52 protein-coding genes, 1 tRNA gene, 2 other RNA genes and 7 pseudogenes (1 of these 62 only partly in view) are annotated in these 55,854 nt (G+C 73.3%); 36 read left to right on the top strand and 26 right to left on the bottom strand.

Going from position 1 to position 55,854, the window contains the following annotated elements; genetic code table 11:
• Window positions 1-330: the end of an aldo/keto reductase gene (locus tag DEH69_RS11245; protein ID WP_113686796.1), read on the top strand. 693 nt of this gene lie to the left of the window's left edge; the window shows 330 of its 1,023 coding nt (coding positions 694-1,023); the start codon falls outside the window, past its left edge; its stop codon occupies window positions 328-330.
• A 586-nt stretch (window positions 331-916) separates the two neighbouring features.
• On the opposite strand, the gene DEH69_RS11240 is transcribed toward DEH69_RS11245, so the two are convergent.
• The 3 genes from DEH69_RS11240 to aceE all read right to left on the bottom strand — a co-directional run bounded on the left by DEH69_RS11240 (window position 917) and on the right by aceE (window position 5,949).
• Window positions 917-1,783, bottom strand: a complete 867-nt coding sequence (locus DEH69_RS11240; RefSeq protein WP_113686795.1) for a DUF4429 domain-containing protein — start codon at window positions 1,781-1,783, stop codon at window positions 917-919.
• Window positions 1,784-1,843: 60 nt separating this feature from the next.
• Window positions 1,844-2,983, bottom strand: coding sequence for an alpha/beta hydrolase family protein (locus tag DEH69_RS11235; RefSeq protein WP_258534592.1), 1,140 nt, complete (start codon window positions 2,981-2,983; stop codon window positions 1,844-1,846).
• A gap of 233 nt (window positions 2,984-3,216) precedes the next feature.
• On the bottom strand, window positions 3,217-5,949 hold the full coding sequence (gene aceE / locus DEH69_RS11230; protein WP_113686793.1) for a pyruvate dehydrogenase (acetyl-transferring), homodimeric type: 2,733 nt from the start codon (window positions 5,947-5,949) through the stop codon (window positions 3,217-3,219).
• 387 nt (window positions 5,950-6,336) lie between these two features.
• Here aceE and DEH69_RS11225 point away from each other — a divergent pair, with 387 nt between their 5' ends.
• The 4 genes from DEH69_RS11225 to DEH69_RS11210 all read left to right on the top strand — a co-directional run bounded on the left by DEH69_RS11225 (window position 6,337) and on the right by DEH69_RS11210 (window position 9,497).
• Window positions 6,337-6,771 (top strand): DUF3052 domain-containing protein, encoded by a 435-nt coding sequence (locus DEH69_RS11225; protein WP_113686792.1) that lies wholly within the window; start codon window positions 6,337-6,339, stop codon window positions 6,769-6,771.
• A 125-nt stretch (window positions 6,772-6,896) separates the two neighbouring features.
• On the top strand, window positions 6,897-7,355 hold the full coding sequence (locus DEH69_RS11220; protein ID WP_113686791.1) for a peroxiredoxin: 459 nt from the start codon (window positions 6,897-6,899) through the stop codon (window positions 7,353-7,355).
• 136 nt (window positions 7,356-7,491) lie between these two features.
• On the top strand, window positions 7,492-8,637 hold the full coding sequence (locus DEH69_RS11215; protein WP_113686790.1) for a DUF475 domain-containing protein: 1,146 nt from the start codon (window positions 7,492-7,494) through the stop codon (window positions 8,635-8,637).
• A gap of 101 nt (window positions 8,638-8,738) precedes the next feature.
• Window positions 8,739-9,497, top strand: coding sequence for a Tellurium resistance (locus DEH69_RS11210; protein ID WP_113686789.1), 759 nt, complete (start codon window positions 8,739-8,741; stop codon window positions 9,495-9,497).
• A gap of 138 nt (window positions 9,498-9,635) precedes the next feature.
• Here the strand turns inward: DEH69_RS11210 and DEH69_RS11205 are convergent, their stop codons facing one another.
• Window positions 9,636-10,367: a TerD family protein gene (locus DEH69_RS11205; protein WP_113686788.1), complete on the bottom strand. Its 732-nt coding sequence runs from the start codon at window positions 10,365-10,367 to the stop codon at window positions 9,636-9,638.
• A gap of 116 nt (window positions 10,368-10,483) precedes the next feature.
• On the opposite strand from DEH69_RS11205, the gene DEH69_RS11200 reads away from it, so the two are divergent.
• Genes DEH69_RS11200 through DEH69_RS11190 form a run of 3 tightly spaced genes read left to right on the top strand, consistent with a single transcriptional unit; the run spans window position 10,484 to window position 15,041 of the window.
• The gene (locus DEH69_RS11200; RefSeq protein ID WP_113686787.1) at window positions 10,484-11,647 is read left to right on the top strand and encodes an HpcH/HpaI aldolase/citrate lyase family protein; all 1,164 of its coding nucleotides are present in this window, start codon (window positions 10,484-10,486) and stop codon (window positions 11,645-11,647) included.
• The gene (locus tag DEH69_RS11195; RefSeq protein WP_258534591.1) at window positions 11,644-14,067 is read left to right on the top strand and encodes a phosphoribosyltransferase; all 2,424 of its coding nucleotides are present in this window, start codon (window positions 11,644-11,646) and stop codon (window positions 14,065-14,067) included. The genes DEH69_RS11200 and DEH69_RS11195 overlap by 4 nt, the downstream gene beginning before the upstream one ends.
• Window positions 14,064-15,041 (top strand): HAD family hydrolase, encoded by a 978-nt coding sequence (locus DEH69_RS11190; protein WP_258534590.1) that lies wholly within the window; start codon window positions 14,064-14,066, stop codon window positions 15,039-15,041. The genes DEH69_RS11195 and DEH69_RS11190 overlap by 4 nt, the downstream gene beginning before the upstream one ends.
• Window positions 15,042-15,069: 28 nt before the next feature.
• Here the strand turns inward: DEH69_RS11190 and DEH69_RS32590 are convergent.
• Window positions 15,070-15,591, bottom strand: a pseudogene (locus DEH69_RS32590) (DUF4383 domain-containing protein); the annotation flags it as partial.
• Between the two features lie 74 nt (window positions 15,592-15,665).
• On the bottom strand, window positions 15,666-16,913 hold the full coding sequence (locus DEH69_RS11180) for a hypothetical protein (protein ID WP_147255519.1): 1,248 nt from the start codon (window positions 16,911-16,913) through the stop codon (window positions 15,666-15,668).
• A gap of 132 nt (window positions 16,914-17,045) precedes the next feature.
• On the opposite strand from DEH69_RS11180, the gene DEH69_RS11175 reads away from it, so the two are divergent.
• A tRNA-Val gene (locus tag DEH69_RS11175) sits at window positions 17,046-17,117 on the top strand.
• A gap of 121 nt (window positions 17,118-17,238) precedes the next feature.
• A complete protein-coding gene (locus DEH69_RS11170; RefSeq protein WP_258534613.1) occupies window positions 17,239-18,045 on the top strand; it encodes an SAM-dependent methyltransferase in 807 nt (268 codons plus the stop codon).
• 34 nt (window positions 18,046-18,079) lie between these two features.
• Here the strand turns inward: DEH69_RS11170 and DEH69_RS11165 are convergent, their stop codons facing one another.
• Window positions 18,080-18,733 (bottom strand): DedA family protein, encoded by a 654-nt coding sequence (locus tag DEH69_RS11165; RefSeq protein ID WP_113686784.1) that lies wholly within the window; start codon window positions 18,731-18,733, stop codon window positions 18,080-18,082.
• A gap of 318 nt (window positions 18,734-19,051) precedes the next feature.
• Between DEH69_RS11165 and DEH69_RS11160 the strand changes: the two genes are divergently transcribed.
• Entirely contained in the window at window positions 19,052-19,636 is a 585-nt protein-coding gene (locus tag DEH69_RS11160) for a superoxide dismutase family protein (RefSeq protein WP_113686783.1), read from the top strand.
• Window positions 19,637-19,645: 9 nt separating this feature from the next.
• A pseudogene (locus tag DEH69_RS11155) lies at window positions 19,646-19,828 on the top strand (TMEM165/GDT1 family protein); the annotation flags it as partial.
• Between the two features lie 40 nt (window positions 19,829-19,868).
• On the opposite strand, the gene DEH69_RS11150 reads toward DEH69_RS11155, so the two are convergent.
• The gene (locus tag DEH69_RS11150) at window positions 19,869-20,528 is read right to left on the bottom strand and encodes an HAD-IA family hydrolase (RefSeq protein WP_113686781.1); all 660 of its coding nucleotides are present in this window, start codon (window positions 20,526-20,528) and stop codon (window positions 19,869-19,871) included.
• A 176-nt stretch (window positions 20,529-20,704) separates the two neighbouring features.
• Window positions 20,705-22,687: an MDR family MFS transporter gene (locus tag DEH69_RS11145; RefSeq protein ID WP_113686780.1), complete on the bottom strand. Its 1,983-nt coding sequence runs from the start codon at window positions 22,685-22,687 to the stop codon at window positions 20,705-20,707.
• 141 nt (window positions 22,688-22,828) lie between these two features.
• Between DEH69_RS11145 and DEH69_RS11140 the strand changes: the two genes are divergently transcribed.
• A complete protein-coding gene (locus tag DEH69_RS11140) occupies window positions 22,829-23,836 on the top strand; it encodes a peptidoglycan-binding protein (RefSeq protein ID WP_113686779.1) in 1,008 nt (335 codons plus the stop codon).
• A gap of 24 nt (window positions 23,837-23,860) precedes the next feature.
• Here the strand turns inward: DEH69_RS11140 and DEH69_RS11135 are convergent, their stop codons facing one another.
• The 6 genes from DEH69_RS11135 to DEH69_RS11110 form a co-directional block, all read right to left on the bottom strand.
• Complete coding sequence (locus DEH69_RS11135) at window positions 23,861-24,673, bottom strand: ECF transporter S component (RefSeq protein WP_113686909.1); 813 nt, start codon at window positions 24,671-24,673, stop codon at window positions 23,861-23,863.
• Window positions 24,670-26,328: an ABC transporter ATP-binding protein gene (locus DEH69_RS11130; protein WP_113686778.1), complete on the bottom strand. Its 1,659-nt coding sequence runs from the start codon at window positions 26,326-26,328 to the stop codon at window positions 24,670-24,672. Before DEH69_RS11130 ends, DEH69_RS11135 begins: the two co-directional genes overlap by 4 nt.
• On the bottom strand, window positions 26,325-27,497 hold the full coding sequence (locus DEH69_RS11125; RefSeq protein ID WP_258534589.1) for an energy-coupling factor transporter transmembrane component T: 1,173 nt from the start codon (window positions 27,495-27,497) through the stop codon (window positions 26,325-26,327). The genes DEH69_RS11130 and DEH69_RS11125 overlap by 4 nt, the downstream gene beginning before the upstream one ends.
• Window positions 27,494-28,312: an SCO2322 family protein gene (locus tag DEH69_RS11120; RefSeq protein WP_113686776.1), complete on the bottom strand. Its 819-nt coding sequence runs from the start codon at window positions 28,310-28,312 to the stop codon at window positions 27,494-27,496. Before DEH69_RS11120 ends, DEH69_RS11125 begins: the two co-directional genes overlap by 4 nt.
• Complete coding sequence (locus tag DEH69_RS33395; protein WP_113686775.1) at window positions 28,309-29,799, bottom strand: prenyltransferase/squalene oxidase repeat-containing protein; 1,491 nt, start codon at window positions 29,797-29,799, stop codon at window positions 28,309-28,311. The genes DEH69_RS11120 and DEH69_RS33395 overlap by 4 nt, the downstream gene beginning before the upstream one ends.
• Before the next feature lie 244 nt (window positions 29,800-30,043).
• Window positions 30,044-30,700 carry a TetR family transcriptional regulator gene (locus DEH69_RS11110; RefSeq protein ID WP_113686774.1) on the bottom strand — a complete coding sequence of 219 codons (657 nt, stop codon included), beginning with the start codon at window positions 30,698-30,700 and terminating at the stop codon, window positions 30,044-30,046.
• Between the two features lie 156 nt (window positions 30,701-30,856).
• Here DEH69_RS11110 and DEH69_RS11105 point away from each other — a divergent pair, with 156 nt between their 5' ends.
• The 3 genes from DEH69_RS11105 (at window position 30,857) to DEH69_RS11095 (ending at window position 34,067) form a co-directional block, all read left to right on the top strand.
• Window positions 30,857-32,158, top strand: a complete 1,302-nt coding sequence (locus tag DEH69_RS11105; protein WP_181727374.1) for a glycosyltransferase family 4 protein — start codon at window positions 30,857-30,859, stop codon at window positions 32,156-32,158.
• 98 nt (window positions 32,159-32,256) lie between these two features.
• Entirely contained in the window at window positions 32,257-32,997 is a 741-nt protein-coding gene (locus DEH69_RS11100; protein WP_113686772.1) for a methyltransferase domain-containing protein, read from the top strand.
• Entirely contained in the window at window positions 32,994-34,067 is a 1,074-nt protein-coding gene (locus DEH69_RS11095; protein ID WP_113686771.1) for a prenyltransferase, read from the top strand. The genes DEH69_RS11100 and DEH69_RS11095 overlap by 4 nt, the downstream gene beginning before the upstream one ends.
• A gap of 117 nt (window positions 34,068-34,184) precedes the next feature.
• On the opposite strand, the gene DEH69_RS11090 is transcribed toward DEH69_RS11095, so the two are convergent.
• The 3 genes from DEH69_RS11090 to DEH69_RS11080 all read right to left on the bottom strand — a co-directional run bounded on the left by DEH69_RS11090 (window position 34,185) and on the right by DEH69_RS11080 (window position 37,346).
• Window positions 34,185-35,021 carry a DUF5336 domain-containing protein gene (locus DEH69_RS11090; protein WP_113686770.1) on the bottom strand — a complete coding sequence of 279 codons (837 nt, stop codon included), beginning with the start codon at window positions 35,019-35,021 and terminating at the stop codon, window positions 34,185-34,187.
• Window positions 35,022-35,116: 95 nt separating this feature from the next.
• Window positions 35,117-35,788, bottom strand: coding sequence for a class I SAM-dependent methyltransferase (locus DEH69_RS11085; protein ID WP_258534612.1), 672 nt, complete (start codon window positions 35,786-35,788; stop codon window positions 35,117-35,119).
• Window positions 35,789-36,041: 253 nt separating this feature from the next.
• Window positions 36,042-37,346: a hypothetical protein gene (locus DEH69_RS11080; RefSeq protein WP_113686768.1), complete on the bottom strand. Its 1,305-nt coding sequence runs from the start codon at window positions 37,344-37,346 to the stop codon at window positions 36,042-36,044.
• Between the two features lie 291 nt (window positions 37,347-37,637).
• On the opposite strand from DEH69_RS11080, the gene DEH69_RS11075 reads away from it, so the two are divergent.
• From DEH69_RS11075 to DEH69_RS32575, 4 genes and pseudogenes are all read left to right on the top strand, one after another.
• Entirely contained in the window at window positions 37,638-38,516 is an 879-nt protein-coding gene (locus DEH69_RS11075) for a Nif3-like dinuclear metal center hexameric protein (RefSeq protein ID WP_113686767.1), read from the top strand.
• Window positions 38,513-39,256 carry a zinc ribbon domain-containing protein gene (locus tag DEH69_RS11070; RefSeq protein ID WP_113686908.1) on the top strand — a complete coding sequence of 248 codons (744 nt, stop codon included), beginning with the start codon at window positions 38,513-38,515 and terminating at the stop codon, window positions 39,254-39,256. Before DEH69_RS11075 ends, DEH69_RS11070 begins: the two co-directional genes overlap by 4 nt.
• Before the next feature lie 10 nt (window positions 39,257-39,266).
• Window positions 39,267-40,370 carry a bifunctional RNase H/acid phosphatase gene (locus DEH69_RS11065; RefSeq protein WP_113686907.1) on the top strand — a complete coding sequence of 368 codons (1,104 nt, stop codon included), beginning with the start codon at window positions 39,267-39,269 and terminating at the stop codon, window positions 40,368-40,370.
• Between the two features lie 97 nt (window positions 40,371-40,467).
• Window positions 40,468-40,773: pseudogene (locus DEH69_RS32575) on the top strand (FAD-dependent oxidoreductase); the annotation flags it as partial.
• On the opposite strand, the gene DEH69_RS11055 reads toward DEH69_RS32575, so the two are convergent.
• The 3 genes and pseudogenes from DEH69_RS11055 to DEH69_RS32565 all read right to left on the bottom strand — a co-directional run.
• Entirely contained in the window at window positions 40,751-41,596 is an 846-nt protein-coding gene (locus tag DEH69_RS11055) for a hypothetical protein (protein ID WP_113686765.1), read from the bottom strand. The pseudogene DEH69_RS32575 and the gene DEH69_RS11055 overlap by 23 nt on opposite strands.
• A 96-nt stretch (window positions 41,597-41,692) precedes the next feature.
• Window positions 41,693-41,797 carry a DUF6126 family protein gene (locus DEH69_RS32570; protein ID WP_113686906.1) on the bottom strand — a complete coding sequence of 35 codons (105 nt, stop codon included), beginning with the start codon at window positions 41,795-41,797 and terminating at the stop codon, window positions 41,693-41,695.
• A 24-nt stretch (window positions 41,798-41,821) separates the two neighbouring features.
• A pseudogene (locus DEH69_RS32565) lies at window positions 41,822-41,896 on the bottom strand (XRE family transcriptional regulator); the annotation flags it as partial.
• A gap of 332 nt (window positions 41,897-42,228) precedes the next feature.
• Between DEH69_RS32565 and DEH69_RS11040 the strand changes: the two are divergent.
• The 4 genes from DEH69_RS11040 (at window position 42,229) to DEH69_RS11025 (ending at window position 44,050) form a co-directional block, all read left to right on the top strand.
• Window positions 42,229-42,456 carry a hypothetical protein gene (locus DEH69_RS11040; protein ID WP_113686905.1) on the top strand — a complete coding sequence of 76 codons (228 nt, stop codon included), beginning with the start codon at window positions 42,229-42,231 and terminating at the stop codon, window positions 42,454-42,456.
• Window positions 42,437-42,943, top strand: a complete 507-nt coding sequence (locus DEH69_RS11035) for a DUF6879 family protein (protein ID WP_113686764.1) — start codon at window positions 42,437-42,439, stop codon at window positions 42,941-42,943. The genes DEH69_RS11040 and DEH69_RS11035 overlap by 20 nt, the downstream gene beginning before the upstream one ends.
• A 2-nt stretch (window positions 42,944-42,945) precedes the next feature.
• Window positions 42,946-43,791: a helix-turn-helix transcriptional regulator gene (locus tag DEH69_RS11030; protein ID WP_113686763.1), complete on the top strand. Its 846-nt coding sequence runs from the start codon at window positions 42,946-42,948 to the stop codon at window positions 43,789-43,791.
• A 79-nt stretch (window positions 43,792-43,870) separates the two neighbouring features.
• The gene (locus tag DEH69_RS11025) at window positions 43,871-44,050 is read left to right on the top strand and encodes a hypothetical protein (protein WP_113686762.1); all 180 of its coding nucleotides are present in this window, start codon (window positions 43,871-43,873) and stop codon (window positions 44,048-44,050) included.
• A 68-nt stretch (window positions 44,051-44,118) separates the two neighbouring features.
• Here the strand turns inward: DEH69_RS11025 and DEH69_RS11020 are convergent, their stop codons facing one another.
• From DEH69_RS11020 to DEH69_RS11010, 3 genes are all read right to left on the bottom strand, one after another.
• Window positions 44,119-44,628 (bottom strand): hypothetical protein, encoded by a 510-nt coding sequence (locus DEH69_RS11020; RefSeq protein ID WP_113686761.1) that lies wholly within the window; start codon window positions 44,626-44,628, stop codon window positions 44,119-44,121.
• Window positions 44,629-45,006: 378 nt separating this feature from the next.
• Entirely contained in the window at window positions 45,007-45,243 is a 237-nt protein-coding gene (locus DEH69_RS11015) for a DUF397 domain-containing protein (RefSeq protein ID WP_113686760.1), read from the bottom strand.
• The gene (locus DEH69_RS11010; protein ID WP_113686759.1) at window positions 45,240-46,118 is read right to left on the bottom strand and encodes a helix-turn-helix transcriptional regulator; all 879 of its coding nucleotides are present in this window, start codon (window positions 46,116-46,118) and stop codon (window positions 45,240-45,242) included. Before DEH69_RS11010 ends, DEH69_RS11015 begins: the two co-directional genes overlap by 4 nt.
• A 262-nt stretch (window positions 46,119-46,380) precedes the next feature.
• Here DEH69_RS11010 and DEH69_RS11005 point away from each other — a divergent pair, with 262 nt between their 5' ends.
• The 6 genes from DEH69_RS11005 (at window position 46,381) to DEH69_RS31435 (ending at window position 48,969) form a co-directional block, all read left to right on the top strand.
• Complete coding sequence (locus tag DEH69_RS11005; protein WP_258534588.1) at window positions 46,381-46,722, top strand: ATP-binding protein; 342 nt, start codon at window positions 46,381-46,383, stop codon at window positions 46,720-46,722.
• 292 nt (window positions 46,723-47,014) lie between these two features.
• Window positions 47,015-47,470 (top strand): NUDIX hydrolase, encoded by a 456-nt coding sequence (locus tag DEH69_RS11000; RefSeq protein WP_113686757.1) that lies wholly within the window; start codon window positions 47,015-47,017, stop codon window positions 47,468-47,470.
• Window positions 47,471-47,546: 76 nt separating this feature from the next.
• Window positions 47,547-47,828 carry a hypothetical protein gene (locus DEH69_RS10995; protein WP_113686756.1) on the top strand — a complete coding sequence of 94 codons (282 nt, stop codon included), beginning with the start codon at window positions 47,547-47,549 and terminating at the stop codon, window positions 47,826-47,828.
• Window positions 47,829-47,922: 94 nt separating this feature from the next.
• Window positions 47,923-48,672, top strand: a complete 750-nt coding sequence (locus DEH69_RS10990; protein ID WP_113686755.1) for an SAM-dependent methyltransferase — start codon at window positions 47,923-47,925, stop codon at window positions 48,670-48,672.
• Window positions 48,669-48,794: a hypothetical protein gene (locus DEH69_RS32560; protein WP_258534587.1), complete on the top strand. Its 126-nt coding sequence runs from the start codon at window positions 48,669-48,671 to the stop codon at window positions 48,792-48,794. Before DEH69_RS10990 ends, DEH69_RS32560 begins: the two co-directional genes overlap by 4 nt.
• 25 nt (window positions 48,795-48,819) lie before the next feature.
• Entirely contained in the window at window positions 48,820-48,969 is a 150-nt protein-coding gene (locus tag DEH69_RS31435; protein ID WP_181727372.1) for a hypothetical protein, read from the top strand.
• Here the strand turns inward: DEH69_RS31435 and yaaA are convergent.
• Window positions 48,956-49,741 (bottom strand): peroxide stress protein YaaA, encoded by a 786-nt coding sequence (gene yaaA, locus DEH69_RS10985; RefSeq protein WP_113686754.1) that lies wholly within the window; start codon window positions 49,739-49,741, stop codon window positions 48,956-48,958. The two genes, DEH69_RS31435 and yaaA, sit on opposite strands and share 14 nt — an antisense overlap.
• A gap of 126 nt (window positions 49,742-49,867) precedes the next feature.
• Between yaaA and DEH69_RS10980 the strand changes: the two are divergent.
• Window positions 49,868-50,425 (top strand): annotated as a pseudogene (locus tag DEH69_RS10980) (DMT family transporter); the annotation flags it as partial.
• 81 nt (window positions 50,426-50,506) lie between these two features.
• An RNA gene (gene rnpB / locus DEH69_RS10975) (RNase P RNA component class A) lies at window positions 50,507-50,829 on the top strand.
• On the opposite strand, the pseudogene DEH69_RS10970 reads toward rnpB (DEH69_RS10975), so the two are convergent.
• Window positions 50,819-51,007 (bottom strand): annotated as a pseudogene (locus tag DEH69_RS10970) (transposase); the annotation flags it as partial. The gene rnpB (DEH69_RS10975) and the pseudogene DEH69_RS10970 overlap by 11 nt on opposite strands.
• Before the next feature lie 263 nt (window positions 51,008-51,270).
• Here DEH69_RS10970 and rnpB (DEH69_RS10965) point away from each other — a divergent pair.
• The 4 genes and pseudogenes from rnpB (DEH69_RS10965) (at window position 51,271) to DEH69_RS10950 (ending at window position 55,718) form a co-directional block, all read left to right on the top strand.
• Window positions 51,271-51,675, top strand: an RNA gene (gene rnpB, locus DEH69_RS10965) — RNase P RNA component class A.
• A 366-nt stretch (window positions 51,676-52,041) separates the two neighbouring features.
• A pseudogene (locus DEH69_RS32555) lies at window positions 52,042-52,422 on the top strand (NERD domain-containing protein); the annotation flags it as partial.
• A gap of 1,156 nt (window positions 52,423-53,578) precedes the next feature.
• Window positions 53,579-54,550, top strand: coding sequence for a hypothetical protein (locus DEH69_RS31430; protein WP_181727395.1), 972 nt, complete (start codon window positions 53,579-53,581; stop codon window positions 54,548-54,550).
• A gap of 118 nt (window positions 54,551-54,668) precedes the next feature.
• Window positions 54,669-55,718 (top strand): beta family protein, encoded by a 1,050-nt coding sequence (locus DEH69_RS10950; RefSeq protein ID WP_113686752.1) that lies wholly within the window; start codon window positions 54,669-54,671, stop codon window positions 55,716-55,718.
• The last annotated feature ends 136 nt before the right edge of the window (window positions 55,719-55,854 follow it).

Below are 55,854 nucleotides of genomic sequence, written 5' to 3'. Positions count from 1 at the left end.
GACGACTTCCGCCGCCACCAGCCGCGTTTCAACGGCGCCAACGCGGAGGCCAACGCCGCGCTCCTCGCGCCGATCCGCGGCGTGGCCGAGGCACACGGGGCGACCCTGGGCCAGATCGCCCTGGCCTGGGTCCAGCAGCAGGCGCTCACGCGGGACATGACGGTCATCCCGATCCCGGGCACCCGCCGCCGCACGCGCCTGGAGGAGAACGCCGCGGCGACCCGCATCACCCTGACCGCGAGTGATCTGGCGACCCTGGACGAGATCGCCCCCAGGGTCGCGGGTGACCGCTACCCGGACATGTCGTTCACGGCGGCGAGTCGGGAGTAGACCTCCGGTCGGGAAGCGACGCCGCGCCGCGGGCTGTTCCGGCCACGGTGCGGCACGCGGCGCGCGGCCCCGTCTCTCGTTGGCGGCCGTTCTCCCGGTGGTCGGTTGCCGTGGCGCGCGCCCTTCGGGCCTGCCCCGACCGCCGCTCTCGTCGTTCACCGCGCGCACGCTGAGCTGACGGAGCCGGCCGGTCCGGGGCGGGGGCGCGCGTCGTTCAGCGGGCCCGCTGCTGCTTATGCCCCGCTTACGCGGGGACGGATTTCTGAAACGGGGCACGTTCTGTTCCACACACAGTGTGCGCAGACGGCCCGCTCCATCAGCTCATCGTGCCTGCGCCCCGCGCTTCGGCGTCCGGGCGGCGCAGGCCATGGAGTGCACGGGGCACAGCGGACGTTCGCCGGATCCCGCCTCCGGGGTGCGACTGCGCCGCGAGCGGACCCGCCAGCGCGAAGGTGCTGCCGGGCGGGCCGCGGCGGCCGACCACCCGCCGCGCGGGCAAGCTGCCAGTGCCAGGTGCGGGGTTGCGCTGCCGCGCGGGCCGCGGGCCACGTGCCGCAGGCCATCACGCTACGCGTGTTGCCCGCGCTCACAGCTCCGCGAGCAGCTCCGACTTCTTCGACGTGAACTCCTCGTCCGTCAGCAGCCCCGCGTCGTGCAGCTCGCCGAGGTGGCGGATGCGGTTGGCGATGTCCGCGGGGTTCGCCCGGTGGCCGATGCGGGAGCCGGTCGCGGGCTCCGCCGCGCGCACCGCCTCGAGCACCGCGGCCGCCAGCGGCAGCGACTCGTGCACCAGGCCGTACCCGAGCCCGAACACCACCGACGCCGGATCCTGGTCCGCGGGACCCTCGTGCTCCTCGGGGTTGCCGTCGGGGCCACGGCGCCGCAGGCGCAGATGGCCGCCCGATATCTCGGGCGAGCGCCACTCCACGCCCGCCAGCTCGCTCACAGGAAAGGACTGGTCGCCCGCCTTCCACTTGGCGGATGAGGCGCCCGTCCAGAACCAGCGGAACGTCACCACCTTGCCGTCGAACGACACCTTCCCGTCGAACGCCTTGAACTGGAGCGGCGCCGTCGGGGCCGCCACCAGGTACTCGTCGGCCTCCCGGTCGGCCTGCGGGCCGAGCGCCATGCGCAGCTCGGTGGCGTAGTAGTCGGCGAGCGTCTCGCGCTCGGCGGGCAGGACGAGTCGGTACGGGTCGGCCGCCTGGCGCAGCTGGCCAGCGGCGGCGTCGAGCAGGGGGTCGGCGCCAGGGCGCGGCACGGCGTGCAGCACGACGGTGCCCTTGCGCGTCCCCGGGACGAGGTCGATCGAGCTCAACGCCTCGTACGGAATACGGCGCTCCCCCAGGATCTGGAAAAGCTTCGGCGTGCGTATCCCCCGTTCGAAGCGGATGAGCACGGAGTCGGTGTCGAACTCCCACCTGGAGTGGATTCCGGCCAGCACATCACCCATGCGGGTCATCGTAAGCGCCGGGACTGACGAAAGGGCTTCCTACGGATGGGTGTGTTCCTGTCATCTCATCCCCTCGCCGTCCCGTTCCGCCTGGCACGAGGGGACCTCGGGGGCGCAGGTGACGGCGCCGACCGCGCCCGCGCCGATCCTCGCCAGGTTCCCCAGGCTCACGGTCCCGGGCTCGAAGTAGCCGCTGTGCCCACGGGCGTTGCCGGTCGCCAGCAGCCGGGCGCCGAATGACGGGCTCGCCGGGTCGCTGCCGTGCCCCAGCGGGCCGATGGCCAGGTGCGGGACGCGTTCGATCCAGTCGTCGGGGGCGCGCATGGCCCATACGCGCGCCCGCGTGCCGAGCGCCGCCGCGCTCCCCGCCCGCATGCCGGGGCTGCCCGCCACGGCGATGTCGCTGACGCGCCGCGGGAGTTCATCGGCGGCGAGGCCGCACACCACCGAGCCGTAGGAGTGGCAGAAAAGCGCCACGGGCGCGCGCCCGGGGAGCGCGTCCACGGTGGCCACGAGCCGTTCGGCGCCCTCGGTCGCCAGCTCGGTCGTGGCGGCGGACATGGAGTGCGCCGATGGGGTGTCGTAGTCGGCCCAGGCGATCACGGCCGTCCGCACGCCGGGCGCGAGTTCGCGTTCGCGCGCGTGCAGCGCCTGGGCCATGCCCGAGGGCGCGTGGTACTTCTGCCGGGTCCGCTCGAACGTCAGCAGCTGGGTGTCCGCGCCCGGCACCACCACCGAGATCCGCTCCGCCGTCTCGAGGTCGCCCAGGACCTCGGCGGCCCGCCCGCGCCCCGTCGGGTCGAACGACAGGAACTGCCGTCCCTCGTCCAGCATCGAGGTGAAACGATTCGCGCGCCGCCCGGCCGTCCGCTGCCCCGTGGGGGAGAGGCGCTCGTCGAACGCGCGGCGGCGCTCGCTGTCCCGCGCCCTGGCGAGCGACGTGCGGTTGGCCTCGTAGCGCAGGGGCAGCGGGGCGCCGGGCAGGTTGCCGACAACCAGGGGGTAGCGGTGGGCGAGGCGCTGGCGCTGCCGCTCGGTGAGCCCGTCGAAGAACGCCGCGATCCGCGCGGGCGGCGCGTCCTTGGCGTCGGGCAGCGGCTCGCCCGCGATCGACCCCCGGCCCCAGGCGCCGAGTTGGAGCTCGTACGCGTCGGGGTCGGCCTCCGCGCCCCGCGCGATCCAGCCCGCGGTCGCCAGCACGACGAGTACCACCACAAGCGGCAACGGGACGCGACGGGCGGCGGACGGGGCGATACGGACTTTCAACACTGTTGCGGCATCTTAGGAGGTCGCGCGCGCAAGCCGACAAGCGGGTCCTGGACGCGCGCCCCCGAGCGCCCGCCCGCACCCGCCCGCGCACGGCGAACGGCCCGCGCCCCCCGGTCAACGGGGAAGCGCGGGCCGCGGGATGGCGCCCCCGGGCGGGGGGCGCGTTACGCGTCGCCGCCCGCGGGGCCCGGGTCGGCCGCCGCCACGTCGAGCAGCTGGTAGCGGTCGATCGCCTGCTTGAGCACCGAGCGGTCGATCTTGCCGTCCCTGGCCAGCTCGGTCAGCACGGCCAGCACGATCGACGGCGCGTCGATGTGGAAGAAGCGCCGCGCCGCGCCGCGGGTGTCGGCGAAGCCGAACCCGTCGCCGCCGAGCGACTGGTACGTGCCGGGCACCCAGCGCGCGATCTGGTCGGGCACCGAACGCATCCAGTCGGAAACGGCCACGAACGGTCCCTGGGCGCCGGTGAGCGCACGCGTCACATACGGGACGCGCTGCTCCTCCTCCGGGTGCAGGAGGTTGTGCCGCTCGACGTCCACGGCCTCGCGCCGCAGCTCGTTCCACGACGTGGCGGACCAGACGTCGGCCCTGACGTTCCAGTCCTCGGCCAGGATCCGCTGCGCCTCGACGGCCCACGGCACGGCCACGCCCGAGGCGAGGATCTGCGCGGGAACGCTGCCAGCCGTCCCCTCCTGGTACCGGTAGAGGCCCTTGACGATGCCGTCGATGTCCACGCCGTCGGGCTCGGCGGGCTGCGTGATCGGCTCGTTGTAGACGGTGAGGTAGTAGAAGACATCCTCGGCGTTCTCGCCGTACATCCGGCGCAGGCCGTCCCTGACGATGTGCGCGATCTCGAAGCCGAACGCCGGGTCGTAGGCGACACAGGCGGGGTTGGTCGAGGCCAGCAGCTGGGAGTGCCCGTCGGCGTGCTGCGTGCCCTCACCGGTCAGGGTCGTGCGCCCCGCGGTCGCGCCCAGGACAAAGCCACGGGCGAGCTGGTCGCCCATCTGCCAGAACTGGTCACCGGTCCGCTGGAAACCGAACATCGAGTAGAAGACATACACCGGGATCAGCGGCTCGCCGTGCGTCGCGTACGCCGAGCCCGCCGCGATCAGCGAGGCCGTGCAGCCCGCCTCGGTGATGCCGTCGTGCAGCATCTGGCCCGAGGGCGACTCCTTGTACGACAGCAGCAGCTCGCGGTCCACCGACTCGTAGGTCTGCCCCAGGGGGTTGTAGATCTTCGCCGACGGGAAGAGCGAGTCCATGCCGAACGTGCGGTACTCGTCGGGCGCGATCGGCACGAACCGCTTGCCGATCTCCTTGTCCCGCATGAGGTCCTTCAGCAGCCGCACAAACGCCATCGTGGTGGCGACCTGCTGCTGCCCCGAGCCCTTGCGCACCGCCGCGTACGCCTTGTCGCCCGGCAGCACCAGCGGCTTGGAGCGGTCGACGCGCGTGGGCACGTAGCCGCCGAGCTCGCGCCTGCGGTCGTGCATGTACTGGATCTCCTCGGAGTCCCGCCCCGGGTGGTAGTACGGCGGCAGGCCCGATTCCAGCTCGCTGTCGGGGATCGGCAGGTGCAGCCGGTCGCGGAAGCCCTTGAGGTCGGCCACGGTGAGCTTCTTCATCTGGTGGGTCGCGTTGCGGCCCTCGAAGCTCGGGCCCAGCATCCAGCCCTTGATCGTCTGCGCCAGGACCACCGTCGGCTGGCCCTGGTGCTCGACGGCCGCCTTGTACGCCGCGTACACCTTGCGGTGGTCGTGGCCGCCGCGGCCCAGGTGCAGGATCTGCTCGTCCGACATCGACTCGACCATGGAACGCAGCCGCTGGTCGCCGCCGAAGAAGTGGTCGCGGATGTACGCGCCCGTCTCGGTGGCATACGTCTGGAACTGGCCGTCGGGCGTGGTGTTGAGCTTGTTGACCAGCACGCCGTCGCGGTCCTGCGCGAGCAGCGGGTCCCAGGTGCGGTCCCAGATCAGCTTGATGACGTTCCATCCGGCGCCGCGGAAGACCGACTCCAGCTCCTGGATGATCTTGCCGTTGCCGCGCACCGGGCCGTCGAGCCGCTGGAGGTTGCAGTTGACGACGAACGTGAGGTTGTCCAGGCCCTCGCGCGCGGCGAGGGACAGCTGGCCAAGCGACTCGGGCTCGTCCATCTCGCCGTCGCCGAGGAAGGCCCACACGTGCGACTTCGAGGTGTCGGCGATGCCCCGCGCGTGCATGTAGCGGTTCATCCGGGCCTGGTAGATGGCGCTGATGGGGCCGAGCCCCATCGAGACGGTCGGGAACTCCCAGAAGCTCGGCATCATCCGCGGGTGCGGATAGCTGGAGAGGCCGTACGGCTCCTTCGAGCGCTCCTGGCGGAACGCGTCGAGGTGCTCCTCGGAGAACCGGTCGAGCAGGAAGGCGCGGGCGTAGATCCCCGGGGAGGCGTGCCCCTGGAAGTACACCTGGTCGCCGCCGTCGCCGCCGTCCTTGCCGCGGAAGAAGTGGTTGAAGCCGACGTCGTAGAGCGACGCCGACGAGCCGAAGGTGGCGATGTGCCCGCCCACCCCGATGCCGGGGCGCTGGGCGCGGGAGACCATGACCGCCGCGTTCCAGCGGGTCGCGTTGAGGATCCTGCGCTCGATCTCCTCGTCGCCGGGGAAGAACGGCTCGTCCTTGGTCGCGATGGTGTTGACGTAGTCCGTGCTGCGCATCTCGGGCACGGCCACCCGCTTCTCTCGGGCGCGCTCGATCAGGCGGAGCATGAGATAGCGGGCCCGTTCCCGGCCTCGCTCGTCGACGGCGGCGTCGAGCGAGTCAAGCCACTCCTGGGTCTCCTCAGGATCGAAATCCGGGACCTGGCTGGGAAGGCCGCCAATGATGATCGGGTTGCGATCTGATCCGGAAGCCACGCTGTTCCTTCACTGTGAGTTGTCTGCTCTGCTTGTGTCGCGCCGCCTCCATCGTCTACCGCTGACGGCGAAACGTCATCTCTACTGTGCGGTAATCATCGCCGCCCCCTCCCCGGCGGCTCCGGCGGGGTCTCCTCACGTCCTGGTCATGTCCTGGCCGACCTGCCAGCCTACGCCCACGGCTGACGCCCGACGAACACCCGTTCGCCCGAGCGGGGGGCCCACCACGCGTTTCGCCGTGGGCCAAGACGTCAACGTTTGGGCGGGCTCGGCGGTCGGGTACTTGCGCGATCCGCCCCGCCCGTGTGGACTACGGGCCAAGCCCCGCGCACGCGCGGGTCTCTTCGTACCTACCGAATGCTTTCCGACACAGGACAGGAGCAATCCGTGAGCGCGACCGCGGACCACGCGGAGGAGCGGACCAATCCCGCCGCTCGGCTGGGTTTCCAGCCCGGACAGGTGGTCCAGGAGCTCGGCTACGACGACGACGCCGAGCAGGAACTCCGCGAGGGCATCGAGGCCATCACGGGCCAGGATCTCGTCGACGAGGGCTACGACGACGTGGCCGACGCGGTGGTGCTGTGGTTCCGCGAGGACGACGGCGACCTCACCGACGCGCTGGTGGACGCCACCACGATGATCGATCCGGGGGCGCCGGTGTGGCTGCTGACCCCGAAGACCGGGCGCGACGGCTATGTGGAGCCGAGCGAGATCGGTGAGGCGGCGCAGACCGCGGGCCTGGCCCAGACGAGCAGCGTCAGCGCGGGCAAGGACTGGTCAGGCAGTCGCCTGGTGACGCCCAAGGCGGCGGGCAAGAAGTAACGGCCGCCGCGCCGCTGCCGCGTGTGGATGCGCACAGGTCCCTGGGGGCACATCAGCCGCCAGGGGCCTCGTCGTAGGCTGGGCCGCGTCACTTTACCTACGACAGGGAATCGGATGACCCTTCCATGGCGATCGAACCCGGTACCAAGGCCCCAGACTTCCAGCTGAGGGATCAGCACGGTCAGTCCGTCACGCTCGGTGACTTCCGCGGCGGGCGGAGCGTCGTTCTGCTCTTCTACCCCTTCGCCTTCACCGGCGTGTGCACCGGCGAGCTGTGCGCCCTGCGGGACGCGCTGCCGACATTCGTCAACGACGACGTCCAGCTGCTCGCCGTCTCCTGTGACAGCCCGTTCACGCTCCGCGTGTTCGGCGAGCGCGAGGGGCTCGACTACCCCCTGCTCTCCGACTTCTGGCCGCACGGCGAGATCGCGCGAGCTTACGGGGTGTTCGACGAGGAGAAGGGTTGCGCTCTGCGCGGAACGTTCATCATCGACAAGGAAGGCGTGGTCCGCTGGACAGTGGTCAACGGTCTGCCCGACGCGCGAGACCTGAACGATTACGTCACGGCGCTGCGGACGCTGTGACCGGCGTCAGCCGTTCCACCATCATCGATCACGCCGGCGGCACCGCGCCGCACCGGCACCGTGGCAAGGGGACATTCCGAGCCATCTGACTTGTCAGCCCGCACATCCGCCACCCGGCGCGGAGACTGGACTTCTTGTGATTCTCAAAACTTTCGGCTGGTCGTTCGGCGTGACGATCGTGGGTCTGGTGGCCGCCGCCCTCTTCTGGGGCTGGGAAGCCTTCGCGATCGTGCTCATCCTCTCCATCCTGGAGATCTCGCTCTCCTTCGACAACGCGGTGGTCAACGCCGGTGTCCTGAAGAGGATGAACGCCTTCTGGCAGAAGATCTTCCTGACGATCGGCATTCTCATCGCCGTCTTCGGCATGCGGCTGATCTTCCCCGTGGTGATCGTCTCCGTCACGGCCGGGCTCGGCCCGATCGAGGCCGTCGAGCTCGCCCTCGACGACCCCGACCACTACGAGGAGCTGGTCACCGACGCCCACCCGTCGATCGCCGCCTTCGGTGGCATGTTCCTGCTGATGATCTTCCTCAACTTCATCTTCGAGAAGCGGGAGGTCATGTGGCTGCGGTGGATCGAGAAGCCGCTGTCCCACCTGGGCCGGATCAACGGGTTCTCCGTCGGCGTCGCGCTGGCCGCGCTGCTGGTGGCCGCCACCCAGATCGCCACAAGCGCCTACCAGCACGGCGGGCTGCACGCGGACAAGTCGGAAACGGTGCTGCTCTCGGGCGTCGCGGGTGTGCTCGTCTATCTCCTGGTCGGCGGGCTCTCCGACTTCTTCGAGAACCGCCTGGAGGAGGACGAGGAACGCCTGGAGGAGGAAGAGGCCAAGGCCAAGGAGAAGGCCGCGGCCCAGGGCAAGGAGGTCTCCGCGGTCGGGGTCGCGGGGCGCGCGGCGTTCTTCCTGTTCCTCTATCTCGAGGTGCTTGACGCGTCGTTCTCCTTCGACGGCGTGATCGGCGCGTTCGCCATCACCAACGAGATCTTCCTGATGGCGCTCGGCCTGGGCATCGGGGCGATGTATGTGCGATCGCTCACCATCTATCTCGTCCGCCAGGGCACCCTCGACGACTACCGGTACCTGGAGCACGGCGCGCACTACGCGATCGGCGCGCTGGCCCTGCTGCTGCTGATCAGCATCCGCTGGCACCTCAACGAGGTGATCACGGGCCTGCTCGGCGTGTGCCTGATCGGCCTGTCGTTCTGGTCGTCGGTGCGCGCCAACCGGCTCGACGCGGCGGCCGAGTCCGCCGGATCGGAGAAGGAGAGCAGTCGGGTGTGAGCGCCTGACATCCGAGGAAGCCTTCCGGTAGCGGGGTGGTCACCGACCGCCCCGCTTCCGGTGTGACGGTGGCGAGTTGAGGTGAGGGGTGGGCGGCGTCCATGACGTCCCTGTGGTCCTACTGGCGGCAAGGCGGCATGCGGAAGCAGAAGTTCGACACGGTGGGCGGCCTGTCGAGCTACGCCACCGAGCTGACGAAACGGTCCCCGACCGCCCCGTTGACCGCCGAGGGCGCGGACACCGGGACGCTGCGCGTGGACCTGGCCTGGCGGATGCGCCCCAGCACCGACTTCGCCAGGGCGTCGGGCGGCATCGCCCAGGTGCTGCGCAGGCCGATGGACCTCTTCAAGCCCGCCGAGATCCAGGGGCATTCGCAGGGCGTGGCCAGCATCGACCTGGATCTGGCGTGCCTGTACGAGCTCAACGACGGCTCGCGGGGCGTCGTCCAGTCGCTCGGCGGCCTGCTCGGTGACTTCAACGACCCCCCGTACATCCACCTGAGCGGCGACGACCGGTTCGGGGGCACGGCGTCGGGCGAGAGCCTGTATGTGAACCTCGACCACGCCGACGCGTTCAAGCGGCTGCTGGTCTTCGTCTACATCTACAGCGGCGTCCCGGCGTTCGACCGGGCGGACGTGGTGGTGACGCTGGTGTCGGCCGACGGCAAGAACATCGAGGTGGGCCTCGTCGACCCGGTGCCGGGCGCCCGTTCGTGCGCGGTCGCGCTGATCGAGCCCAAGAAGGGGCACCTCGTCGCGCGGCGCGAGGTGAAGTACGTCTACGGCTTCCAGTCGGAGATCGACCGCCTCTACGGCTGGGGCATGTCCTGGGGCCGCGGCACGAAGCCGACGCGGGCATAGCCCTGTCCGGGCGACTCCCTTCGGGGCCGCGCCTCCCGGACTCCCCCGCCCCGGACTTCGTCCGGGACGTGCCCCGAGACCGGGGGAGCACCGTGTCCGACGGCGCGGACCGGTCCTCGAAGCCCGCCCGGGCAGGGCCTAGTCCGGGAGGAACTGCGGGCCCTGCGGGGGCAGGGTGAAGGCCGGGTCGGGCTCGGGATAGCCGTACGCCGTGCCCGTGGGCGGCGTCGGGGTGTGGACGCGCGGCCGAGGCGCGGGCTCGGGCCCGGGGTCGGGCGCGGATTCCGGCTCGGGCGCGGATGCCGGCTCGGGCGTTCCGGCCGCCGCGATGCCATAGGCCGCCGCGAGCGCGACCAGGCCCCCCGCGTAGCCGGGCCCCGACGCGTGGAACTCCCAGCCCCCGCCGTCCGAGCGCCGCAACTCCCCGCACACCACCGCCGTCTCGCCCGGCGCGGGCCGCAGCGGCAGCGCGGCCAACGGGGCGCCCCCCGCCGCGTCGTGCAGCAGGAGCCTGGGCATGCTGCGCTCCGCCACGAACCCTCCCGCGCCGTCGGCGGACGCGGCGAGCACCACGCGCGTCACCGAGGCGTCGAGCCGCCCGAGGTCCGCCTCCACCGTGTCGCGTAGCCCGTGCCGGTCGCGGCGTTTCGACAGGCGCCTGACCAGGCCCGTGGGGTGGCGCGGCTGGTTGTAGAAAACAAAATCCCCTTCGGAACGCACCCTTCCGCCCGCCCCGAGAAGCACCGCGGAAAGATCGAGATCCGGAACTCCGCGCCGCGGATCCGTTCCTGTCGGCAGCCAGTGCAACACGGCGCGTAACCCGGCAACGGGCAGGTGAATTGCCGCCCCCTCCTCCAACCCGTGCGTCATATAAGTAATCCTGCCTGCGGCCATACTGAGGAAACAATGCCGCGTTTACGATTGCCGAGGGATCCGGTCCAGCCAGTGGGGCGACCGGAGCCGCCGTTTGAACCCCGGGGAGATCCATGCGGCATTACGGGCACCTCACGCCTGCGCGTCGGCGCGCGTTGTTCCACCAGGAGCCCGCCGAATTCGGGCCCGCTTCCCCCGCCGACACGATCGGCATCGCGCTGGGCGCCACCCTCTACAGCCCGGCCACCCGCCCCCACCTCGCCGCCGACATACGCAAGCAGGCGGCCTCGGGCGTCGTGTCGATGGTCCTGTGTCTCGAGGACTCCATCGGCGACGAGGAGGTCGAGGGCGCCGAGGAGAACCTGGTGCGCCAGTTCGCCGAGCTGGCCGAGGTCGCGGCGCCAGGTGACCTGCCGCTGCTGTTCGTGCGCGTCCGCACGGCGGCCCAGATCGTCGATCTCACCGCCCGGCTCGGCGTGGCCGCCGGGCTGCTCACCGGCTATGTGCTGCCCAAGTTCACGGCCGCGACGGGCCCGGCGTTCCTCGAGGCGCTCACCGCGGCCGAGGTTGTTTCGGGCAGCCGCCTGCTCGCCATGCCCGTGCTTGAGTCGCCCGAGCTGCTGCACCTGGAGACCCGCGCCACCGAGCTGGCCGCGGCGGCCAGGCTCGTCGAGAAGTACCGCGAGCGCGTCCCCGCCGTGCGGCTCGGCGTCACCGACTTCTGCGCCGCCTACGGGCTGCGCCGCAGCCGCGACATGACCGCCTACGACGTCCACCTGGTCGCCTCCGTGATCGCCGACGTCGTCAACGTCTTCGGCCGCTCCGACGGCTCCGGCTACACGGTCACCGGGCCCGTCTGGGAGTACTTCAGGGGCCAGGAGCGGATGTTCAAGCCCCGGCTGCGCAACAGCCCGTTCAGCGGCCGCCACGAGGAGCTGCGCGCGCGCCTCATCGAGCACGACATGGACGGGCTGCTGCACGAGATCGTGCTCGACCACGCCAACGGGCTGCTCGGCAAGACCTGCATCCACCCCTCGCACGTGGCGCCCGTGCACGCCCTGTCCGTGGTCAGCCAGGAGGAGTTCAGCGACGCCGCCGACATCCTCGGGCCAGGCCGCGAGGGCGGCGGCGTGCTGCGCTCCGCCTACACCAACAAGATGAACGAGGTGAAGCCGCACCGGGCCTGGGCGCGGCGGACGCTGCTGCGCGCCGAGGTCTTCGGCGTCGCGCGCGACGGCGTGGACTTCGTCGACTTCCTCGCGGCGGGCGTCGCGTGAGCGGGCGGGCCGCCCCCTGGCCAGGGGAGTGGGTCGCGCGACGCCTCGGCGTCCGGCTGCACGGCGACGAGGCGCGCGCGATGCTCGGCCTGGCGCTGCGCCACAACCCCCGCCGCGCCCACCTGCTGGTGTCGGGCGTCCTCGGCAAGCACGTTCCGCAGCGCCCCTCCACCGTCCACGGCACCGGCGTCGAGCTCGGGCGCCGCGTGCGGGCGCTCCTCGGCGGATCGGCCGGGCGCGCCGTGGTGCTCGGCTATGCCGAGACGGCCACGGGGCTTGGGCACTGCGTCGCCGAGGGACTGGGAGGAGTGACGTATCTGCACTCCACGCGCCGCCCCGTTCCCGGAGTGGCGCCCGCCGGTGGCTTCGAGGAGGAGCACAGCCACCACACGTCCCATCTGCTGCTGCCGACCGACCCCCGACTGCTCGCCGGGAGCGGCCCCCTGGTGCTGGTGGACGACGAGCTGTCCACCGGCAGGACCGTGCGCAACACCATCGCCGCGCTGCACCGGAACAGCCCGCGCGACCGCTATGTCGTCGCGGTGCTCGTGGACACCAGGGCGGACGCGGACCGGGCCGCGCTGGCCAAGTTCGCGGCGGAGCTCGGCGTCGCCGTCGAGGTCATGGCCATGGCCGAGGGGCTTGTCACCCTGCCACCCGATGTCCTGGAGCGCGGCGCGGCGCTCGTCGCCGCGCACGCGGCGCGCGCCGCCGCCGACGCGCCTCCGCCGCCCAACGCGCCCGCGCCCGCGCCGGTCACCCGTGTCGACCTCGGCTGGCCCGACGGGCTGCCCGACGGCGGGCGCCATGGCTTCACGCCGGCGCACCACGCCAGGTTGGACGCCTCCGTCGCCGCGCCGGCGCGCGCCATCGCCGCCGCGCTCCCCGCGGGCGCCCGGCGTGTTCTGGTGCTGGGCACCGAGGAGTTGATCCAGGTCCCGCTGCGGCTCGCCGTCGCCCTGGAGACCGCGCTCGCGCCCGGCGGCGCCGAGGTGCTCTTCTCCACCACCACGCGCTCCCCCGTGCTCCCCGTGGACGACCCCGGCTACGCGATACGCACGCGCCTGACGTTCCCCGCGCACGACGACCCGGCCGACGGGCCAGGGCCGCGCTATGTCTACAACGTCGCGGGCCGGGAGTGGGACGCCGTCGTCGTGGTCACCGACGCCGCGGGGGACACCCCCCGACTCCACGCCCCCGACGGGCTGTTGGCCACCCTGGGCGCGCATGCCGCGCATGTGCTGCTCGCGGTGGTACCGCGGCTGCCGCACCCGCTGCGCGGCCCCGCGTTCTCCTCCTACGCCCCCGACGAGGTGGGCTGGCTGCTCCAGGACCTGTCCGACGTCACCCTTGAGGCGCCCGCCGAGGAGCGCGAGGAGGCCATCCAGTCGGGCGGCGCGCACTATGCCGAGTCGCTGCCCGTGGAGTACCAGCCGAGCGAGGAGTACCAGCGCCTCTTCCACAACGCCCTGGCCGCCTCGTCCGCCCGCGTGGCCCGCGCCGTCGGCACGGTCACCGAGGCCGTGCTCGCCGAACGCTCACGCCCTGGCCGCGTGCCCGTGCTGGTCTCGCTGGCCCGCGCCGGGACGCCCATCGGCATCCTGATGCGCCGCTGGGCCCGCCACGCCCACGGCGTCGACCTGCCGCACTACGCCGTCTCGATCGTGCGGGGCCAGGGCATCGACACCACGGCGATGCGCTGGCTCGCGGCCCACCACGAGCCCGAGGACGTGGTGTTCGTCGACGGCTGGACGGGCAAGGGCGCGATCACCCGCGAACTGGCCGACGCGCTCGCGCCGTTCCCCCGCTTCGACCCGTCGCTCGCCGTGCTGGCCGACCCCGGCGGCTGCGTCGCCACCTATGGCACGCGCGAGGACTTCCTCATCCCCTCCGCGTGCCTCAACTCCACCGTCTCCGGGCTGATCTCGCGCACCGTGCTGCGCGCCGACCTCGTCGGGCCCGACGACTTCCACGGCGCCAAGCACTACCGCGACCTCGCGGGCGCCGACGTCTCCGCGGCCTTCCTCGACGCCGTCGGCGCCCACTTCGCCGACCCCGCCACCGCCGCGGGCGTCGCCGCCGACACCGCGGCCCTGCTGGCCGCGGAACCGGCCGAACGCGCCCCCACGTGGGCGGGCTGGCGCGCCGTCGAGCGCATCAGCGCGGAGTACGGCATCGACAACGTCAACCTCGTCAAGCCCGGCGTCGGCGAGACCACGCGCGTGCTGCTGCGCCGCGTGCCCTGGCGCGTGCTCGCGCGCCGGGGCGCGGGCGCCGACCTCGACCACATCAGGCTGCTCGCCGAGCAGCGCGGAGTGCCCGTCGAGGAGACCGAGGACCTGCCCTACAGCTGCGTCGGGCTCATCCACCCCCGCTACACCAGGGGCGCCACGGGCGCCGACGGAAAGGCCGCCCAGTGACCCAGACTCCGTCCGGGGGGACCCCCAGCACGCTCGTCGCCTCCGACCTGGACCGCACCCTCATCTACTCGGCCGCCGCGCTCGCCCTCGACGACGTGCCGGACGCGCACGCCCCCAGGCTGCTGACCGTGGAGGCGTACCAGTCGCGCCCGCAGTCCTATGTCACCGAGACCGCCGCCGCGCTCCTGGCCCGGCTGGCCGCGCACCCCGGCGCGTTGTTCGTCCCGACCACCACGCGCACGCGCGAGCAGTACCTCAGGATCCGGCTCCCTGGACCCGCGCCGCGCTACGCGATCTGCGCCAACGGCGGCCACCTGCTGGTGGACGGCCTCACGGACGAGGAGTGGCACGCGGGCGTGCGTCGGCGCCTGGCCGCCGAGTGCGCGCCGCTCGCCGAGGTCACGGCGCACCTGGCGCGTTCCGCCGACGCCGCCTGGCTGCTCAAGGAGCGGAACGCCGAGGGCCTGTTCGCCTACCTCGTGGTCGAACGCGCCCTGATGCCGGACACCTGGCCCAAGGAGCTGGCCGACTGGGCCGCGCCCCGGGGCTGGACCGTCTCGCTCCAGGGGCGCAAGCTCTACGCCGTGCCGCGCCCGCTCACCAAGAGCGCCGCCGTCGCCGAGATCGCGCGCCGCACCGGCGCGGCCACCGTGCTGTCGGCCGGGGACTCGCTCCTGGACACCGACCTGCTGCTGGCCGCCGACCGGGGCTGGCGGCCCGGGCACGGCGAGCTGGCGGCGGCCGGGTGGGGCGCGCCGCACGTCACCGCGTTGAGCGACCGGGGCGTCCGGGCCGGGGAGCGGATCCTCGGCGCGTTCCTCGACGCCGTTGCGAGCCCTGTCCGGGAGCCTGGTCCTGTCCGGGAGCCTGGTCAGGAGGCTGCGCGGGCCGAGGCGCGGAGCGCTGCTCGGGGCGGCGCCGCGGGTCCCGCTGGGGCGGCTCGGTCCGCGCCTCGTCCTCCGGCCGCGCCGTGAGCCCCGCCCGCTCGCGGGCGACCCCCCGGGGATTCCTGGCGCGCCAGTAGGGATTGTCGTGCGGCAGCCGCCCGCTCACCCGCCCGTACATGCCGAACGTCATGAGCAGCACGCCGACCACGAAGCTGAAGATGACGTTCTGGAGCTGGAAGTTGAGGATGTTGGCCGACCGCTCAAGCACCACCAGGTTGACGAAGCCGCTGAGCACGAAGAGCACGCCCAGCGTGAGGTTGAGCGTGGACGCGGTGTTCCCGTCGAGGAACATCCCCGAGAACAGCAGCGCGCCGACGCCGATCGACAGCCAGTCGAGGGGGGCGTTGGTGGACAGGCCCGCCACGGTGGCGTCGCTCCCGCCGCCCACGGTCAGCCCGAGGACGCCGAAGACGACGAGTGCCGCCCCCATCAGGCCCGCGGTGATCCGGTAGAACCTGGCCAGCCGCTTGTCCACCGGCAGGTGGTCGTCAAGGTGCACGCGCCGCAGCAGCGACCGGGGGCCGGTGTGGGGAAGGCGGGGCTCGCCCTCGGGATCCGTGCCATGAAACGCAGCCATGCCCCCCCGCGTACCCGCGCGAAGGGGTGCATAACGCCCGGCGTGCGCGCCGTCCGCGCCCGTGGCGCGCGCCGTCAGCGCCCGGCGCGGATCTCCTCCACCACGGCCGCGACCATGGTCCGCACCGCCTCGGTCTCGTTGAGGAACAGCCAGTAGTCGGGGTTGCGCCCGCCGCGCTCCAGGTCGGCCACCGCCCGCTCCAGGCGCTCGACCGCCGCGTCGAGCGGGCGCGCGTGCCGCGCCTCGGGGATGGAGCGGCCCGCCATCGCCAGCCGCTGCGCGTCCCTGATCACGAAGCGCGTCCTGTCGATCTCCTTGCTCGGGTCGAACGACACGGCGTTGAGCCGCCGCAGCCGCTCCCCGGCCTCCGATACCGCCTCGTCGGTGCGCCCGAGCAGCTCGTGCACCGAGGTCAGCCTGGCCGTGGCGTCGGCGAAGCGCTGCTCCTCGCGTGCCCGCCGCGCCTCCGCGAGCGCCGCCTCGGCCCGCCGCACCGAATCGGCCGCCTCCTCGGGCACCCGCTGGAGGTCCTGCCAGCACGCCACGCTGAACCTGCGGCGCAGCTCGCTCAGCACGGGCTCCACCTGCCCGGCCCGCGTGGTGATCGCCTCCGCGCGCGTGCGCAGGCTCCGCAGCCGCCGGTCGATCTCCGCGGCCCGCTGCGGCAGCCGCTCCGCGTCCGCCGCGATCGCCTCGGCCCGCCGCCGCACGTCCTCGGCCCTGCGGACCGTCGCCTTGATGCCGTGCTGGCCCGCGCCCTCGTTGAGCTTGCGCAGCTCGGGCCCGAGCCCGGCGAGCGACGCCGCCAGGTCGTCGGCGCGCAGGCCAGCGCCGCGCGCCCGATCGAGCGCTTCCGTCGCGCTCCTGAGCGCGTGCCGGGCGCGTTCGACGGCGGGCGCCACCTGGGCCAGCTGGGACTCGGCCCGCTCCACCAGGGGAGCCAGGCGCTGTCCGAAGCGCTCGAGGTCCTGGCGCACCCGCACCAGCTCGTCGCGCGCCGCGAGCAGGCCCTGCCGGGCGCGCGAGGCGGCCCCAGGGTCGAGGGCCTGGCTGTCCAGGTCGTGGGCGTCCATCGCGGTGATGTAGTCCTGGCTGACCCGGTCGACGCGCTCGCCGAACGCCGCGAACTCGGCGGCCGCCCGCGTCGCCTCGGGGCCCTCGTCGGCCGCGGTGATCGTCTCGACGGTGATCCGCAGGTCGCGCTGGGCGGTGTCGAGCTCGTAGAACGCCGCCGCCGCCTCGTCCTTCGCCTCCTGTGCCCTGGCCCGCAGGTCCTCCACGCGCCCCCGACCCCACCAGCGGGTCCCGCCGCTCGTTGTCACGTGTCCTTCTCCCCGCCGTGGATGGGCCATGTGAGTCGGTGACCATTGTCCCACCGGCCACAGCGGTGCGCGGGGGGACCGTGCGGCCTGGGGCGGCGGGGCCCCGACGTGTAGGCTGTGCGGCGGCTCCGGGGGTGCATAGCTCAGCGGTAGAGCGCCGCCCTTACAAGGCGGATGTCGGCGGTTCGACCCCGTCTGCACCCACCTCTCCCTCCCTCGCGGCCCGCGTCTTCCGCCCCGGTAGGGGCGCGGCCGCCCCGGGGGAGCTGTCCTTCGACTGTCGCGCAACCGCGGGGGTGAGAGCGCCTTGGACGGCGACACACGAGTGGGCCCGCGGACCGACCGGCCGCACGCGGCCCGCATGTACGACTACTTACTCGGCGGCCGCGATCACTACGCGGCCGACGGCGAGGCGGCCGAGAGGGCCCTCGCGATCTTCCCCAAGCTGCGCACCGCGGCCGAGGAGAATCGTGCCTTCCTGGGGCGGGCGGTGCGGTATCTGGTGCGGAAGGCGGGGATCCGCCAGTTCATCGACCTGGGCTCGGGGATGCCCACGGCGCTGAACGTCCATCAGATCGCCCAGGGCATCGAGCCGCGCTCGCGCGTCCTCTACGTGGACAACGACCCCATCGTGCTGGCCTTCGGCGGCGCCATGCTCGCGCAGGACGAGCGGACGGCCGTGGTCCGCTGCGACATCCGCCGGCCGCGGGACATCCTGGAGCACCCGAGAACGGCGGCGCTGCTCGACCTGGCCCGGCCGATCGGCGTGCTCGCGGTCGCGGTGCTGCACTTCATCGACGACGAGCACGACCCGGAGGGCGTCGTGCGGGCCTTCCGCGACGTGGCCGCCCCCGGCAGCCACTTCGTTCTCTCGCACGCGGCGTCCGACCTGCTGCCGGAGACGGCGCGCTCGCTCCAGGCCGCCTACCGCGCGCACGGCGTTCCGCTGACGATCCGTGACCGGGCGCGCTTCGAGGGGTTCTTCGACGGGCTCGAACTGGTCGAGCCCGGCATCGACATGGTCTCCGAGTGGCGCCCCACCGCCCCCGCCGACGAACGGCCCCCGCGCGAGGACGTCTGCTGGTTCGGGGGCGTGGGGCGCGTGGTGGTGCCGGGGGGCGCGGGGGCATGAGAGCGCGCCGTTCGCTTCAGGACAGTTCCGGCGGTCAGTTCGCGGCGGGCGCCTGGGGCGTGGCGCCCTCCTGTGCGGGGCGCAGCAGCCGCACGGCGATGAAGCCCGCGGCGAGCAGGGCCAGCAGGGAGAGGCCCGTGGCGATCCAGCTGGCGCCCAGGAGCTGGCCGCCGAGATAGCCGAGCCCGACGCTGTACCCGGTCCAGACGACCGCGGCGAGCGCCGACCACGGCAGGAACTCCCGTGCCCTGCGCCGGGACACGCCCGCGCCCAGGCTCACGACCGCGCGCCCCGCGGGGGCGAAGCGGGCCAGCACGACCAGCGGGCCGCCGCCGCGCGTGAGCGCGACCTCGAGCCGCTGGTGGGCGGCGGTGAGGCGGCGCGAGCGTGAGATGGCGCTGCCGAACCTCCGGCCGCCGCGCAGGGCGAGCCGGTAGGCGATGAGGTCGCCGATGACCGAGGCCGTGGTGGCGCACACGACCAGCAGGAACAGCTGGGGGAGCCGCGGGTCGGCGTCGGGCGTCGGCAGCCCCGCCACGTCGGCGGCGGTGCCAGCGGCCACGGTCGCGGCGGTGACCACGAGGGCGCCGCTTGGCAGCACGGGGACGAAGACGTCGAGCAGGATGGACACCGCCACGATGACGTAGATCCACGGGGCGTACAGCAGTATCCCCAAGGTCTCCTGCACGTGTCCCCGATTCCCCTGCACGGTCGCTTGTCACGGTCACTCGCATCGCATGGCCGCACCACGCGTCCGGCCTCTGTCCGGCCTCGGCCGAAGGTGACGTGTTCTACGACGTGCTGTTGCGTCCCGACGGTTCCTCCGTACAGCGTACGCCTGGCGCCTCGCCCGGGTGCACGCGGGTGCGTGTGGTGGCGGTCTCACCGTCCGTCCCCGGCAGGGTGATTCAGCGCGGTGGGGTCGAAGGAGAACGAGGATCCCGCCCGCAGAGGCGTACCGAAGCGCACAGAGGCCCGCAGGGGCCCGCAGAGGCAAGGAGCTGGGATGAGGACGCTGGCGACGGGTGCGGCGGCGATGGCCGCCGCGATCTGGATCGCGGGGACGACGGTCGGGACCGCGGAGGCGAACGCCCCGATGATCACGGGGGTGTTCGAGACGGGGCGGTTCGTGCCGGTGGACCCGGCGGCCGAGCGGCAGGCGCCCGCGCTGACGTATGACGCGGGGCTGGTGCCCGAGGGCGCGGAGATCATGGTGCACCAGCGGGTCATGGGCGGCGTGATGTCGGTCGAGGTGACGGTCGACGGGCTGGTCCCCGGGCGCACCTACGGCACCCATGTGCACATCGCGCCGTGCGGCGCCGACCCGGCCGCGGCGCTCGGGCACTACCGGAACGTCCCCGACGTGGTGACGCCGCGGAACGAGGTGTGGCTCGACCTGACGGCGGACCCGTCGGGCACGGGCCGGGCGCGGGCCGAGCAGGAGTGGGTGTTCAGAGCGGGCGAGGCGGCGTCGGTGGTGCTGCACGAACGGGGCACGTCCCACGGGCACGACGGGCACGCGCCGGGTGACGCGGGCGGGCGGGTGGCCTGTTTCTCCGTGCCGTTCCAGGGGACTTCGGCGACGGCCTGACCCTCGCCGGTGTCCAGCCTGACCGTCGCCGCCGTCTCCTTCGGCGTCATCGCCCTGTCCGAGCCGCCCGACACGACGGCGCTCGCGAGCCTGGTCCTGGCGACCAGGTACCGGGCGGCCCATGTCTTCATCGGCGTCGCCGCCGCGTTCCTGGCGCACGTGTGCCTGGTGCTCGCGGCGATCAGCCTTCTGAGGGCGATCCGGGGCTGAGGGCGGGGGCGTGCGCCCCCGCTCAGGTCGCGATGGTCAGGAGCGCGGTGCCGTCGGGCTCCGGCGTGAGGGTCACCTGTTCCCAAGTGGCGGCGTGCGCGGTCGGCTTATGCGCCGCGGCGCGCGCCCCGATGCCCACGACCCGCATCCCGGCCGCGCGGGCGGCGGCGATCCCGGCCGCCGAGTCCTCGAAGACCACGCAGTCGGCCGGGTCGGCGCCCAACTCGGCGGCGCCCTTGAGGAATCCCTCGGGGTCGGGCTTGCTCGCGCTGACCGACTCGGCGGTGATGCGGACGTCGGGCATCGCCAGCCCCGCGGCGCCCATGCGCGCGGTGGCGAGCGCGAGATCGGCCGAGGTGACCAGGGCGTGCGGCACGCGCTGGGCGGCCGCGAGGAACGCCGGGGCGCCGGGGACGGCCACCACGCCCTCCACGTCCGCGGTCTCCTGGGCCAGCAGCCGGGCGTTCTCCTCGTGGTTGACGGCGCTCGGGCGGTCGGGCAGCAGCGCGGCCATCGTGGCGTGGCCCTGCCGCCCGTGCATGATCGCGAAGACCCGCGCCGGGGCGAGGCCGTGGCTCTCCGCCCAGGCGCGCCAGACGCGTTCGACGACGGCGTCGGAGTCGACCAGTGTGCCGTCCATGTCGAGGAGCAGGGCGCGGGCCTTCAGGGTGAGGTTCGGCATGGGGCGGTGCTCCCTGGGGGTGCGCGGCGGGCGTGGCGGGGTGGGGCGACGAGCCAGTGGTTCCGCCCGGCCGGTCGGGGAAGCGGGCGGAACCACTTTGTTCGCCCACGATACAAAACGGGGCCCCCGCTTCGCCACCCCCTTCGTCCAACGGTCGCGCGGCGTTCGGCGCGCGTTCACGCGTGGGGGCGGTCGGCCTCCGAGCCGCCGAGCTCCGCGCCGAGGGCGTGCACGAGGCGGGTGAGGTCGCGGGGGCGTTCGGGGCCCCACCAGTCGCCGAGCAGCCGCGCTAGGGCCTCTTCGCGCGCCTGGGCGAGGCGGTCGGCGACCCGGTGGCCCTCGTCGGTTGCGGTCAGGGCGCCGCCCGCGCACGTGGCGAGGGAGTGCTCGCGCAGCTCCCCCGCGGCGGCGTCGACGACGTCGCGGGGCACCCCGGTCCGCTCGCCCGTGGCGTCGTCGCGCTCGATGCGCAGCAGGAGCCAGCAGGCGGCGGGGGAGAGGTCCTGGTCGGCGGCCCTGGCGATCCCGGCGTAGAGGTCGCGCCGCCCGGCCCTGGTGGCGAGGACGGACAGCGCGCGGGCGCACTCCTCGCGCGAGGAGCGCTCGACGGGGTTGGGTGGCACGGTCTCGCTGGCGTCGGGCGCCGTGACGCTGTCGCGCAGGGGGTCCTCGCGCAGCAGCCAGGCCAGCGCATGGGCGAGAACGACCACCGGGATGGCATAGAGGAAGACGTCGGTGATCCCGTCCGAATAGGACGTGATCACGCGCTGTCTCATCCGGTCGGGAAGGGCGTCGATGCCGCGCGGGTCGCTCAGCAGCGAGTCGACGCTCACCCCGCGCGGCAGCCGCACCCCGCGCAGCTCGGTCGTCAGCCGGTGTTCGAGGCGGGTGGTGAAGACCGTGCCGAGCACGGCCACGCCGAAGGCCGCGCCGATCGAGCGGAAGAACGTCACGCCCGACGTGGCCACGCCGAGGTCCGCGTAGTCGACGGCGTTCTGCACGGCCAGGACCAGGACCTGGAGGACCATGCCGATGCCCAGGCCGAAGACCGCGAACGAAAGGCTCATGTCCAGATCGCCACTGTTCTCATTGAGGTTGTGCAGCAGGAACAGGCCGATCGCGGTCACCGCCGTGCCGAGAACGGGAAAGATCTTCCATCGCCCCGTGCGGCTGATGAGCTGGCCCGAGCCGGTGGAGGCCAGCAGCAGCCCGAGCACCATCGGCAGCAGGTGGACGCCGGAGAGGGTGGGCGAGATGCCGTGCACGACCTGGAGGAAGGTAGGCAGATAGGTCATCCCGCCGAACATCGCGAAGCCGACGACGAAGGCGATCGCGCAGCAGAGCGTGAACGTGCGAATCCGGAAGAGGGTGAGCGGCAGCACCGGCTCGGCGGCCCGCCGCTCCACCCGCACGAAGGCCGCGAGGCCGCAGGCGGCGAGCACGGCCAGGCCGACGACCTGCCAGGAGTCCCAGTTCCACGTCGTGCCGCCGAGCGAGGCGATCACCACGAGGGCCCCGGCGACGGCGGCCACCAGGAACGTTCCCGCGTAGTCGATCCTGTGGCGGCGCGGGCGGGCCGGGATGCGCAGGACGGCGGCGATCACGGCCAGGGCGACCGCGCCGACCGGCAGGTTGACGTAGAAGACCCAGCGCCAGCTGAGGTGGTCCACGAACAGGCCGCCGAGCAGCGGGCCAAGCACGCTGGTGGCGCCGAAGACCGCGCCGAAGAGGCCCTGGTAGCGGCCGCGTTCGCGCGGGGGCACCAGGTCGCCGACGATCGCCATCGACAGCACGATCAGCCCGCCGCCGCCCAGGCCCTGGAGGAAGCGGAAACCGATCAACTCCGGCATGTTCTGGGCGACTCCACAGAGCGCGGAGCCGATCAGAAAGATCACAATGGCCATCTGGAAGAGCTTTTTTCGGCCGTACTGATCGCCGAGCTTGCCCCACAGCGGCGTGCCCGCCGTGGAGGCCAGCAGATAGGCCGTGACCACCCAGGAGAGGTGGTCGAGCCCGCCCAGGTCGCTGACGATGGTGGGCAGCGCGGTGGCGACGATCGTCTGGTCAAGTGCCGCGAGGAACATCCCGAGGAGCAACGCGCTCAACGACAGCCACAGGGCGCCCCTGGAGGGCGCGGCCGTTGCGGACTCTGCCGTCATCCGCACCCTCCTCGTTGTTATTTAGTGCTTTCCTGGCGCAATTTTGGCGTTATGCGCCCTGACCGGCTTGTTGGGTGAGCGCCCTCCGTCACCCGTTCGGGTGGTGCATAATCACGACCAGTCGACGGGGAGGGAGGCGCGATGACCGGCCAGCCCGACTGTCTGGTCTGCGGGCGCGCGGCGTTGCCGAACGGCGACCCGGACTGCGACTGCCTCACGCACTCGCTGTCCCGTCCCGTCAATCCGCCCCAGCACGGCCCCGACCCGGCCGATGTGGCACTCTTCCCGCTGGAGCCGCCGCGCCCTCGGGCGTCCCGTCCTGGCGCCCCGCCGTCCTGGCCCGTGCCGGGCTCGGCGCCGCAGTTCCAGCCGATGCTGGTCGAGCCGTCGGACGCTGGCGTGTACGGAACGTTCCGCGCCCCTGGAGCGCACCGCAAGCCCCGCTCGCGCACCCGGATCGCCGCCGCGGCGAGCGGCGCCGTCGCCGCCGTCATGGGCTGCACCGCCCTGGCCGCCTCGCTGCTCGGCGGCGGCTCCCGCACCGACGAGGCGCTCGAACGCAACGAGAACGGGCCCAGCCTCGCCCTCCCCGACGGCGGCAGCACGCGCCCCGACCGGGACGGCGACGCGGAGCGCGACGCCGAAGGGCCGCGCGAGGGCCGCGACGCGGAGGGCGCCACGGAGGACCCCGAGCGCCCCAGCTCGCCCACCGCGCCGACGCCCACGCCCACGCTCGACCCCACGCCGCCTCCGCCCCGGACACAGGAGCCGGAGCCCGACCCGTTCTCGTGGCGGCCCGCGCCCCCGCCGCCCTCCCCTTCGGACCCGCTCGCCGAGCCGAGCGACCCGCCCGACCCCCCTGAGACGCCCGAGCCGACCGATCCGGGGCCCGACCCCTCGGACCCGCCGCCCGAGGAGGAGCGACCCGTGCTGTCCGCGGGCGACACCGGCCCCGAGGTGGCCGAGCTCCAGGCGCGGCTGCTCCAGCTCGGCTGGGCCTACACCGGCGAGGTCACCGGCGTCTACAACGACCGCACCGTCGAGGCCGTGCGGCGCTTCCAGTCCGCCGTGGGCGTGGAGGGCGACCCCGTGGGCGTCTACGGCGCCAACACCCGGCGCGCGCTGGAAGAACGCACCATCGAACCCTGACGCACGCCCCCGTTCACGCGGGGCTCACTCGAAGCGCGTCGGCGCGGCGAAGGCCGCCCGGCGCGTGGCCCGGCGCAGGGCGCGCAGCACGCTCCCCCCGCAGCCCAGGATGAGCCCCGCCGTCAGCAGCGCCCTGGGGATGTCCCAGCCGAGCGACGTGGTCAGCACATAGGCGAGGTAACGCGTCAGGTTCTCGCCGGGTGGATCCCCCGGCACGAACGAGATGCCGCTGCTCATCCCCGCGATGTAGGGCCAGCCCTGGAGGTTCATCACCAGGCCGTAGCCGAGTGAGGACACCGCGCCGTACGCCGCGAGCAGCGCCAGCTCCCCGCGCCCGCGCAGCGCGTGCCCCCCCGGCAGCAGCCCCGCGCCCATCGTGACCCAGCCGAGCGCCAGCATCTGGAACGGCATCCAGGGCCCCACGCCTCCGGTCAGCAGCGCCGAGGCGAACATCGTGACCCCGCCGAGCACGAACCCGAACCCGGGACCGAGCACCCGCCCCGCGAGGACCATCAGGAAGAACATCGGCTGCAACCCCGCCGTTCCCGCCCCCAGCGGCCGCAGCGCCGCGCCCGCCGCGGCGAGCACGCCGAGCATCGCCACGGCCTTGGCGTCCAGGCCGGTGTCGGCGATGGTCGCCACCACCACGGCGAGCAGCAGCGGCAGCAGCAGCGCGAACAGCCAGGGCGCGTCGGAGACGTGCGCCAGGCCCGAGCGCTGACTCGCGAGCAGCGGCCAGCCGAACGCCACCACCCCGACCGCCGACACCAGCGCCAGGGCCGCCGCCGAACGCCTCCCCAGGCGGATCGGCCGCGCCTGCCGCGCGGGCGCGCTCACCCCGCGCCGCCCGTCGCGGCCCGCAGCGCCCCCGCCACCTGACGCACCGTCAGCCACCGCCCCGGCGCGAGCACCTTGGCCACCTGCGGCGCGAACGAGGGGGACGCGGTGACCACCTCGTCGGTCGGGCCTTCGGCCACCACCTCGCCGTCCGCCAGCACGACCGTCCTGTCCGCGACCTCGGCCGCCAACTCGACGTCGTGCGTGGCGAGCACCGCGCCGTGGCCCGCCGCCGCCAGCTCCGCGAGCACCTCGGCGAGCCGCGCCTTGGCCGCGTAGTCGAGGCCGCGGGTCGGCTCGTCGAGCAGCAGCACGGGCGGCGCCGCGGCCAGGATCACGGCCAGCGCGAGCGTGAGCCGCTGGCCCTCCGACAGGTCCCGCGGGTGCGCGCGCGGCTCGACATCGGGCAGCAGGCGCGCGACCAGCGCGCGGCATGTCCCGTCCGCCGCCCCCGCGTCGCCGTCCGCCGCCGCGCACTCCTGTGCGACTGTCTCGGCGAACAGCAGGTCGCGCGGGTCCTGCGGCACGAGACCCACCCGGCGCAGCAGCTCCTTGGGCCCCATCCGGTGCGGAACGGCGGGCGCGCCGCCCATCTCATCCGCGGGGGGCGCGAGTTCGGCCGAGCCGCGCGCCGGCGCGTGCATCCCGACCAGGGTGCGCAGCAGCGTCGACTTGCCCGCGCCGTTGCGGCCCATCAGCGCCACCGTCTCGCCAGGCGCCACGGTGAGCGAGACGTTCCGCAGCACCTCGGCCCCGCCGCGCCGGACCGTGAGCCCGCGCACGGTCAGCAGGGGGGCGCGTTCGGCGGCGCCCGCCCCGGGCGCGTCCGTCGGCGGGCGGGCGCCGAGCCGGTCGCGCAGGGGCGCGGCCCTGCGCCTGGCGTCCCGCACGGAGAGCGGCAGCGGATCCCAGCCTGCCAGCCGCCCGAGGCCCACCACGGGCGGGTGCACGGGGGAGCGCGCCATGACCTCGGCGGGCTCGCCCACGACCGGCCGCGCGCCCCCACCGGGCAGCAGCAGGATCCGGTCGGCGTGCTGCACGACCCGCTCCAGGCGGTGCTCGGCCATCAGCACGGTGGTGCCCAGGTCGTGCACCAGCCGCTGGAGCACGGCCAGGACCTCCTCGGCCGCGGCCGGGTCGAGCGCGGACGTCGGCTCGTCGAGCACCAGGACCCGCGGGTGCGGGGTGAGCACCGAGCCGATGGCGACGCGTTGCTGCTGACCGCCCGAGAGCGTGGCCAGCGGCCGGTCGCGCAGCTCGGCCAGGCCGAGCAGGTCGAGCGTCTCCTCGACCCTGCGGCGCATCGTGGCGGGCGGCAGGCCGAGCGACTCCATGCCGTACGCGAGCTCGTCCTCGACCGTGTCGGTGACGAAGTGGCCCAGCGGGTCCTGGCCCACCGTGCCGACCACGTCGGCCAGTTCGCGCGGTCTGTGGGTGCGGGTGTCGCGGCCCGCGACGGTCACGCGCCCCGTGAGCGTGCCGCCGGTGAAGTGCGGCACCAGGCCGGAGACCGCTCCGAGCAGCGTCGACTTTCCGGTGCCTGAGGCGCCCACGACCAGGCACAGCTCGCCCTCGGGAACGGTGAGGTCCACGGGCCCGAGCACGGGCGCGGCGCCGTCCGCGTAGCGGATGGAGACCTGGGAGAAACGGATCACTCGGGGCTCCTCGGGGAGGGCAGGGATGGCGGCGCGGCCCGGCGGGCCCCGGGCGGCGCGGCAGGCCGCGCCGGGTCACGCGGGCGCGGGGCGACCACGGCGGGCAGCAGGCCGAGCAGCACGGCCGCGGCGGGGAGCACCGGTAGCTCGGGCGCGGCCAGCGGGGCGACGGGCGGCTGGAGCGCCTCGGCGTGGTCGGCCGCCGCCCAGGCCATCAGCGCCGCGACGGCGGCGCCCGCGCCCGACACCAGCCAGGACCGCGCGCCCCAGCGGTCGGGCCGGTAGCGCGTGCGCGCGCTGCGCCTGCCGCCGAGCCACAGCCCGGCCAGCGCCGCCGCGAGGCCGACCAGCAGCAGGGGAACGCCGAGGGCGGCGCCCTCGGCGGCGAGCAGCCCGTACGAGCCGGCGCACACGCCGAGCAGGCCGCCGAGCGTGAGCGCCGTGGTCGCGCGCCGCACGCCGGGCGGCACGTCGGCCGTGCGCCCATAGCCCCGGGCGTCCATGGCGGCGGCAAGCGCCACCGAACGCTCCAACGCGCCCTCAAGCACGGGCCGAGCGACCCCCACGAGCGCCCGCGCCCCCCGGTCGCTCCTGCCGCGCAGCCGCCGCGCGTCCCGGGTCCTCAGCAGATCGGCGACCAGCCGGGGCGCGAACGTCATCGCCACCACGACGGCCACGCCCACCTCGTAGAGCGCGCCCGGCAGGGACTTCAGCAGCCTGGCCGGGTCGGCAAGGGCGTTGGCCGCGCCCAGGCAGATCAGCAGGGTGGCAAGGCGCAGCCCGTCGTTGAACGCGAACACCACCGCCTCGCCCGTGACCCGCCCCCCGACGCGCACCCCCTGCGCCCAGTCGGGCAGCGGCACCTCGGGCAGCGTGAACAGCACCGTGGTGCCGCCGATCGGGGAGCCGAGCACGATCGCGAAGAGCACCCTGATCGCGACCACCACGGCGCCCAGGGCCAGGAAGAAGCGGAAGGCGTGCGCCCAGGGCGCGTCCGTGCGGCGCGCGGCGACCACATAGCCGGCGACGGCCACGATGAGGGCGAGCAGCAGGGGGTTGGTCGTGCGGGAGGCGGCGGTGGCGAGCCCCAAGGCCCACAGCCACCACGCGCCGGCGTGCAGGGCGTTGCTCCGGGTGGCCACCGGCGCGCGCCACGGAGCGCGGCTCACGCCCGCCGTCGCCTGGCGCGCGCCCACGCCGCGCCGCCGAGCAGGGCGACCAGGCCGACGCCCATGGCCCACGCGAGGCCGCCGCCCCCGCCGTCGGCCCCGTCGCCCCCGTCGCCCGAGGCCGTGTCCGCGCCGTCACCGGCCGCGGGCACGCGGTCGGCGCAGCCCGTCTCCGGGTATCCGGCGATGGCGCATAGCAGGGCGTCGGCGTTGTAACGCAGCGGCTCGGCGGTCGCGGCCAGCGCCTCGGCCGCGGTGCCACCGTCCGGCAGGGGGGCGCACTCGGCGCGCGGCTCGGGCGGGGTCACGCCGGGGGGCGCCGCGTCGGCGGTGCCGAAGTCGATGACCAGCGCGACGCGTTCGCCCTCGGGGGCGTCGCCGCCGTTCCCGTCGCCGCCGCCGTTCCCGTCGCCGCCGCCGTTCCCGTCGCCGCCGTCGCGACCGCCGCCGTCGGCGCCGCATATCGCGGCGAAGTCGCCGGGGTCGCGCGGCGCTTCCACGTCCGAGGGGCTCGCGCTCCGCGTGAACCGGAAGCCCAGCGCGTCGCCGCCGTCCGGCCGCCGCGTGCCGGGGCCCTCGGTCGCGTAGACCCACCGAGCCTCGTCGGCGTCCCAGAGCCAGAACGACCAGTAGACATAGCCGTCCCGCCCCTCGTCGGCCGTGGCGGCGGCGACGCCTTGGGCCGTGGCGGCGACACCTTGGGGCGCGACGCCCTGGGCCATGGCGCCCTGGGCCGTGGGGAGCGTGAGCGCCAGCGCGAGCCCGGCCGTGAGCGCCCCCGCGACGGCCGACCGCGCCCGCGGATGACGCCTCATGGCCGGGGTGTTCCCTGCGCGCGCCGGCGCTTGAAGCTCAGCCACACGCCGATGGCGATGCCGATCGCGAGCCCGACGCCGAGCACCCACAGCAGCGCGCCGCCGCCCGAGCCCGAGTCGTCGCTCTCGCCCGCGGCGTCGGCCGCCACGCCGGGGCCCTCGTCGGGCGCGGGGCCAAGGGCGCTCAGCGTGGACAGCAGGTCGTCGCCGCCGAAGTCGTGGACGTCCACGTCGGCGACGCGGGCGACCAGCATCAGCGTGCCCACCGCGGTGGGGCTGTCCGACCAGCCGGTCCAGGAGTGGTGGTTGTCGGCGAGCCAGTTGAACGCGCCCCGCCACTCCTCCTCGTGGCCACCGGCCGCGAGCGCCAGCACCGCGCGCGCGGTGGCCAGGTAGTCGGGCTGCTCCTCGCCGCCAGGGGGCGTGGAGACCAGGTGCTGGTCGCCCGAGGAGAGCGCGTCGGCCAGGTGGGCGGCGCCCGCGGACGCCGACGCGCGCTCCGGCGAAGGCTCGGCCCCCGGCTCCTCGGTCGAGCCCTCCGGCGCCTCCTCCGTCGAGCCCTCCGTCGGGTCCCCTGCCGCGTCCCCGCCCTCGGTCTCCCCCGCTGTCCCGCCCTCGCCGCCGCAGTCCAGCGGCGTGGGCGCGCCCGCGCCCTCGTCCGGCGGCTCGACGAGCAGCCCGCTGCCGTAGGACGCGAGCACCGCGTCCGCCGTCGCGAGGTCGCTGGCGAACAGCTCCCCGCTCTCCTGGTCGGGCTGCCACGCGAACGCGCCGCGCTCGTCCTCGTTCGCCGCGTCGCAGCCGAGCTGCCACGAGGCGAGCGCGTCGAACGGCGAGCTCCCGTCGCGCCTCGTCTGCGCCGGGTCCTCGCCCGCCGCGGCGAGCGCGCCGATCGCCAGCGCCGTGGAGTTGGCGTCGGACGCGGCGCCCGGGTTGTAGCTCCAGCCGCCGTCCTCGTTCTGCACCCCGGCGAGCCAGCGCGCCGCGCGGTCCACCGCCTCGTCGTGGCCGCCGAGCGCGGCGAGCGCCTGCGCGGCGGCGGACGTCGCGTTGGAGTCGGCCGCGGTCACGTCGTCGCACGGCGCCTCGGGGTCGGACCTGAAGGAGAGGAACGAGCCGTCGTCGCACTGCTGGGCCAGCAGCCAGTCGACGGCCTCCGCGGCCGGGGTGTAACCGGCCGCGTCCTGGCCGAGCAGCGCGAACGACTGCCGCCACACCGCGTCGTTCTGCGGGTCGCCCTCGCCGAACAGGGCCTCGTGTGGATCGGCCGTCTGCGCGGGCGCGGATCCAGGGGCGGACCCCGGCGCGTGCGCGGGCGCGTACGCCGGGAGGACGGGCGCGGGGGCGATGGGCGCGGTCGCGCCTGCCGCCGAGCCCGGGGTCGCGGCCGTCAGCAGGGCGGCCGCGGCCGCCGCCGCGGCGGCGGTGGTAGCGCGGGCCCGCGCCGTGGCGCGGCGGCTCGGTCGCGGGAGTGGGTTGGGGGACACGGGGTTGCCTTTCGCTGTGCTGGTCCGCCCGCACGGCTGACCACCACGGCGCGCGACGCGCTGCGGGGCACCGGGCGCAGCGCCGTACTCCTCGACGGTGCCGACCGCCGATGCGGCGGCCGATGGCCAGTGCGCTCCGCGGGCGGGCGCTCCGGCTGCGCGGGCCCCGCGGGGCCCACTCACGGTTGCGGGTCAGCGCCGGATTCGCACCGGCTTCTCCCGTCCTCGGATGAACTGATGCCGGTCACTCTATCGGCGCAGCGTCCCCGGCGAGCAGTCGGCAGGCGGTTTCGATGTCCTCGTGGGCCTCGGCGAGCGTGGCGTTGCCCGCGACCCAGTACAGCAACGACGAGTGCCACGTGTGGGCGATGACCCGGATCGCGCTCAGTCGGCGCGCGGCCTCCGCCTCCGGCAGCCCCGACGCCTCCACGAGCAGCGCCGTGGTCAGCCGGGTCACCGCCCTGAACTCCCCGCGCGCCGAGGCGTCCGCCAGCTGGAGGGCGCGCATCATGGCCTGCGCGAGCCGGGGTTCGCGCTGGTGTGAACGGAACGCCCGCTTGAGCGTGTGCGCCAGGCGCTCGGCGGGGTCGCGTTCGGTGAGCGGGCGCTCCCTGAGCGTCGCGCGCAACCGCTCCAACTGGTCCTCCAGGACCGCAAGCAGCAGATGGATCTTGGAGGGGAAGTAGCGGTAGAGGGTGCCGATGGCCACCTCGGCCGACTCGGCGACGTCCCGCATCTGCACGGCGTCGAAGCCGCCCGCGGCGGCCAGCTCGGTGCTGGCGTCCAGGATGCGCCGCCGACGGGCCCGCTGCCGCTCGGTCCTGGCCTGGCCCGAAGGGGGTCCCGGCCGGTGGGCGGGGCCTGGCCGGTGGGCGGGTCCCGCCCTGCTGCCGGTGGTCATGGGCCGCTCCGGGGCCGACGCTGAAACGTGAGGCAGTTTACGCGCTGTGGGGGGTGGCGATAATCACCTGAGTCATCGTATTCCCGCCGCCGAAGAGCGCGTTATCGTCGGGAGCCGCGGCACTACCCGCGGGTAATCACGGGCGGAGGGCGAGGAGTGGCAGCTGGGGCAGACGAGGACCGCCCGTTGCGGATCGCGCTCCTGAGCTACAAGGGCAATCCTTTCTGCGGCGGCCAGGGCGTCTACGTCCGCCACCTCTCGCGCGAGCTCGCCGCGCTCGGGCACGGCGTCGAGGTCATCGGCGGCCAGCCCTACCCGGTCCTCGACGACGGCGTGCCGCTCACCGAGCTGCCGAGCCTTGACCTCTACCGTCAGCCCGACCCGTTCCGCACGCCGCGCCGCGGCGAGTTCCGCGACTGGATCGACGTCCTCGAGGTCGGCACGATGTGGACGGGCGGCTTCCCCGAGCCGCTGACGTTCTCGCTGCGCGCCCGGCGCGAACTGGCCAGGCGCCGCACGGCGTTCGACGTCGTCCACGACAACCAGACGCTCGGCTACGGCCTGTTGGCGCTGCGCCGCCACGGTCTGCCGCTCGTGACCACGATCCACCACCCGATCACCGTGGACCGCAGGCTCGAGCTGACCGCCGCCGAGAGCGCCAAGCGCCGTGCGTCGCTGCGGCGTTGGTACGGCTTCACGCGCATGCAGGGCCGCGTCGCGCGCCGCCTGCCCTCCGTGCTGACCGTCTCGGGCGCCTCGCGCCGCGAGATCATCGACGACTTCGCCGTGCGCCCCGACCGCGTCCATGTGGTCCCCATCGGCGCCGACACCCGCGTCTTCCACCCCGACCCCGCCACCCCGCGCGTCCCTGGCCGCATCGTCACCACGTCGAGCGCGGACGCGCCGCTCAAGGGCCTGATCCACCTGGTCGAGGCGCTGGCCAAGCTGCGCACCGAGCACCAGGGCGCCCACCTCGTCGTCGTGGGCAACCGCCCCGAGCGCGGCCCCGTCGCCGAGGCGCTCGACCGCTTCGGGCTCGGCGGCGCCGTGGAGTTCGTCAAGGGCATCAGCGACGCCGACCTCGCCGAGCTGGTCCGCGGCGCCCATGTCGCGTGCGTGCCCTCGCTGTACGAGGGCTTCTGCCTGCCCGCCGCCGAGGCCATGGCCGCTGGCACCCCGCTGGTCGCCACCACGGGTGGCGCGATCCCCGAGGTCAGCGGGCCCGACGGCGAGACGTGCCTAGCCGTTCCGCCCGGCGACTCCGGCGCGTTGGCCACCGCGCTCGGCAGGCTGCTGGCCGACGACGCGCTGAGCGCCCGCATCGCCGCCGCGGGGCGCGAACGCGTTCTCGCGCGCTTCACATGGCAACGCGCCGCGCTCGCCACCGTCGAGCACTACCGCGCCGAACGCGCCGCGCACGCCGAACGCGCCGCCCGCGCACGCCACCGCGCCCCCTGAACGCCCCACCCCGCGCCCCCCGCACCACCGCCCCGCACCACCCCGCACCGCCACGCACCGCCACGCACCACCCCGCACCGCCGTAAGGAGCCGACCACGTGCTGACCGTGGACTTCACCCGCTTCCCCCTCGCCCCGGGGGACCGCGTCCTCGACCTGGGCTGCGGCGCCGGGCGCCACGCGTTCGAGTGCTACCGGCGCGGCGCCCATGTCGTCGCCCTGGACCGCGATCCTGACGAAGTCGCCACGACGGCCAGCTGGTTGGCGGCCATGAGGGAGGCGGGCGAGGCGCCGCCAGGCGCGAGCGCCCGCGCCCTGGTGGGCGACGCCCTCGCGCTGCCGTTCCCCGACGACACCTTCGACGCGCTCATCGTCTCCGAGGTCATGGAGCACATCCCCGACGACAAGGGCCTGCTCGCCGAGGCCGTCCGCGTCCTGCGCCCCGGCGGCCGGATCGCCGTGACGGTGCCGCGCTACGGGCCCGAACGCGTCTGCTGGGCGCTGTCCGACGCCTACCACCGGGTCGAGGGCGGCCACATCCGCATCTACCGCGCCGACGACCTGCTCGCCAGGTTGCGCGGCGCGGGCCTGCGCCCCTACGGCACGCATCACGCGCATGCCCTGCACGCCCCCTACTGGTGGCTCAAGTGCGCGGTCGGCGTGGACAACGACACGGCCCTGCCCGTTCGCGCCTACCACAAGCTGCTGGTGTGGGACCTGATGAAGCGCCCCCTGGCCACGCGCGCCGCCGAGCGCGCCCTCAACCCCCTGCTCGGCAAGAGCTTTGTCGCCTACGCCACCAAGCCCCGGGCCACCGGCCTCTCTTCGGGGCGCGCGTGACCGGCGGCACCGAGCGGCGCCGCAGCCCCGCGCTCCCCGGCGTGCTCACCGCCGCCGAGACCGCCGCCACCGCCGCGGGCATCGCGGCGGCGCAGCGCCCCGACGGCGCCATACCGTGGTTCGCCGGGCACCACCTCGACCCCTGGGACCACGTCGAGGCCGCGATGGCCCTCGACACCGCGGGGGAGCACGAGCGCGCCGCCGCCGCCTACGACTGGCTGGCCCACCACCAGAACGCCGACGGCTCCTGGCACGCCGCCTACGCCGAAGGCGACGCCGCCCGCCCCACCGACCTGGCCGCCGAGAGCAACTTCTGCGCCTACCCCGCCGTCGGCGTTCTCCACCACTATCTGGCCACGGGCGACGAGGCGTTCCGCCGCCGCATGTGGCCCGTCGTGCGTGCCGCCACGGAGTTCGTGCTCGCGCTGCAACGCGACGGCGGGCAGCTGGGCTGGCGCCGCGACCCCGACGGCACCGCCGTCCCCGACGCGCTGCTCACCGGCTCGGCCTCCGGCTACCACGCGCTGCGCTGTGCGCTCGCGCTCGCCGAGCTCGCGGGCGACCCCCAGCCCGACTGGGAGCTGGCCGCGGGGCGCCTGGCGCACGCCGTGCGCCGCCACCCGGAGCGCTTCCTCGACAAGTCCCGCTACTCCATGGACTGGTACTACCCGGTGCTCTCCGGCGCGGTCACCGGGCCCGAGGCGTCGGCCCGACTGGCCGCGCGCTGGGACGAGTTCGTGGTGCCGGGGCTCGGCGCCCGCTGCGTCTCATCCGACCCCTGGGTCACGGGCGGCGAGAGCGCCGAGCTCGCCCTGGCGCTCTGGGTCGCGGGCGCGCCGGAGCGCGCGGCCGAGATGCTGCGCTGGATGCGCCATCTCCGCGCCCCCGACGGCCTGTACTGGACGGGCTATGTCTACGCCGACGACGCGATCTGGCCCGCCGAGCGCACCACGTGGACCGCGGGCGCCGTGCTCCTCGCGGTCGCCGCCCTCACCGGGCACGGCCCCACGCGCACGGTGTTCGGCGGAACGGGCCTGCCGCCGGGACTCGAGCCCGACTGCTGCCGCTGAGGACCCCGCCCGTGTGTACCGCCGCCGAGGGCCGCGCCCGTGTGCGCCAACGGCGGTGGCCCCGCCCGGTCTTCGCGGAACCGGGCGGGGCCACCGCCGTGCTGAGGGGAGTGGGGGTCAGCCGCGCTGGATCCCCGAGGTGTCCTGGAGGACGCCACGGCGGCCGTCCTGCGTCTGCGCGACGAGGGACTGCCCCCGCTGCTCGACGGCCAGGTACCAGGTGCCGGGCGCCAGTTCGGCCACGGGGGTCGGCGAGCCGTCCTCCCCGTACAGCGGCCGGGCCGCGGGGACCGCGAACCAGAACGGCTGGAAGTTGGGGTCGGCGCCGCCGCCCACCGAGGGAACGGCCTGCGTCGGCTGGTGCGCGACGCCCGCGGCCGCGCCCTGGCCCGGCTGCGGCTGACCGGGAACGCCAGGCTGCCCCGGCTGGCCGTACTGCGGCGTGCCGGCACCCGGGTACCCGTAACCCGGCTGACCGCCGAAGGGCGGCTGCTGACCGTAACCGGCGGGCTTGGGCGCGCCGGTGAGCGGGGCCCGGAGGGCGGGCACCACGGGCGTCGCCGCCGCGGCACCGGCCAGGGCCAGGCTGGCGATGAAGCCGAGGATGATCCCCGCGCCCACGTCGACCCCGTCGGGGCCGCCGACCAGGGTCCAGAAACCGGCCCACGCGGACGTGACCGAGAGGGCGATGCCCCACTGGTCGACGCGCAGGCCGAGGAACTCGCGCTGGGGCTGCGGCAGGAAGCGGGCGCCGACGATCGCCGCGGCCCCCAGGATCCCCGCGAGGAACACGGAGGGCAGGATCGGGAACCAGTCGGCCGACCAGCCGCTCCAGCTCTGCTCACCGCCTCCGTACGCGTCGGCCGAGCGGGCGTCCAGGAAGGAGGCGATCAGGAGCAGGACCGCGGCGACGATCACTACTCCGTCGCCTCGGGAGAGCGAGCGGTTGTTCACTTCAGATCCTTCGTCGTTCTCGTCGTCATGGTCTGGTCAGATACCGGCGGGCCCATCGTACGGATGAAGTCGAGACCCGGGCCGGGGGATGGGGCTTACTGTTCCCCGAGCGACACGCTTGTGATCCTGCTGTGACCTTGGGTCTCGGCTCTGCCGCCTTGCGCCGGGCACCCGTTCACGCGCCTGAGCACGCGCAACGAGCCATGCGCCGACACCTCGGCGAACGCGCCCTCGTCGAGCGCCCTCCGCCACACCCGGTAGGGCGCCTGCCCGCCGTCGGCGGGGTCGGGGAAGACGTCGTGGATCACCAGCAGCCCGCCATCGGCGAGTTGGGGGGCCCAGCTCTCGAAGTCGGCGGTGGCGTGGGCGTCGGTGTGGCCGCCGTCGATGAAGACGAGCCCGAACCGCCCCCCGCCGCCCCCGCCGAGCGCGGCGGCGGCCCGCGCGGAACGGCCGACCACCGCGATCACATGCTCCTCAAGACCGGCGTCGGCCAGCGTGCGCCGGAAGAACGGCAGGGTGTCCATCCGCCCCGGCGCCGCGGGGTCGGCGAGGTCGCGGTCGTGGAACTCCTGCCCCGGCTGCTGCTCCTCGCTGCCCCTGTGGTGGTCCACGGTGACCGCGACGGTGCCCGCGGCGCGGGCGGCGTCGGCGAGCAGCAGCGTCGAACGGCCGCAGTAGCTGCCGATCTCGAGCAGCGGCAGGCCGAGGGAGGCGGCGGCCTCGACCGCCGCCGCGTGGAGCGCGCGCCCCTCGTCGGGCGGCATGAAGCCCTTCGCGGCCAGAAACGCCGCGAAGACGTCCTTCGCCACACATCCCCCTCGGGCCCTTCGGGCCTGGTCCCCGGCCCGTCTCCGGCTCTCTCCCATGCTGCACCATGCGGACGAACGGGTGTGCGCCGGGGGTGTCGGCCGCCGTCGCTTCGCTCTCGGTCGCCCCTGTCGCTTCGCTCTCGGTCGCCCCGTCGCTCCGTGCCGCTTCCTGTCGCTTTCGTTCGCTTTCGGGTGTCGTCGTTCGCGCTCAGCCGATCCGGGCCAGCGGCGCCTGCTGGAGCGGAACGGGCTTGGCCACGGCGGGCGGCAGATCCTCGGGCTCGGGGTGCGGCCTGGGGTGCGCCTCGGGACCGGGCGCGGGGGTGCGCGCCGGCGCGGCGGCCTCCGTTCCCGCTCCCTCGGGCCGTTCGCCCGCCTCCGGCACCGGGGGCGCTTTTTGGGCTTCCGGCACTTCGGGCGCTTCCGGCGTTTCGGACGGCTCGGGGGCCGAGGACCCCGTGGCGCCCGCGGTGCCCGCCGCCTCGACCGGCGCCTCAGGCGGATCCGGCACGTTCAGCCGGGCCAGCCCGCACGGCGTCGACGCCGACACATAGGGCAACAGCAGCTGCCCGTCCGCGGTCCACCGCCCCGCGCCCGCCAACCACCCCTCGGGCACCGGCAGATGGACGAGCTCCCGCTGCTGCGGCCGCCACACCGCCACCCACTCCGCCTCCGGCGTCGTCATCCGCAGCGCCACCGCGCACCGCTCCGGCAGCAGCATCTGCCCTGGCTGCGCGGCGAACGGCGTCACCCGCACCCCGCCCTCGGGGTGCAGCGCCTCGGGGAAGCGCACGGGCCGGTGGCTGCCGAGCACGCCCCAGCCGATCCGCTCCTGCCCTGGCGCGTCCGAACTCACCAGCAGCAGACCGCTGTCGGGGTCGGCCAGCAGCAGCCTGTCGTTGCTGTCCTCGGAGATCCGCAGCAGCTCGGTCGGCTCGCCGCCGTGCTCCACGTCCACCGTCACGGCGCGCGTCTGGCCCGTCGCGTCCGTGCGGTCGAGCGCGAGCAGCCGCCCCTCCGCGTCGAGCCACGCGCCGCCCGAGCACTCCCCGGCCAGCACGGTCACCAGCTCGGGGCCGAACGTCCCCCCGCACACCATCCACAGCGCCGTCCCCGCGGGCCGCCCCGCCGCGGCGTCCTCCGCCTGCGGCGCGAGCGCGTACACGCGCGCCCCGTCGGGCGCCGGCGGCAGCAGCGTGAGCCCGTCGGACTCCACCGCGCCGAGCGGCAGCTCGCCCGTGTCGGGACCCGAGGGGTAGAGCAGCGAGAAGTGGTAACGCCCGTCCGCGCGGCGGGCGATCAGCACCCGCCCGTCCGCGAGCGGCTGGAGTCTGCTCCCGGCCTCCTCGGGCTGGCCGCCCGGCAGCTGGACGGTGTACGGCTCGGGGCCGTCGAGCGTCCAGCGCTCGGGACACCAGCCGCCGTCGCCGTATCCGGCGACCAGCCGGGCCGCGTAGGCCCCTCCGGCCGCGATGGTCAGGGGCGTGGGCAGTAACGCCGGTCGGGCCGTCATGTCGCTCACCTCCGGGGAGGACGCTAGGTTTCGCACTGCCAGCCGAACAACTCGTCTTGCGCGGCTTCATGCATAAGGGTGACCGTTGCCGGAATCACAAGATCGACCGGGGTCGGCTGTGCATCCCCCGGCCGCCCCTGGCCGCCCCAGGCCCGTGCCCGGGGCGTTCCCTGCTCCGTGCCCGGGGCGTTCCCCGGCCATCTCGCGCCCGCTCCCCGGTCGTTCCCTGGGCGTTCGCGCCAAGTCAGCCGGGGCGCTTCCCGGGGCGAGAGGGACAGGTAGCCTGGGCCCGTGCCCGTACTCTCCGACGTGATCACCGCGCTCGACACCCTATGGCCCCGCGCGTGGGCCCAGGACTGGGACGCGGTCGGCACGGTGTGCGGAGACCCCGGCGCCGAGGTCTCCACGGTGCTGTTCGCCGTCGACCCGGTGCGGGAGATCGCCGACGAGGCGGTGGCCGTCGGCGCCGACCTCCTCGTCACCCATCACCCCCTCTACCTGCGCGGCACCACGACCGTCGCGGCCGACACGTTCAAGGGCCGCGTCGTGCACAGCCTGATCACCCATGGCGTCGCCCTCCATGTCGCCCACACCAACGCCGACATCGCCGACCCCGGCGTCTCCGACGCCCTCGCCGACGCCCTCGGCCTGCGCGTCACCGGGCCCCTGGCCCCCGACCCCGCGGACCCCGAGGGCCGCAGGGGCCTCGGCCGGGTGTGCGCGCTCGACCGGCCGATGACGCTGGCCGCGTTCGCCGAGCACGCCGCCGCCCGCCTGCCCGCCACCGCCCAGGGCGTCCGCGCCTCGGGCGACCCCGACCGCACGGTGCGCACCGTCGCGGTCAGCGGGGGCGCGGGCGACAGTCTGTTCGCCGAGGTGCGCGCGGCGGGCGCCGATGCCTACCTCACCGCCGACCTGCGCCATCACCCCGCGTCCGAGGCGCGCGAGCACGCGCCGGTCGCCCTGCTCGACGCCGCCCACTGGGCCACCGAGTGGCCCTGGTGCCAGCAGGCCGCCGCCCAGCTCGACGCCGTGTCCGAACGCCGGGGCTGGGGCCTGCGCACCCTGGTGTCCCACCGGGTCACCGACCCATGGATCCTGCATCAGCCGTCCCCCTCCCCGAGAGTCAGTCACCCCTCCCCGAGAGTCAGTCAAGGAGCCCCCAACTGAACGCCGCTCCCGCCGACCAGATCCGTCTGCTCGACGTCCAGGCCCTGGACGTCAGGCTGACCCAGCTCGCGCACCGGCGCGACACCCTGCCCGAGCACGCCGAGGTGCGCGCGCTGGAGAGCGAGATCGCCCAGCAGCGCGACCTGCTGGTCGCGGCGCGCACCGAGGAGAGCGACACCGCGCGCGAGCAGGCCAAGGCCGAAGGGGATGTCGACCAGGTCCGCCAGCGCGCCGCGCGCGACCAGCAGCGCCTCGACTCGGGCCTGGTGACCAACCCCAAGGACCTGGAGAGCCTTCAGAGCGAGATCGCGTCGCTCGCCAGGCGCCAGGACGACCTGGAGACCATCGTCCTCGACATCATGGAACGCCAGGAGACCGCAGGCGCCCGCGCCAAGGAACTGGCCGTGAAGGTCGAGGAGTTGGAGGCCAAGGCGGCCGAGACCACGGCCCGGCGCGACGCGGCGCTCGCCGAGATCGAGGCCGAGTCGGGCGCGGTCCGCGCCGAGCGCGCCGAGGTCGCCGCCGCCGTCCCCGCCGACCTGCTGAAGCTCTACGAGAAGCTGCGCGAGCAGCAGGGCGGCATCGGCGCCGCCCGCCTCTACCAGCGCCGTTGCGAGGGCTGCCGCCTCGAGCTGAACATCACCGAGCTCAACGAGGTGCGTGCCGCCGCCCCCGACGCGGTGGTCCGCTGCGAGAACTGCCGCCGCATCCTCGTCCGCACCCCCAAGTCCGGGCTGTGAGGGCCCCGTGGTGACCCGCTTCATCGTCGAGGCCGACGGCGGCTCCCGCGGAAACCCAGGGCCCGCCGGATACGGCGCCGTGGTCCGCGACGCGACCACCGGCGAGCTGCTCTCCGAGACCGCCGAGTACATCGGCACCGCGACCAACAACGTCGCCGAGTACCGCGGCCTGATCGCCGGGCTGCGGGCGGCGTTCGCGCTCGACGCCTCGGCGACGGTCCAGGTGCGGATGGACTCCAAGCTGGTCGTCGAGCAGATGTCGGGCCGCTGGAAGATCAAGCACCCCGACATGCGGCCGCTCGCGGTGGAGGCGCAGGGCGTCTTCCCACCCGGCGCCGTGCGCTACGAGTGGATCCCGCGCGAGCGGAACAAGGACGCCGACCGGCTCGCCAACGAGGCGATGGACGCGGGCCGTCGGGGCGAGCGCTGGCGCCCGCGCGAGCGCGCGGCCGAGCCCGCCCCGGCCACGCCCCCCGCGGTGGGCTGGGGCCCGTCGGCGGGGACGCCCACCACGCTTCTGCTGCTGCGGCACGGAGAGACCGAGCTGACGCCGCGCAAGGTCTTCTCGGGCAGCGGCGGTACCGACCCCGAGCTGTCCGACGTGGGCCGCGCGCAGGCGGAGGCGGCGGCGGCCGCGCTGCCCGAGGCGGACGCCGTGATCAGCTCGCCCCTGGCGCGCTGCCGCCAGACCGCCGAGCCCGTCGCCGCGCGCCTCGGCCTGGACATCAGATACGAAGAGGGCTTCCGCGAAACGGACTTCGGCGCGTTCGAGGGCCTGACGTTCGCCGAGGCCAGGGAGCGCCACCCCGACGCGCTCGAGGCGTGGCTCGCCTCTCCCGACGCCCAACCCCCGGGCGGCGGCGAGAGCTTCACCGCGGTGGCGCGCCGCGTCGCGGTGGCCCGCGACAAGACCCTCGCCCGCTTCCCCGGCAGGACGGTCCTAGTGGTCACCCATGTCACCCCCGTGAAAACCCTGCTCCGCCTGGCACTTGACGCCCCGCCCCGCGCGATGTTCCGCATGGAGCTGTCCCCGGCCGCCCTGACCGAGGTCGCGTACTACGCCGACGGCAACGCCAGCGTCCGCCGCTTCAACGACACGGGGCATCTGCGGTAGGGGTCGACGGGCGTTCCCCGGGGCGCCGTGTCGGGACGCGGCGCCCCGGGGAACAGCTGGGAACCCCGGCATCGAACGGTGGTTCGCCGACGTCTCGGGCGGCACCGCGCACCCCGACCGCTGGGACACCACACCCGATCCCGGCGCCGCCGAACGGATCGTCCGGCGCTGCGCCGCGGTCCACCCCGCCCTCGCCACCGCGCGCGTCCTCACCCACCGCGTCGGGCTGCGCCCCTGGCGCCCCCGCATCAGGCTCGAACGCGAGACGCTGCCCAACGGCGCGATGTGCGTGCACAGTTACGGCCACGGCGGCTGCGGCGTCACCGTCTCATGGGGCCGCGCCGTCTCATGGGGCCGCGCCGCCGAGGCCCTGGCCCTGCTCACAGGCCGTAGCGGTCCTTGAGGTGGCGCCAGAAGTCCCGCGCCATCCAGGCGTCGAACTCCGTGATCCGCGTCGCCGAGCCCGCCTTCATCAGGAAGCCGCCGACGCCGGTCGGGGTCCAGTCGTAGAAGTCGTCGAGGCCCAGCGTGTGGCCGATCTCGTGCAGCAGGATGTGGACGTTCTCCTGGCCGAGGGCGCCCACGAAGTACTCGCGGCCCATGCGCTGCCCCCAGTCGCCGCCCGCGCCGCCGCCGAACCCGTCGGTGAGCCACAGGGATTGGTCGAAGTGCGCCTCCTCGCCGCCCGGGCACTGCGAGTAGTCGCCGTCCTGGTGGAAGAAGCGGTCGCACTCCGGCGCGCACCGCGGCGCGCCGCCGCCGTCGAGGTCGCCGATGTAGAGGTCGACGGAGTCGTCGTTCCACTGGAGGGTCGAACGGTCGGCGGCGGCCCAGCCGACGACGTTCACCTGGACGTCCTGGTAAGGGAATCCGTCGAAGCCGCGCACCGTCTCGAACCACTTGTCGACCTGCTCGGCCAGCACCGTGTGGATCTCGTCGCGGAGTTGGGCCGTCACGGGGGCGCTCGACTCCCAGCGCACGCAGTAGTTGAGATAGCCGTCGTTGGCCATCAGCTGGTCCCAGCCGTAGTTGCGGAAGCCGAGCAGGTCGGGGTAGGTGTCCGACATGTGGCGCCAGACCTCGTCGAGGCCCTGGGCGTACTGGGCGGGCGGGTTCCAGCTCTCCTCGGGGTGGTCGGCGGCGGCGGGCGGGGTGGCGGCCACGGTGAGCACGGCCGCGCCGAACGCTGCGGACAGGAGGGTGCGACGGCGGGGGTGGGGGGACATGGCGTCTCCTTCGTTCGCGGGATGGACGGAACAACGCGTGGTCACCCGTCAGTTGCCGCGTGAACGCGGAAGGTTGCCGCGCCGATCCCCCTTGCGCTACGGGCTGTTGGCGCCAAGCGAGAACAGGAAGATCAGGAACGCCGCCACCAGGTGCCCCGCGATCCCGTAGAGCAGCACGCGGATCCACGGCCCCTGCGGGATGCGGTCGCGGCGGCGGAGGGCGGGCCGGTGTGGGGTGAGGGAGTCGAAGTGCGCGCTGTCGCCCGGGTCGAGCACATGCTCCGCCTCCCCGAGGGACAGCCCCGCGTCGCGCCGCAGCTGGCGCAGCCGGGGCGCCACGCTCGCACCTCCCCGGCCCCGCGCGGACGCTGTGCCCCGTCGGCGGTCTCCATGTCCCCGATGGAGCCAGGGTCTTCCCTCTGGGGAACGTCTCTTGCCTTTGAGGCAAGAGTGCGGACCCGGCCGAGCCGCGATGCGGAGCGTGTGCGGCGGCCTTACCGCGTTCCCCGGCCGCTTGGGGCGCTTACGACAAGCCGCGTAGAAGTTCCCGCATGTCGCTGGCCCGCACGGTGCGTGACGGCGCAGGATTCTTCATGCCGATCGACGGACACCGAGAGAGACGGGAGCACCCCGTGGCGTTACACCGACTGGGCAGGGACCCCGAGAGCCCGAACGACAACTCCCCCACGGTCTACCTGGATGACGAGACCGGGCACTACATCCTGCAAGGATGGCGGGTGATGGACCCCGACCGCTTGGCACAGCTCGACATCCCGGCGCATGAGACGGTGATCGAGTTCCCCCGGCGCATGATGCAGTTCTTCCCGGAGGTGAAGGCCCATGGCTCAGGAGCCGTTTGAGCAGCTCTTCCGTGAGGCGAAGCACAGCGCGTTCCATCTGGAGATGCGGGACGGGTACGCGCTGAACGAGGACTACCAGGCATGGATCTCGGGTGAACGGTTCGACGTGGCGGAGCGCTGGGCGTCGTGGATCGCCCTCATCGCCGAAGGCGTGGCCCGCGGGGTGGACGTTCGCCGAGCGCGCATCGTGTCCGAGCCGGTCTCGTCGTACATCCGATACGAGTACGACGTGACGCCGGAGAACAACATCCGCGCGGGCGAGGCCGTTCGCTGGCTGCCGCGCCGCGACGCCTCCCTGTTGGCGCTGCCGGGCAATGACTTTTGGCTCTTCGACGGCACCACCGTGCTCTGGAACCACTTCGACGGCGACGGCAACTCAGCCGGTAAGGAACTGGTCACCGACCCCGAGGCGGCCAAGCTCTGCGCCACGTCGTTCGAGGCCGTCTGGGAACGGGCCATTCCGCACGAGGACTACCGCGTCTCCTGACCGTGGCCTCGTCGTCCAGTGTCCAGCAGGCCCGGGAGGCCCTGGGGAAGCGCCTGCGGGAGATCCGGAAGGACTCCGGACTCACCGCGCGTGAACTCGCCTCTCGGGCAGGCTGGCACGAGAGCAAGTGCAGCCGCATCGAGAACGGCCGCACCGGTCCCTCGGACGATGATCTGCGGTCCTGGGCGCTGCACTGCGGGGCCCAGGACCAGACAGCGGATCTCATCGCCACGGCGCGGAATATCAACGGCGCGTATGTCGAGTGGCGACGCATGGAACGTTCGGGCCTTCGACGTGCTCAGGAAGCCGTGATCCCCTTGTGGGAGAGCACGCGGAACTTCCGGGCTTACTCGTCATGGTTGATCCCCGGGCCCCTTCAGACACGTGCTTACATTCAACGGGTGCTGACGGCGATCAGAAACCGCCGTGCCCTACCTGACGATGTGGAAGCGGCCGTTGAGGTGCGCCTGAAACGCCAGCACATCGTGCACAAGGGCCACTATCGTTTCGCTTTCCTCTTGGAGGAGGGGGTTCTCCGCCAGCGCCTCGGAGGTGCGGAGACCATGGCGGGACAACTGGGCCACCTGCTGTCCTTGGCCACGTTTCCGAACGTCAGCCTGGGCGTGATCCCCCTGGAAGCGGACCGTTCGATTCAATGGTCGACGGAAAGCTTCTGGATCTTCGACGACAAGCAGGTCAACGTCGAGCTGATCTCCGCGTACCTCACCATCACGCAACCGCACGAGATCGGTCTCTACGCACAGGCATTCTCGGAACTGTCCCAGTTGGCCGTCTATGGCGCGCAGGCGCGTGCGCGGATCACTGCCGCGATGGACGCGCTTGGGTGAGGGAGCGCAAGTATACGCAAGTGCGTTGAGTGGAACGGTCGTGCATTCCTAGCGTGGTGGGGGAAAGGAGGTGCTCCGAATGGTCATTGACACGTTCGAGACACGGGTACCCGACGCGATCGGCTGGCGAGGAATTCCGTTCCGGCTGCCCATCCGGGCGATGGCGGACGGCGGAAAGCACGACGGCGGGCCCATGCCCCCCGAGGCACCCCGCGACCCCCAGCCCGACGGCGGCGGTGGCGGCGAGGGCGACAAGTAGACCCGGGCCCGACGGCCCCGCCCGGCCGCGGCGGCGCCAACGGCCGGGCGGGGCCTGGGAGATGGCGATCAGACGCGATCGCGGAGGGACTGGGCGAGGCGGGTGGCGATGTCCTGGCGTGGGCCGCTGTCGGCGGTGCCCGCCTTGATCCCGCAGAACGCGTCACCGCACGGGAACCACAGCTCGCCATGGATGTCGTCGTAGGTGGCGCCCTCGCCGAAGCCGTCGATCGGCTCGCCGATCTCGGCCACGCTCTCGTACTGGTCGGCGGGGAGCTGTGCGGCGTGGATGGACGCGGTGAACCCGTCCGCGTCGGCGGCCGATGCCGTCCACACGCAGCCGCCGAAGACGTAGTCGTGGGTGCCGGGCTCGTGTTCACCGATCGCGTCGGTGATTTCCTCGTCGGTGAGGGTGTCGCAGAGAGCGTTCTCCCCGGAGTCGGACCCGGCCCCGGACCCGTTGCCCGAGTCGGAGCCGTTGTCGGAGGAACTGTCGTCGCCACCACAGGCGGTGGCGAACGTGAGGGCGCCGACCAGCACGATGGTCGGCCAGAGTCTGTGGCTTCTGCTGCGCTTCATGGGAATGCCCCTCCGCTGCGTTCAGGCGGGCCCGCCGATGGTGGCGGACCGACGACGCGAGCAGCGTAGGAGCCGGGGGAGCGGCCCGGGGCGGCTGAGACACTGCTGGCCCTGATCCGTGACCAAGTGCCCGATTTCGCGGGACGCCCGTGACGCCACGTGCCCCGTCGGCCTCCAACGGCCCCCGTCGGCCGATGGAATGCGGCAGGGTAGCCGGTGGGGGACTTGGGGCGGAAGGGAACGAAGTGGCCGCGCGGAGCCGGGCCTGGTCTTCCGCCTCTGGCGCGTCGCCCATCTGCCGACGCGGCTGCGCCCCGGCCCCAACTCCCCCGCGGACCACGTGACTCGGTCGCGCTCTCCCGAGCCGGTGCGGGCGCCTCAGCCCTCGACGAGGTGGTCGAACTCGCCTGCCTTCGCGGCCCGGATGAACGCGTCGAGTTCGGCGGTGGTGTAGCGGAGCGGTTCGCGGTGGGGCGACTTGGAGTCGTCCAGCGCGACCCCGCCATCGATCTTCATCAGCCGAACGCACGCGTCGCCGTTGGTGGTGCTGTAGCTGGACGTGACCCAGTCGCCGTCGAGGGGCGCGGCGTAGAGGTTGTTCTTCTCGGTGTTCACAGTGACTTCTCGATCTCCTCGATGAGGCGGACGGTGTCCTCTGGGCTGAGCGCGTGCTCCGCGATGTCTGCGAATCTGCGGCGCATCGCTTGAACCACGGCCGTTTCTTCCGTGACCTCGTCGGAGTGCGAGGTCTCGCGGATGACGACGCTTCGATTGTCTGCCGGGCCGGGGAAATCGAGCAACGTGATGGGCGCGCCCCAGGTCGCCGGAACGCCCGCTGTGAACGGGATCGCGCGCAAAGTGATGTTGGGGCGGCTTGTCGCGGACCGCAGGTGCCGAAGTTGCGCCCGCATGACGTCGGGACCGCCGACAACGGCTCGCAGGGCGGCTTCAAGAAACGTCGCTTGCAAGATCAGAGGACGCTGGCGCGTGAGGACCGCCTGCCGTCTCATCCGAGCCTCGATGAAGACCTCGCGATGTCTCGCGCTCTCGTCCTTCTGGCCGAACTCGACAAGAGCCGTCGCATAAGCCCTCGTCTGAAGTAGCCCGGGGACGTAGGTGCCGGAGTGGATGAACGCGCGCTCCGCCGCGTCCTCGAGCGGGAGTGGTTGGAGACTGGCGCCCGAGAAGACCTCGCGGTATTCGGACGCTTCCCACCAGGGCTTGCGGATCGACTTGCCCGCGCGGATCAGTGCCTTGATCTCCGCTCGCTTCGCCTCGTCGACGCCATACAGGTCGAACATCCTGCGGAGCAGGTCGTCATCCGGCCAGCGCTTGCCGCGTTCGATGTAACTGACCTTGTTCTGCGAGCACTTCAGCTTCTTCGCGGCCACCACCTGCGAGGCGTAGCCAGCGGCGAGACGGACGTTGCGCAGTTCGTCGCCGAGGTCGCGCAGGATCTGGAGCGCGTTGGTGTTGACGCTCGCCGACACAACTGCCTCCCGGCGGGCGGATGGGCGGGCCTTGACATCAGCAGCGTAGCGCCTCGGTGGATCCTTCCCAGCCTCGATCGGGGGGAGTCCGCGCGGCGGAGTTGCGTACTCACATGGCTACGCACCAGACTCGGTCTGCACACACTGCGGCGCTGCTCGCACGCAGTGCGTAGTCCTTGATCGTGCCCGATCGGAGGGAGCAGTGATGCATGAGCGCGGGCATGTTCTCGCCCTGGGACGGTACCGGTGTGAGCCCCGGGCCGTGGCCGAGGCCAGACGGATTGCGGTGCGGGCGTACGCGCCCTTCCCGTGGATCAACGCGGGCACGGTGGAGCTGCTGGTCTCGGAGCTGGCGACCAACGCCGTTGTCCACTCGGGGGGTTCGGACTTCTTCGTGCTGTGCCACTCGCCGTCGCTCGCGGACGGGAGTGTGCAGGTGGAGGTGCACGACCAGGGGTCGGGGGCGCCCGTGGCGCTGATGGCCGACGAGTTGGCCGAGCACGGGCGCGGCCTCGAACTCCTGGGGCTGCTGGCCTCCCACTGGCGCACGGAGCGGACCACGACAGGGAAGAGCCTGGTTCTCACTCTGAAGGGGGACGGATGAGGCCGTCGTTGCCCCGGGCAGGGGTCGTCGTGTCGGTCGAGGTCAACGCGAGTACCGTGCGTCTTGGAGACCAACTGGTCGTCGGCGGGCGGGCGTTCACCGTGCGGGACACGGCTGCTCTCCCGGGTGGGGGAAACGCCTCCCCTTCGACCGCGCCCACTCATTGAGCCTGGCCCCGGCCACCGTTCTGTGGGCTGGCCGCGTGGCCGGGCTCCCATGGGACGGGGGGTGGCGCACCCGCTGAGCCACGTGCCGAGCCAGCGCGGAACATGGAAGGGGAAGGACCGTACGGGTGAAGGGACTTGTCGCGCGGCTGTGGCGCGGGCTCAGGGGGCCGGTCCAGTGGCGGGTGCTGTGGCTGGCCAACGCGAAGTTCATGGTTGGGGTCACCGGCGTGGTGCGGGACGGGGAGGGGCGGATGCTGCTGCTGCGGCACCGCCTCTGGCCCGAGGGGCGGCAGTGGGGGTTCCCGACCGGATTCGCCGTCAAGGGCGAGGACTTCAGGCAGACGGTCGTGCGCGAGGTGCGCGAGGAGACCGGGCTCGACGTGCGGCCGGGGCGCCTGGTGAGGCTGGAGAGCGGGTTCCGGCTGCGCGTCGAGGTCGCCTTCGAGGCCCAACTGACAGGCGGAACGCTGGAGATCGACCCGTTCGAGATCCTGGAGGCCCGCTGGTGCACCCTCGACGACCTGCCCCGGGGCATGCAACCAGTCCACCGCGCCCTGGCGTTGGGCGAAGGGACGCCCTGAGGACGCGTTCCGCTGTACGCCCTCCCTTAACGTCCGGTCCACCCGGCGTACGCCCCCCGCGCGTACAAGCCTTGGCATGGGTCCCTACCGCCGTCTTGAAGTCGAACGGGCCGAGGCGTGCCCCGGCTGTGGGCAGGTCAGCCCGCTGGTCCTGCGGTTCCGCGGCGGCCGCGGCGGCCGGGGCGCCGCCCGTTACGCCGAGGTGCCGGGCAGCCCCGAGCCGTGCGAGGAGTGCGGCGACGACGGCGAGCGTGGCCGCTATGTCGTCGGTCTTGAGGGCGGCAGGGTGGTCGGCTGGCGCGAGGCGGGGGCACACGATCCGGCCGTTCCGCAGTGGTGGCACGCCGCGGTGCCCTGAGCCGTCGGGACCGCCGCTGGCGTCACACAGCGAAGTCGAGTAACTTCGGTCACGCACCGCGACGTTGACGCGCCTGGGGGCGGGGGAGGTCTCGATGACGGAGCAACCACCACCGCACTCCGCGCGGTTGGCCAACTACCTGCTCGGCGGCGCTGTTTGGGGCCCCGCCGAGGCGCACATGGGCGACCAGGTGATCCGCGAGTTCCCCGGCGTGGTGACCGCGCTGCGGGAGGGGCGGGCGTTCCTTGGGCGCGCCGTCTCGTTCCTGGTGAAGGAGGCGGGCATGCGGCAGTTCATCGACCTGGGCGCCGGGCTGCCCGCGCCGGGCGGCGTGGACGAGGTGGCGCGGCGGCACGCGCCCGGCTGCCGCGTCGTCCAGGCGGACCACGACCCGCTCGTGCCGCGGCACGCCGCCGAGGGCACGGCCCTGTGCGTGGAGGCCGACTTCAGGGACATCGAGACCGTCCTCGGGCACGCCGCGGCCGCGCTCGACCCGCGCGAGCCTGTGGCGTTGGTGCTGGTCTGCGCGCTCGGGCATGTGCCGGACCCCGACGAGGCCGCCGCGCTCGTCCAGGGCTACATGTCCCTGCTGGCGCCCGGGAGTTACCTGGTCACCGCCGACGGCGTGACCTCGGCCGAGACGCTGGCCGCGCAGCAGGCGTACAACGGCTCGGGCGCCCACCCCTACCTCGTGCGGACCCCCGAGCAGATCGCCGCGACCGCGGCCGGGCTCGACGTGCTGCCGCCCGGCGTGGGGCCGGTGAGCCACTGGCGCCCCGACGCGGTCCTGCCCGACCCGGTGGACCTCTACGGCCTGGTAGCAAGGAAGCCGGTCGGCGCATGATCGGCGCGGCGTTACGCCGATACCCCGGCGTGCTGGCCGCGGGGCTCGCCGGGGCGGACGAGGAGGGCCTGGAGGTCGACGAGACGCCGGGGGCGCTTGAGGGCGAGCCGGGATCTGTGTGATCAACGGGACCACTGGGAGGGCCGGGTGACGTTCCTGGGGGAACACGACACCGCCTACGGCATCGGCCCCGGCCTCGCCGCCCTGACGCTCCCCGGCCATGTCGCGGCGATGGCGCCCGCCATGGGCTGCGGCGCGCTCGGGGTCGCGCCGCCCGAGCCGTTCAGACCTCGCTGACCACCACGTCGAGGCGGCCCGGGTGCGCCGCGTCCTCCTCGGCCGTCCAGCCCAGGTCGCGCAGCGCGGCCTTCAGCTTCGCCGGGGTGCGGGGGAGCGGCCCCGCCTCCAGGAGGGCGCGGAGCAGGCGGCCCTTGGTCGCCTTGTTGAAGTGGCTCACCACGGAACGCCGTTCGACGCCGCCCACGATCCGCGACTGGAGCACCCGCACGGTCACCGTGCGGCGCGCGGTCGCCGCGTCGGGGCGCCACATCGCGGCATACGGCGTGGAGCGCAGGTCGAGCACCGGGCCCCCCGCCGCCTCGTCGGCCAGCGCCTCGCCGAGCGGGGCGCGCCAGAACGACGCCAACGGGCCCGTGCCCGGCAGCCGCACCCCCGCCGAGCAGCGGTAGGCGGGGACGCGATCGGTGATCCTGACGGCGCCCCAGAGCGCGGAGAAGATCAGCAACGAGCCGCGCGCCCGCCTGCGCGCGGGCGCACTCAACGTCCCGAGCGCCAGCGCGTCGTAGAGCACGCCGGTGTACACCTCACCCGCGGGGCGCGCGGGAGCGTTCCGCAGCGCGGCGTTGCGCGCCACCTCGCCGCGCTGGCCCTCGCTCAGGCCCAGCACCTCACGCGCCTTGTCCTGATCCCCGGAACAGAGGGCGATCAGCTCGTCGAGCACCCGCTCACGGGCCTCGTTTAGCCCGGGCAGCGACAGGGACGACGCGTCGAGCGGGGCCCCCGACCTCTTCTCGGCCTTCCCCTCGGAGGGCGGCAGCAGTACCAGCACGGGCAGCAGCCTATGTCAGTGCCGGGGTGCACACTGCGAGCATGGACGACGGCCTCATCACCGCCCCCGCGCCCGGGGGAGCCGCCCCCCGCGCCCGGGGGCGGCCGCGCGACCTGCTCGATGACCGGGCTGCTCACCGCGGTCGTCCCGGTCTTCGCCGTCCTGCTGGCCCGCGCCACCGGAGGGCGTGAACGGCTGGGCGCGCACCGGTGGTTGGGCCTGGGCGTGGGTCTCGGCGGCGTCGCGGTGCTGGCCGCGCCCGAGCTGCGCGGCGGCGACGCGTGGTCGGTCACCGAGGTGCTGCTCACCGCCGTCGGCTATGCCGCGGCCCCGCTCATAGCCGCGCGCCACCTGCGGGATGTGCCGACGCTGCCGCCGACCGCGGCGTGCCTGTCGTTCGCCGCGCTCGTCTACGCCCTGCCCGCGGCGGCGACATGGCCCGCCGAGCTGCCATCGGGGCGCGTGCCCGCGGCGTTGCCCGGCCTCGGGGTGGTGTGCACGGCGCTGGCGTTCCTGGTCTTCTTTGAGCTGATCCGCGAAGTGGGCACATCCCGCGCCATGGTGATCACCTGGGTAAACCCCGCGGTCGCGGTCGGCGCCGGAGTGATCTTCTCCGATGAGCCGTTGACCGGGACGATCATCGCCGCGTTCACCCTGATCCTGGGCGGCTGCTTCCTGGCCACCGGCCGCTCCCCCGATGCGGGGCCGGACGGCGCGCCGCGGGTCAGGGGTACGATGGACAGCACGGCGGACGAGTCGGCCGGGCGGCCGCGTCGGGGTCCGAAGGACCTCGCCGAGGAACGTCCGGGCTCCGCAGGGCAGGGTGGTAGGTAACGCCTACCTGGGGTGACCCACGGGAAAGTGCCACAGAAAGCAGACCGCCGGTCGCTCGCGGCCGGTAAGGGGGAAACGGTGGTGTAAGAGACCACCAGCGCCCAGGGTGACCTGGGCGGCTCGGTAAACCCCACCCGGAGCAAGGTCAAGAGGGAGCGCCCCGGCGCCCCGGCGCTCCTGCGCGGATGATCGAGGGCTGCCCGCCCGAGTCCGCGGGTGGACCGCACGAGGCCGGTTGTCTGGTCAGGTGGCCGGTCGGGGAAGGGTGTCGAGGCGGGCGGATGCCGTGGTCAGGTTCTGACACCAGGGCCAGGTTTCGGCAATCCGCAGGTGGATGCGACGGGCTGCTCTGGTGATGCGGGCGGCAGTGTGGAGCAGTCGGTAGCGGAGTTTCCTGGGGTCGGCGTCGGCGAGTTCGCCGTCCAGCAGGAGGGACCCGACGTGGCTGACCACTCCACGCCCGTCAGCCGAGACAACGAGCTGGGGGCGCGATCCGGTGGTGTGCACGCAGAAAGTGCCTTTCCACCGTGATGACAGAAGCCCTCGATAAGCCTCATCATCCCAGCTCAGAAGGCGCTTTCGTGCTTCCGCTCAAGATCCGGACACAGACACAACTGACATGCGCGGGCTGGTTGGTCGCTGATCGAAGGAACAAGGGGCCGCGCCTGGTCGGCTACCATGGCCGATACGGCAGACGAGCCGGGCGGACGGCCGCGTGGAGTCCCCCTGAGGGGCTCCCCGAGGAACGTCCGGACTCCACAGAGCAGGGTGGTGGCTAACGGCCACCCGGGGTGACCCGCGGGACAGTGCCACAGAAAACAAACCGCCCAGCACTTCGGTGCCGGGTAAGGGTGAAACGGTGGTGTAAGAGACCACCAGTGCCCAGGGTGACCTGGGCAGCTAGGTAAACCCCACCCGGAGCAAGGTCAAAAGGAGCGCCGTAAAAAGTGCTCTGCGCGCACGTCTGAGGGCTGCTCGCCCGAGTCCGCGGGTAGACCGCATGAGACCGGCGGCAACGCCGGCCCTAGATGGATGGCCGTCTCCCCGGTTGCCGCGAGGCGACTGGGTGACAGAATCCGGCGTACAGCCTGACTCGTCTGCCGCTCAGGTCCCTGGCCAGGGAATGTGTTGGGCAGGTGGCCTTGTGTCCGAGCAGAGGGTTTGATCAGTGGCGACGTACGTGGCCACGAAAGCAGCCATAGACCTGGGGCGGGGGCCAGGAGCGCCTGTGCCCTGTGGATGTCGTGCGTGCGGTGAACGCTGCCACGCGTACCGCTCACTGCATGCCGTCAAGGATCTGCCGGACCTTCCGGGATGCCTCCACCCCTGAGTGGTCCGCGCGTTCGTCCGGTACGCGGCCTGCTACGTCACGTAAGGGCATCTCGCCGGTGAGTGCACGAGGATACGATGTCCCGCGGTCACCGGCGTGATCGCACCGTTGACGGGTGGCGAGTTAGCGAGGAGCGATGGAGAAGGACCGGTGGACGACTGTCACCGAGTCTGAATACGGACACGAGAAGCGGGGCTTGGAGTCGATCCGCAAGCAGCTCCCCGACGGCAACCCGTGGCGGGCCTGGTCGAACTTCACCTTCACCGCTCATTCGGGCCATCCTCGCGAATGTGACCTCCTCGTGGTCGCTCCCGGTGGTGTATGGCTGGTCGAGCTCAAGGACTGGGCCGGACGCCTCGCGGCCCCGTACGGCGCCTGGGTGCAGACGAAGGGCAACGGTGAAGAGGTCGACCACGGCAATCCGCTGCATCTGCTGAACAGGAAGGCCGCCCAGCTGTCGGGGCTGCTGGAACGGGCGGCCGGGCCCAAGGCCCCCAAGGTGTGGATCCGGGGGGCGGTCTGCCTCACCCATCCCAAGCTGCGCGTGGAGCTGCCGCCGCACGAGCGTCAGAGCGTGTTCACCGTCGCCGAGCTGGTCAGGGAGCTGGGCCGACCGCCACGCGACGAACGGTTCAAGATCAACGAGGGGCGTTCGGGCCACATCGCCAAGTGGCTGAAGAAGGCCGGTATCCGTCCGAGCGAGGCCGGGAAATGGGTCGGCGCCTACCGCCTGGACAAGGAGATCGCCTCCGGCCCGACCTGGGTGGACTACGTCGGCCACCACAAGGAGCTGTACGAGACCGTCCGCGTGCGTGTCTACCTGCGCGAGCGGGGCTCGACCGACGAGGCGCGCGAGTCCGTGGAGCGGGCGGCGCGCCGCGAGGCGGCCGTGCTCAGCCGCTTCAAGCACCCGGGGGCTGCGAAGTACAAGACCTTCGAACCGGCGGGCCACCCCGCCGGGCCCGCCCTGCTCTTCGAGCACGACATGCGGGCGATGCGTCTGGACGAGTACATCCGCCGCCACGGGGACGGGCTCACGATCCAGGCCCGTTTGGGACTGGTGCGGCAGCTCGCCGAGACGATCCGTTCGGCGCACGCCGGCCTGCTCCATCACCGGGCCCTCGCCGCCCGTTCGATCGACGTGATTCCGGGCCCGCGCAAGCCCGGCAAAGAAGAGGCGTGGCTCCGTCCGCGTCTGGAGATCGCCGACTGGCAGGTGGCCAGCGCCCGCAGCTTCGGTTCGAGCAGCGGCGCGCGCGCTGCCGCGGCCCTCGCCCCGACGGCGCTGTCCGCTACGCACGTGGCCGAGGGAGCCGGGCCGTATCTGGCGCCGGAGCTGACCGCCACCCGGCCCGACCCGGTGCTGCTGGACGTGTACGGCCTGGGCACGCTCGCCTACCTGCTGGTCACCGGCCGCCCTCCGGCATCCAGCCAGGCCGAGGTCCTGGCGATGCTGCGCGACGGCGACGGCCTGACGCCGTCGGCCGTCGTCGACGGCCTGACGGACGACGTGGACCTGCTGGTGCACGCGGCCACGGCCTACAACCCCTACCAGCGGATGTCCTCCGTCGACGAGTTCCTCGAACTCCTCGCCGACGCCGAGGAGTCGGTGGGCATCCGGCATGCGCAACCTGCAGAGCCCGCGGCCCCCGCCGCCGCAGCCGGACCCGCCGGTGGAGCCGGTCGCCGCACCGCCGGGGCCGCAGCACCTCGTCGCCCAGCAGTTGCTCGCCGTCGCCCTCCAGCGCCACAAACTGCCCGCCGCGGACTGGCACGAGGAGTGGAACGGCCTCGCTCCCTTCGACGCATCCGCCCGGCCCGTCCTGGAGTACCTCCTCACCGCAGGCTTCCTGGAACAGGACAGCGGCATCTACTTCATTGGCGAACAGGCCGAGAAGCGTTTCGGCAGGCGGCACTTCATGGACCTCACCGCGTCGTTCACCGCACCGCCCCAGTTCACAGTCCTGCACGGACGTACAGAGATCGGGCACACGGACCCGGCTCTGCTGGTCGAGGAACGCGAGGGGCCATTGCGCCTGCTGCTCGCCGGACGCAGCTGGCACGTGACGTATGTGGACTGGCGTCGGCATCGGGTCTTCGTCGAGGCCGCCGAGTCGGGCGGGGTCGCCAAGTGGCAGACCGGCACCGTCCGCGGCCTGTCGTACCGGCTTGCCCAGGCGATGCGCGAGGTGCTGCTCGGTGCCGATCCCGCGGTCGGTCTCACTCGACGCGCACAGGCCGGTCTCGTGGAACTACGGGAAACGGAAGGTCGGTTCACTCACCCGGAGGCGACTCTGATCACCCGCAACGGAGGCGACGTACGGTGGTGGACCTGGGCCGGCTTCCGCGCCAACGCGACCCTCACGGCGTGGCTGGCCGACGCGGTCGACCCGCTGCAGCGGCCCGCGGACTCCTACGTCCGGCTTCGCCACGACCTGACCCAGGAGGAGTGGGCCCAGGCGCGAAGCAAGCCACGGAAGGAGGAGCTCCCACAGGTCTCCGCGGCTGCCGTCCGTGGACTCAAGTTTTCCGCCGCCCTCCCCGATGACCTCGCCATCAGCGTGTTGGCCGCTCGCCTCGCTGACACGGACGGGGCCGACGCCGTGCTGTCCGAACGTACGCGCTGGGAGAGCGAACCGGTCTGACAACGGGGCCGAACCCGGCCCGCAGGACACCAGGTGACTGGATTGCGCCCTTTCGGTGCGCATCGCCCCAGCTCACGCTGGTTCCACACCGTCGCGGGGCAGTGTGGAGGGGGCCGCCATGTCCGGACCGCTGTACGTTCCTGTCTTACCGATCCGCGCCCACGCGGTGGCCGCGGTCAAGGACCTCGCCCCGCGGGTCCGCGACCGGACGTCCCCTCTGTGGACGCTGCCGGTCATGACCGCCGAGGACGCTGATCAACTCAAAGCGGCAGTGGACAAGGAACTCCGACGCGTCGCGACAATGCAGAAACACACCGCGGCATGGCTGGACGCCCCGTACGCAGACCTCACCGCCGCCCCTTACGCGGACCTGCTTGACCTGTACTGGTCCCACACAGCGCTCCGCCCCGTCACGGGCCCTGATCTCCCAGCAGCACACCAGGCTGCGGCCGTGGCCAGCGCCCTCAATGCTGGTAGCAGCCTCGGCATACGCGTCCGGCTCCCCGGCACCTGGACGGACGAGCTCGCCGACCGCACCGCCGCTCTGCTCGCCGGGGCGGATCCCGAGCTCCGGGTGGATCTCCTCCTCGATCTTCAGACGGTGCTTCCCGGGCGACCCGACGCGGGCAAGGAAGCGCTCCGCGCGCTCGACGTACTGACCCAGCTCACCTCATGGCGCGTGATCGCCGTTCTGTCCGGCGGCTTCCCGGACGACGTCGAGGGGCTCCTGGATCGAGACCGGGGCGACGCGGATCGCGCGGACTGGGACACGTGGCACGAGATACGCGCGAGCGAGCGGTCGTACGCGCGGCTCGTCCGCTACGGCGACTACGGCATACTCCCCGCCCGCAACATCGGCAGGGCAGTGGACGACGGCGACCGGTCGCCTTACGGACTGCTGCGGTACACGGCGGAACGCACCTTCCTGCTCGCAAGGTTCTGGGCCGAGAAGCGGGGCGAGACAGGAGCCACCCGCGAGGCGGCTCGCTGGATCACCGGATTCCCCGACTTCCGTGGCTCGGGTGCGAGCACGGGCGACCGCTGGTACGAGCAGTGCGCCCGAACCACGGGCGCCAAGGGCACGGGCAACGCTGGGACGTGGAACACGATGGGGAACATCCAGCACATGACCTATGTGGTCCGCTGCCTGTCCGGGGAGGCCGAGTGAACCCCGACGGCGTGGGCATGCTCAGAGCCCTCTTAGCCTCGCGCTTTCACGAGGTGGGTTGTCCGAAGCTTGATCATAAATGCGAGAAGTGCTCCTGACCTGCAACGATAGGGCTTGTCGAGAGTCCTGTTGGTTG

Source organism: Streptomyces sp. PT12 (assembly GCF_003311645.1).
GTDB lineage: Bacteria > Actinomycetota > Actinomycetes > Streptomycetales > Streptomycetaceae > Streptomyces.
This window is presented reverse-complemented; position numbering and strand designations above follow the sequence as displayed.

Bases quoted from the DNA above. Each gene is read 5' to 3' on its own strand.
- DEH69_RS11240 (WP_113686795.1), bottom strand. From the start codon at position 1,783: ATGGGTGATGTGCTGGCCGGAATCCACTCCAGGTGGGAGTTCGACACC.
- DEH69_RS11220 (WP_113686791.1), top strand. From the start codon at position 6,897: ATGGCGATCGAACCCGGTACCAAGGCCCCAGACTTCCAGCTGAGGGAT.
- DEH69_RS11210 (WP_113686789.1), top strand. From the start codon at position 8,739: ATGACGTCCCTGTGGTCCTACTGGCGGCAAGGCGGCATGCGGAAGCAG.
- DEH69_RS11205 (WP_113686788.1), bottom strand. From the start codon at position 10,367: ATGACGCACGGGTTGGAGGAGGGGGCGGCAATTCACCTGCCCGTTGCC.
- DEH69_RS11200 (WP_113686787.1), top strand. From the start codon at position 10,484: ATGCGGCATTACGGGCACCTCACGCCTGCGCGTCGGCGCGCGTTGTTC.
- DEH69_RS11160 (WP_113686783.1), top strand. From the start codon at position 19,052: ATGAGGACGCTGGCGACGGGTGCGGCGGCGATGGCCGCCGCGATCTGG.
- DEH69_RS11150 (WP_113686781.1), bottom strand. From the start codon at position 20,528: ATGCCGAACCTCACCCTGAAGGCCCGCGCCCTGCTCCTCGACATGGAC.
- DEH69_RS11145 (WP_113686780.1), bottom strand. From the start codon at position 22,687: ATGACGGCAGAGTCCGCAACGGCCGCGCCCTCCAGGGGCGCCCTGTGG.
- DEH69_RS11140 (WP_113686779.1), top strand. From the start codon at position 22,829: ATGACCGGCCAGCCCGACTGTCTGGTCTGCGGGCGCGCGGCGTTGCCG.
- DEH69_RS11120 (WP_113686776.1), bottom strand. From the start codon at position 28,312: ATGAGGCGTCATCCGCGGGCGCGGTCGGCCGTCGCGGGGGCGCTCACG.
- DEH69_RS11110 (WP_113686774.1), bottom strand. From the start codon at position 30,700: ATGACCACCGGCAGCAGGGCGGGACCCGCCCACCGGCCAGGCCCCGCC.
- DEH69_RS11085 (WP_258534612.1), bottom strand. From the start codon at position 35,788: ATGCCGCCCGACGAGGGGCGCGCGCTCCACGCGGCGGCGGTCGAGGCC.
- DEH69_RS11080 (WP_113686768.1), bottom strand. From the start codon at position 37,346: ATGACGGCCCGACCGGCGTTACTGCCCACGCCCCTGACCATCGCGGCC.
- DEH69_RS11055 (WP_113686765.1), bottom strand. From the start codon at position 41,596: ATGTCCCCCCACCCCCGCCGTCGCACCCTCCTGTCCGCAGCGTTCGGC.
- DEH69_RS11035 (WP_113686764.1), top strand. From the start codon at position 42,437: ATGGCTCAGGAGCCGTTTGAGCAGCTCTTCCGTGAGGCGAAGCACAGC.
- DEH69_RS11025 (WP_113686762.1), top strand. From the start codon at position 43,871: ATGGTCATTGACACGTTCGAGACACGGGTACCCGACGCGATCGGCTGG.
- DEH69_RS11020 (WP_113686761.1), bottom strand. From the start codon at position 44,628: ATGAAGCGCAGCAGAAGCCACAGACTCTGGCCGACCATCGTGCTGGTC.
- DEH69_RS10995 (WP_113686756.1), top strand. From the start codon at position 47,547: ATGGGTCCCTACCGCCGTCTTGAAGTCGAACGGGCCGAGGCGTGCCCC.
- DEH69_RS10990 (WP_113686755.1), top strand. From the start codon at position 47,923: ATGACGGAGCAACCACCACCGCACTCCGCGCGGTTGGCCAACTACCTG.
- DEH69_RS32560 (WP_258534587.1), top strand. From the start codon at position 48,669: ATGATCGGCGCGGCGTTACGCCGATACCCCGGCGTGCTGGCCGCGGGG.
- DEH69_RS10950 (WP_113686752.1), top strand. From the start codon at position 54,669: ATGTCCGGACCGCTGTACGTTCCTGTCTTACCGATCCGCGCCCACGCG.